The organism is Pseudopedobacter beijingensis, assembly GCF_042678145.1.
In the GTDB taxonomy this organism is placed as follows: domain Bacteria; phylum Bacteroidota; class Bacteroidia; order Sphingobacteriales; family Sphingobacteriaceae; genus Pseudopedobacter; species Pseudopedobacter beijingensis.
Map to the genome: position 1 here is coordinate 1 of NZ_JBHUDG010000043.1, position 57,671 is coordinate 57,671.

Below are 57,671 nucleotides of genomic sequence, written 5' to 3' on the forward strand. Positions count from 1 at the left end.
CAACCCATGCTGGAGATTTACAAGAAACTCAACCCATCAATTTACGAACCGCCGTATACGAGACCCGTACGTACGGTGGTGTGAGAGGCGCACTCTGCCAGACATATGGTAGAGCCGTCTACTCGATTAGCAGCAGAATTTCTTTGACAGTCAACCCCGTGTATCACGATAGTCTCAACGTCTTTCTGAAAATGAGCCTCTTTTTCGTTTATGACAGTAACTGTTTTCTTCGGGTCTAGGTCACTATTGAATATCTTTTCTATTTCAGCGTCAGAACTGAAGATTAAAGAAACTTGGTCGCCTTGAATTGACCAAACCCCTTGGAAATCTTCCTCAATTCCCTCTATATGGTCTGAATCGCCTTCTATCTCTAGTTGAGCAGCTGGCTCAATCAATACATTCAAGTCGAAAGATTTGTCTTTCTTTAGGTGCAATCTAATATTCCCTATTTCTTCTTGGGTTTGGCTAAAAGTCAATTCATCAAAGTCACTATTCTGATTGCATGAGGTCCACAGTAACAAAACAAGTATTAGCGATAAGTAGGTCTTCATAATTTTGCTGCTAACTTATATATGTCTCATAAAGTTGCCCATACATAACCATATCAGGCTATGTATGTCTCATAAACTGGTACATATTTATTAAATATATAAATTTTATAGCCGTTTTAACTATTTGTCTTTTGTTTGGCTAGCTGGTAGAATATTTATTACTCCATTTGTTTTACCATATAGTAGTTTTCTAATGCTCTCTCCCGTGATTTTTTCAATTGTTTATGTTTTACGGTAAAACCTTGTTTCTCGAAAAAAGGCTTTGCTGTAATGCTTACTTCTGAATAAATTTCTTGGTTGTTTTGTGCTATTGCTTTCTTCTCTAGTTCTGCCAGTAATTGATTGGCGATACCCTGTCTTTGATAATTTTTGTGTATAAACATCAGGTCCAGGTAGCCGTCTGTTGCCAATGATGCAAATCCTATAATTTTACTGTCAAAAGCGGCTACTATAAAATATTGTTCTATAATTCTGGTATTCCATTTCTCGTGGGCCGAATGCCAGGAAGACCAATCATCAATTTCTTCTTGAGGGTAATCTTTTGAGTTTATGGTCTGTATGGTTTCATAAAATAGTTGTGTAATAGCGAGTATGTCAGAATTTTCTGCTTGTCTTATTTCTAACTTCATTGTTTGTGTTATAATTCAGCGTTAAATTGCTTGGTTTTCTGTCCTTTGGTCTTAGTGCTAATGATACTTGGCAGGACAAAATGTTATGAGCTAAACTAAGGATTATGTTGCACTTGCACAAGATTTCTTACCTGCCTGTATTTGTATTTTGAGAATGAACGCCAATGGATTATAGTAGTTAATGATTGCTTGGGTTTGGGTATTTTGTTCGTTGATGATCTAAAAAACAGGTGGTTAATAAATAGATAATAGCGGCGGCTAAACTTAAAATAAAATATTGGTCGTAAGTAATTTCATTATAGGTTAGTCTCCTTACTCCATCGTTACAAGCGGTACATTCAACAATAAGTCTCTTGCTTTCTAAAGCTGTTATTAGAATTGTTGTAGCAAAGAAAACGAAAACCGTAAAACAAGTTCTCTTTAATCTATGATGACGACAATAAAATTTTAGTAATAAAAATACCGCGACTGTAAAAAGTGCAAATGCGATTACAAAACTATTGCTTGCCAACAGATGGAAGTTTTTGCCAAAAAACTGGATATGATTACCATTAAAAAGCTTAAATAAAAATCTAACAAATTGTCGGTAGTAATCCTCTAATAAAAAGGCCAATGGAATGGATATAATTAGAATTGTAATGGTAACCAGAAAGGTTTTAGAATTATTTTTTACGCTTGTCCACATTTAATTTTCGGTTCTGTTGTGGTAGTTTAAATAAATTATTGTCTCTCTAATATACGTAATCTGTTCTTGCTTTAAATTGTGTGTTTTTTTTTGTTGTTAAGGAGGTTAAATTTGTTTTTTTAGCGAGTTCCCTGTTATTTACAAGTTTCTTCTATCAGTTTATCTGCGGCAGAGGAACCTATTTTATGGATAATGTTTAGCGTTTTACAGGCGCTCTCAATGTCTTTTTGCTGAATCATCTTTTGGGCTTCTTTTAGTTTCTGTTCAATAAAGTTATCGTCAAAACCTAGTTCTTTTTTGAGCGATTCTATTTGTGCTTCCATTTTAGGGTCGTTTTCACCCTTTCTTTTTTTCTCGTAGTAGTCAAAAACGGTATGCTGTAGCTGCTCTTGTATCTGATAGTTTGCTATTGCACTTTTGATGTCTCTGGTGGTTTTATTTGCACAAGTAGGGTTGTCCAGTGTGAAACTAACGGGTAGTACCAGCTTTTGTGTTTTGTACGTTGGTTTGCTGACAGTCCATTTTCCGCTGGTTAGTTTTATCAGCCGTAGGGCTTCATCGTCCAAATCTATTCCCAGCCCTTTGTCTACTTTGGCATAGAGGATGTTCCCGTTGTGGTCTATTTTAAATGAAACGTATATGGTGCCTTCTATACAGTGGTTTTTGGAATAGGAGGGGTAAACTTTGTTGTTGTTTAGAAATTGCTCTAATGTGTTTTTCCCGTCTTTAAATTGAGGGGGAGTCTGTAGGAAGGTTATCCATCCTATAAAAATAACAGATAGGTGATTGATTATCATGGTATTCATGCGTTATTTTATTATAACGCATGAAAGGTTAAAGTTGTTTAATTCGGTGGAATTATTATTCTTTATTTTGGATTTCGTTGAAAATCTTGTCCATCTTATCTACGTATTCATTGGTGTCGTCCAGAAAAAACTCTAATTGAGGGACACTTTTTACCTGATCTTTTATTTTTTTGCCCAGATTGTATCTTATTTCTGAGTTATGGCTCTTTATCTTTTTAATAGACTCTGTAGCATCAGGGACATTAAAAAAGCTTAAGAATACTCTTGCCATGCCTAAATCTGGTGATACTCTAACTTTTGTTACGGTAATCATAGAGCCGGGAATGAAGTTATTGCCATCTCTTTGGAACATTTCTCCTAAATCTTTCTGTATTACGCGGGCAAACTTTTGTTGTCTTTTGGATTCCATAATAATAAATTTAAACAGCTTTGACTGTTATGAACGTATCTATTGGTAATTGCTTTCTGTGTTTTATCTCCTGATAGCAAATTAATATAAAAAATTGTTAAAAGGGTATATTTTCTCGTTTACTGCTTTTACTCTCTGGTATAGAATGTCTTTTAGCTCGTCTGTGTTTTCTTTTGCTGTTGCCGATATAAATACTGCCGGAGAACTGTTTTTTGCCATCCAGCTTCTCTTAAAGTCCTCAAGAGTAAGTTGTGGGGCTTCCTCATTGTCTACCATCCACTCTTGTTCTGTTTCAACAGTGCTGTATGCATCAATTTTATTGAATACCGTTATTACTTCCTTATTGATTGCACCTAATTCTTTCAGCGTTTCATTAACGGTATTGATATGGTCTTCGAAGTTTGGATGCGATATATCCACCACGTGGATAAGGATATCTGCTTCGCGGGCTTCATCTAGGGTTGATTTAAAGCATTCTACCAGATGATGGGGTAGTTTTCTGATAAAACCTACCGTATCTGATAGGAGGAAGGGGACATTGTCTATCACTACTTTTCTTACGGTGGTATCCAGCGTAGCGAAAAGCTTGTTTTCTGCAAATACATCAGATTTGGCAAGCATATTCATAATGGTAGACTTGCCTACATTGGTATAGCCTACTAAAGCAGCTCTAACCAGATCTTTCCGGTTTTTGCGCTGGGTTAGATTTTGCTTATCAATAATTTTAAGCTTTTCTTTCAGAAGGGCCACTTTGTTATTAATCATCCTTCTGTCGCTCTCAATCTGAGATTCTCCGGGCCCACGCATACCAATACCTCCTTTTTGCCGTTCTAAGTGGGTCCACATCCGCGTTAAACGGGGTAAAAGGTATTGTAACTGGGCCAGTTCTACCTGTGTTTTTGCTTGTGCAGATTGTGCCCTACTGGCAAAAATGTCCAGAATTAAATTGCTGCGGTCAAGTACTTTTACCTTAAGCTCGTTTTCTATGTTTCTTACCTGCATAGGCGAAAGCTCGTCATCAAAAACAACCAGATCTATTTCTTCTGCGGTAACATATTCTTTTATTTCTTCCAGTTTTCCGGTACCTACAAAAGTCGCCCTGTCCGGTTTATGTAGTTTTTGCGTGAAAATATGCTGTGTTTCTCCTCCTGCTGTTTCTACCAAAAAGGCTAGTTCGTCTAAGTACTCTTGCTCTTTTTGCTCTGAGCTTTCCGGAGTTACTACGCCCACTAAAACTGCTTTTTCCTTTTTAGGTGCAGTGTCATGAAGTTTTTTTAATAGGGATTTTCTTGCCATATAATTTTACAAAGATACAAAGAAAGCATCAAGCTAAATAGCTATTGCTTGTTGTGCTACAATAAATTGACCATTTTTTATACCGTTTTTACTTTTTGAGAAAAGAACTATCTTTATAAAAAACAGTTGATGCAGAAAATTTTACTTTTAGGAGCCTTTTTGATTTTATTTTCGGAAGGGTTTGCACAGGATAAAGAAAGTACGAAGAGGCCTAAGCTTAACGAGAGCTCGGTAGTTATTGATGAAACAGGAAAGCAGTATAGCTATGAGGAGTGGAGCAAGATTTTAAAGAAAGGTGACTTTGGGGTAGTTTACAGAAAGTCTGACGGGAAGGATGTTTTTATGCTAAAAAGGTATACTGAAGAACAAAAGCGTGAACGGCAGGCGGCTATTCCCAAGCCTAAACCCAGTCCTGCATTTGAAACAGGATCTTCGTTTAGATATTCGGATAATAAAACTATAGATGGGGTAAAAATAAAAAAACAGGATCTTGTGGGTAAAGTTCTGGTCTTCAATTTCTGGTTTATTGCTTGTCCGCCCTGTCGTCAGGAAATGCCACATTTGAATGAGCTGGTTGAGAAATATAAAGACCGCGATGATGTTTTGTTTTTGGGAGTGGCCTTGGATGAAAGTTACGAGGTGGGCCAGTTTTTAAAAAGCACACCTTTTGCTTATCAGCAGTTAAGAGGTGGAAGGGCTATTTCTACAGCTTTTGATGTTAAGGCTTTTCCTACGCATTTGATTGTGGATAAAAATGGAGTTGTACAGTTTAGTGCACAGGGGTTTGGAAGGGGAACTATTCCATGGATAGAGAAAACGATTGAAAGCCTTCTGTAATATGTTTTTTTGATTTATCTGTTTGATTTACAAAAAGTTGGCTTGTGTTTTGTGGCAGGTATTATTCCTAAATAATCTGCTATGTTTGAAAAAAAGTATCACTATCAGGCTGTTTCACCAGTTGTGGAACGGTTCAGAAATCAGGGTTACGTAATGGATTTTGATTTTGTTGGCGATTGTTTGATTGCTAACAACGAGAAACTGGCACTGGAAGATGTGCTGATTACTGACCTTTATTGTTTGGAGAACGGACAGGATCTGTCCGAAGCGTCTATTGTTTATGCTATTTTATCGAAAACAGGACTTAAAGGTATTTATGTGACAGGATTGGGGATGCTTTCTGATGTTTTTAAGGCGAAGGAGCCTGATTTATTTGTTTAAAAAAAGCTCCACAGTATTAATAGCGTTCGAGAGCCTATCTTCTAAACCTCCGACTTCTGCATAGTTTGCATTGATAGATTCCAGTTCATTTTTCCAGACGTTAAAAAAATAATCTCCCATTCCTTTAAAGTTCCTCAACGGGTCGTCCTGCCAGGGCAAGTCGTTTTTTAGCAGCAAGAAGAAGTCGTAGGTTCTTTTGGGTATTTCCTGAATAACGGGTTGTGGCGCTTTTCCAAACTGGTGTTCGCTCCATACTTTTACGGTAAGAAATACCGTATCGCAAAAAAGCAGGTTATTGGTAACCACAGAAGAAATGGCTTCTTCCAGCGCAATTTGTCCAAAAAACATATTTTCTTCGTCCTGAAATGTACATTCTCCCTCCAGGTTCTCACAGTAAAAGCGGGCATATTCCGGAACCCATAAACTACCAAAGTGCTTTGCCAAACCTTCTGTAATAGTGCTTTTACCGGAAGATTCGGGACCTACAACGGCTATTTTAATGAGTTTGTTGTTTTTTGTTTCGGGTTGCTCGTCCATTGTTTTATTTGCTACTGTTTGATTTTTGTTTTTAGGTTATCCCAGAATTTCTTTGATGTCTTCCTCTGATAACGATTTTATAAAGCTTTCTTCTGTTGTAATCAGAGATTTGGCTACGTTAAGTTTCCTGTTCTGTAATGCCAGTATTTTTTCTTCTACGGTGTCTTTTGTAATAAACTTATAGATGAATACATTCTTTGTTTGCCCTATTCTGTGGCTTCTGTCAATGGCCTGTTGTTCTATGGCCGGGTTCCACCATGGATCCAGTATAAACACATAATCTGCTTCTGTTAAGTTAAGCCCTACGCCACCAGCTTTAATAGATATCAGGAAAACTTGTATTTCTTCGTTTGTTTTAAATTCTTCAACAACTTTTCCCCGGTTTTGTGTGGCGCCATCTAAATAAGAATATGCTATTTTGTTCTCGTTGAAATAGTTGCGGTAAACTTCCAGCTGTTTTACAAACTGAGAGAAGATAAGTACTTTGTGTCCTGCCTCAATAACGCTTTGCAGTTTATAAATAACATCGGTAAACTTGCTTGATTCGCCTGTATATTCCGGGTCTATCAATACCGGATGATTTGCAATCTGACGTAATTTGGTTAAACCCTGCAACATTTGTACCGGAGATTTGGAAAACTCGCCATTTTCAAGAGAACGTAAGATCTCGTTCCTGTATTCGGATTTTGTTTTCTCGTAAAAGCTTGCCTGATCTTCTGTCATTTCACTATAAAACAAGTTCTCGGTTTTTGGAGGAAGTTCGGAGGCAACCTGTTCTTTGGTTCTTCGCATCACAAAGGGTTTTATAAGTGCCTGTAGCTTTTGCGCTTTTTCTTCGTCTTTTTTCTTCTCTATGGGTTGTACAAATTCTGATTGAAAAAATGATTGGGAGCCTAATAATCCCGGGTTAATGAATGACATTTGTGTCCATAGATCGTTTACGGTATTTTCTACCGGTGTACCGGATAATATAAGTTTAAATCTGGACTTGAGCTGTTTTACCGCTTTAAAAGACTTTGATGTTGGGTTTTTAATGTTCTGACTTTCGTCTAAAATAATGTAGTTGAAATAAAATTCTTTAAAAAGGTCTATGTCTATACGACTTATTCCGTAGGTGGTAATCACCAAATCGAATTGACTCAGATGCGAGATGTCTTTTTCCCGGTTTGATCCTGTATGGGTATATATCTTTATTTCGGGAGTGAACTTTTTGGCTTCATTAATCCAGTTATAGATTAATGATGTTGGCATTATTATCAACGATGGGGTATGTATGCCTTCTTTTTGATTATCTTCTTTACATTTTTGTAGTAAGGCAAGGGTTTGAATGGTTTTTCCTAAACCCATGTCGTCTGCCAGACATCCCCCAAAATTGTATTTTTGAAGGAAATGGAACCAGTTATAACCGGCATGCTGATAGGGTCTTAAAGTTCCCTGAAAATTTAGAGGTGTATCTATCTGTTCTATATTTTCGAAATCGGCCAGTCGTTGCAGTTTTCTGTCCATGGTAACGCTGGCCAGCTCGCTATTGGCAAAGTCGTGTACCAATCCAACATGTAGTTTTTTTAAGGTCAGGTGGTCTGATCCTTCAGAAAAAGAAAGCAGGTTGCTGTATTGCGAAAACCATTTTTCCGGAATAATAGCAATTTCTCCGTTAGGCAGGGTAAACTCTCTTTTTTTGTTGAGTATATGGTTTTTTAACTGTATAAATGGGATCCGGTAATTTCCAAAGTATACAATGGCGTTAATGTCAAACCAGTCGTTGTTTTCCTGTATTTCCAGATCAATTTTACTGTTTCCTATTACATATTTTTGGGCGCTGGTATCGGCTTCAAACAAATATCCTTTTTGGGTAAGGGCTTCGTGGTTTTCGCTTATCCAGTCAAAGATACTGAGCGATTTATCGCTTTCTTCTTTTTTATCCTCATCCACTTCAAAATGGACAAAAAGATTTGAGTTTTTACGTAACCCCAGCTTTATCAATTCAGCTATTTTATCCTTTTCCCATTTTAATGATCTTTTGATCCGATGAAAGAAATAGTCGTCACCAGTTTTCTCCATTCTTACACTTACTTCCGTATCGTTACCGGCCGGGAAAACATATCCGGCATATTTGAAATAGAGCTGTAATTCTGAAATTCCACTGGGCACATATACTACTTTTAGCAGGGGTATAGCGTCATGCTTTTCTGTATTAATGGAAAAACCTTCAGCATATACATGGTGCTTTTCTATCAGTGGAGCAACAAATTTTTCGAAATAAGTATGTTCTGATGTTTTGGGAATAGAAATATATCTTTTGTTAAGAAAGGGTTGCAGCTTTTTTCCTTCTAAATTCTGTTCAAAAAAGTACAACGAGTTTTCTAAAAGTAGTAGCGCAGGCGAATTGGATATCAGCTGTGCATCTTTAAACATAAACTCTATTCTAAAACCCTGGTATTTTATAGTGGGGAAGTAGCGTGTTTCTGTTTCGTTTCTTCTGAAATGGAAAAGTACGGTTGCCGGCTCTTCTGTAATATTTACTTTTTTTTCTACCGGCCACCCTTCTTTGCTCATCAAAAAAACTTCTTTTTCGCGAAGCAATGGCAAGGCTTCTGCAATTTTCTTTTCGAGTTTTGGTCTTAAAGTATCGTATGTTTTGTCGTCCCAGTTTTTAGTGAAAAACTCGAGCGGACGTATATTTTTTTTGAAATACTTTTTGATAATGGCATCCTGTTCAAGATTGTCCAGTATCTTGATGAGTTTCAGGTCATCCTCAGCAATATGATGGATAAATTCTTGCGCTGTATTAGAAAAAATTCTTTGGTAGGTTAAAGAGAAACTCCCGTTCTGGTTTAGCTGAACAATGTGAGGCTCTATTAAAAAACCTAAAAAATCGTGTTTTGCTAACGAATATACTAACTTACAAGGCTTCTGACTATCTACTCTTAACATCCGACAAAAATTTTTAGAAGTTAAAAGTGTAAAAGGCACTAAAGTAAGAATAAATTGCATATTCTGGCTTCTTAAACCATAAAATAATTATGCTATAAATTGGGGACTAGGTTAATTGAGAGAATAGATACTCGCTTTTTGAAAAGAAGAGTGAAATTAAATTATGGAATAATTGTTTTTTAAGTAAATTGGGTGTTGATAAAAAATAAACCTTTTCGTTTGTTGAAATGAAAAAACATTACATATTTCTATTCATTTACTTCGTTTTTATTAACTTTTTATTTGCCGTTCCTAAAGTAGAGAAAGCAACTAAGCCTGCCTGGGTTTTGCATCCTAAGGAAGAGGGTAAAAATGTCTCTTTAAAATCTGTGAAGGAAGGATATTTCTACAGACTGATAGATAATCAGGTTAATGTTGAAACAGAGTCTGATTACGCACATTTTGTACTGGATATTGTTTCTAAAGTTGGTGTACAGCAAGCATCTAACATTTCGGTAACTTTTATGCCTGCTTATCAAAAACTTACTTTTCATGAAATGCTGGTATGGCGTAATGGAGAGGTAATTGATAAGCTAAAAACGAATGAGATAAAGGTTATCCAGAGTGAAAGCGATTTGTCTAGCTTTCTGTACCATGGTTCTTATTATGCCCATATTATTCTGGATGATATTAGAGAAGGAGACAGGATTGAATATGCTTATACTGTTCAGGGAAGAAATCCGGTTTTTAAGGGAAAATATAGCCAAAACCTGTTTTTTGATGATAGTGTCCCTATTGCCCAGCTATATAAAAGGCTTATTGTGGGTAAGGACAGAGTAATGCAAATCAGAAATTTTGGACAGGTACCTGCTGTTCATAAAACGGTTGATAATACTTATCAGTACTACGAATGGAAGGGCGTGAATATTAAGGCTGTTGAATTAGAAGATAATATTCCGGGATGGAAAAGTATTTATTCCAGGGTAGAGGTTTCTGAGTATAAAGACTGGCGCGAAATAGCAGATTGGGCAAATGCTTTAAACCTGGTTAAGGAGATTCGTGAGGGTGTATTAGGCGAAAAAATAAAGTTTTTTAAGGATAAACATCCGGGCTATCATAAAGAAGGGTTTATTAAAGAGGTTATTGGCTTTGTTCAGGATGAAATCCGTTATATGGGGGTAGAAATAGGTGTTTATTCCCATAAAGCTAATTCTCCGGAAAAAGTGTATAAGCAACGTTATGGTGACTGTAAAGATAAATCTGTATTACTAGCCAGCATATTGAGGAGTGGAGGAATTGATGCGAAAGTTGCGCTGGTGAACTCATACCGCGGTAGTGTTTTGGAAGAGAGCCTGGTGTCGCCGTTACTTTTTGATCACATGATTGTGTATATCAATCATAAAGGGCGATCTTATTTTATTGATCCTACGATTTCTTATCAAAGAGGTGGTTTATATAAGCTGTATTGTCCAAAGTATTATAAAGCATTGATACTTTCTGATGGACAGAATAAGCTCACAGATATTCCTCAGCAACCTGTTGAATTAGGGAAGATTAAGGTTGAGGAGAGTTTTTTTGTTTCTCCGCAGGGGGATACCTCTAGTTTAGTGGTACGAACAGTTTACTCTGGAAATCATGCAAATGATATGCGATATAGGATTGCTTATGCCGGAGAGGATGATATGTCTAAGGAATTTCTGACCTATTATCAAAAAATATACCAAGGTGTTGAAATTGCCAAGCCGCTTAAAGTGAGAGATAATGAGTACGAAAATATATTGGAGATTGAGGAAAGTTATGATATAAAAAATCTGTGGACGTTGCAGGATAATAATAAACCTCATTTTTATTTTAATGCGGGTATAATTAGCTCTTATTTAACACAGCTTACTGGGAATAGAAAATTACCATTGGCTCTTAGTTATCCTCTTGATATAGAGTATAACGCATACTTTCACATGTGGTCTCCCTGGAATGTGAAAAAAGCAAATTACGAAGTTAAACGAGATGCTTATGAGTTTTCGTATGAAACGAAACTTAATCAAAATATTGTTTCTATAAGCTATCGTCTTAAAACCCTGAAAGATCATATTGCTGTTGAAAAGCTGGACGAATATGGAAAAGACCGGACTGAAATGGACAAAACTTTCGGGTTAGAACTTTTTTATTCAGCAGGCGGTATGTCAGGAGGTCAATCTCTGCTTCTTTGGGGTAAAGTTATACTGGCTTGGGTTGCAGTAGTTTTAGCAGTGCTTTTGGCTTACCTTATTTATAAAAAACCTTCGGGTTACACTATTAGCTATAAAGAGTACTTTACATTGCAGACGCAAAGTTTGGGCTGGTATGGAATTTTATTTGTTCTGATAATTCTGTGGTCTTTTATACAGTTTCTTGGTCTTTTATATAATGTTTTTGGGGAGGTAGATGGTTTAGAGTATTCCGAATGGGAGTTTGTAGCTGTTTTGACAGTGCTATTTAATTTAATATGGATATTGGTAAATGTTGTAAATATTGTTCTGGGAGTCTTGGTGCTTACCTTACTTGGTAGCAGGAGGGTTGAAACCATAAAATATGCTAATATATGGTTGCTTTTAAATTTGGCCTGTCTGCTTTTGTTTTGGGTTTATAAAGAGTGGCAGGAAGGGCAGGTCTCTGCAGAATTAAGGGTTTTTGTGTTTTTGATGCTGGCTATTTTTATGACTATATGGTATTTCTTCAAAACAGCAGAATCAAAGGACCTTATTTTTAGGGTACCTTATCCATATCCTAATCGGTCATGGCTTAATGTACCTTTGAAATCAGCAAGTGTGGAAGAAGATAAGGGAACGGATGCATTGCCTGAAAATGAATAGTTTGGGAAGGCAAGGCAATGTTGTTTAACCTGCAGTCCCATAATTAAGGTGATTTAGTTGTTTCTTTATTCAGAAAGGCAGAAGGGGTTAGTCCGGTTACCTTTTTAAAAGCCCGGTAAAAGGCTGCTTTTGAGCCAAAGCCGCAGTTATAGCCAATACCCTCAATAGTAATATTCAACGTGTCTATAATGAGGAGTTCTTGCTTTGCTTTTTCTATTCTTGCGGAATTAATGACATCAACAAAGCTTTTCTGAAAGTACCTGTTTATAATTTCTGACAGCAGATAGGGAGGAATGTTGAGTTCGCTAGCCATTTGTTTCAGGTTAAGACTCTCGTGATAGAGCAATGGATTATGATGCAAGAAATCTTCAATCATTTGTCCGTATTCTTTTACCCTTTGTTCTGTTTGTACAGAATTGGTATACCTGGTTTTTTCTTCCGGTTGATTATCTATAAGAGTCAGATCATGGGTGAAAATAACTGATGTTTTTAACGATTTATATACAATAATAAAATAGATAAGGGTGCTAAAATAGCCTAAAACCAGACTGCTAATATGGGCATCTCCAACAATCAGAACAGTAGGAGAAAGTAAAAAAGAAAATATGACCAGTAAGATAATAAGATCCCGAAGCCATTTTAATCGTATAGATTCAATTTTGGTATATCGGGCGTTTAGTTTTTTTAAATAGCTGTTTATGGTAAAAATGCTGGCCAATAGATAGGCTACAAAATAACCTAACATACCAAATAGCAATAATATATTGATTACAGAATATTGGCTATTTCTTGCGGGGTCTGTATAGTAATATTTACCTAGTTTGTCGGGTTGTTTGGTCAATAATAAAAGAAATAAATGCACTATGGCTGGAAAAAAAACGATGAGGTGCCAGAGATCCTTTTTATAAAAACCTTCACCAGTAAGGGAACGACAGTAAAAATAGAACAGTGGGCCAATAGCACAAAGTATAATTCCACAGAAGGGATCAAAAAAAGGAATTTGTTTAAGAATGTTTGTTTGTAAAAGGACGTGTTGTATGTGAATGAACGAGAAGCAAAAAAGGAAATAACCTAAAAGTTTATTGGATAGGGATGCCTGATACCTGAACAGTAAAATAAAGGAAAAGAACCACAGATGTAACCAGCAAAAAGCGGACAGATAAAATGAAAAAGAGAGGTTATTGGTTATCATTAATACTCGTGGAATGCTAATCTGAGTATAAAGATACGTTTTTGTAGATGGCGTCTGAAAAATTGTTTTGTCATTTTTACCAACGGGAGGGGCTGTATCAAAAATAAAAACGTTGTCATTTGGATGAGTACAGCGAAGAGAAATCTCTTTCCTAAGTACTTCTGAAAGAGATCCCTCCGCTGTGGTCGGGAAGACAAGGTCCTTTTGATACAACCCCTTCCCCCTGTCGTTGGTGACAAAATGTGGTGGTTCGGGATTTTGGATCCCTCCTTATTTATCTATAAGAACCTGTTAGATTTTTATAAACAGGTGTTTGACTTTTGTTGAAGGACTATTTATATTAACCAGATAAGTGCCGGCAGGTAAATTTGAGATATTGAGTAAGAAGGTGTTGACTCCCGGTGCTAACATATATGATGTGGAGTGGTATAGTTTTCCGTCAATCCCGTTAATGGTTATTTGTGCCTGTTCAGTATTTGTAGAACTTAAGGTCAACTCTATTTTTTCGGAAGCAGGGTTGGGGAATAGTTTTACTCCTTTTTCGATATCAGGAAAGTTAATGGCTATGATATTACTGGAATAACTTACAGTCCCATCTTTATCAACGGCTTCTATCTTGTAATAGATATTGCTGAAATAGTTTGGCAGATTATTATCTATGAATGAGTAGATAGTTTCTTCATTGGTATTTCCTTTGGCAGTAGGAATGCCTATTGTCAAATATTTTTGAGTATCTGTACTTCTGTATATCCTAAAGAAATCTACATTTTTCTCGGCTACTGTTTTCCAGTTCAGCATTACAGCTTCTTCGTGTTTTCTGGCAGTGAAAGAGGTAACCTGCAGAGGAAGTACATCTGGCTTTATATAGCGAAGGGCTATATTGCTTAACGTTAATTCTGCAGAATTACCTATTGGTAAACTATTGTTGTTTCCGGTGAACAATAAAGCATTCAGGGGCTTATCTGATGTTAATTCAGCGGAAGCAAAGTTACCTAGACGAATTCCATCAACCCAAATGTCAAAAGATCTGGTGGGGGAGGAGTATTCTTGGGTGTTACGAATATATTTTTGTGTATTTGCTGAATTATTACAATATAGTTCTACCTGGTATGTTCCGCCTTTAACAAAGGATGCATTAGGAATGGCAGTGTTGGTAATTGTTGATCCTGATTTTGTTCTGTTAGCCAATGAAATGGTATTTCCAGATCCAATAGTCCAGTTTAAGGAAGTAAATAATTCTTCTTGTATAGCGGTTAAAATACCTGTGCCGTTGTTAAATAAAGTGGATCCACCTGCGTGGTTTCCTATGGCAAGTGTCCATACACCATTATTGGGTGAATTGTTAAAAGACATCTTGAAAAATAAAGCTGTAACGGGTGAAGATTCGGTTTCGTACAAGGAGAATTTACCCACTGCACCGGCGCTTGAAGCTGTCATTTTTAAAGCAGCAGGTGTTTCTGTATTTAAAAGGTCAAATCTGGCGTTGCCGGACGAACCTATTCCTGTTCTGGCATAACCCTGGGTAGGATAAGGTAAAAATCCCGGACTGGCGCTATGAGATATGGAGTATCCCGGTGTTGTTAATGAGTTTCCTTGTGTTCCTGTCTGCGTTCCCAGGTCGTAGTTAAAATCATTGCTTTGCCCTACCCATTCTCCCGGACTATCCGAGGTTGCCAATCTGGTAAGCTTAATAGTTTGGGAAAAACCGTTTTCAAGAACAAATGTTGCTGTTACAAGTCCGTTTTGTGTATCTATACTTGCCAGAGAAGGATTTTCTGCAATAGACCAGTCTCCGTTTAGTGTTAATGTAACTGTTGTAGGTCTGGCAAGCCAATAATAATCAAAAGAAGATTTGTCTTGTGTGTTTAGGTCGGGACAGTTGATGGTGACAATGAGAGAGTCTGTATGGGTGGTTGTGTTTAAGCCCTGCCTTATTCCAACCAATGCTTTATTGGAGATACTTTTTACAAAGCCAATGTTGACATCTGTTTGTGCTTTGAAAAAAACATAAGCGGTTAATTTTTTCGGCAGATAGCTAACAGCATGAACGGCATCTGTTTGCATCAATACTTTATAGAGTGAACCATCTTCAAATTTGGAAACCATATTTTGCATATTTGAAGGCGTTATATCTGGTACCGCAACAAATTGGTAGTTTCCATTGTTAGGTTGTGTGCCATGGTTAATCCAGGCTTTGCTGGCGTTGGCACTTGCTGTTTGGTTAACCTCATTGCTTGACTCTACAGGTGTAGATTGTGAACCTCTGTATATGGAAACTCCTCCGTTGCCTTTAGGAATGTAATATCCTGTTTTCTGTGAATTTAAAATCCATATACCTGACGCTTCTGTTGATAACGAACTATTGTAGGTTCCGGTAAAAGGCGTGACAGAGTTAATGTATATGGCCGGATTGCTATTGGTGGTAATGGCCTGAAAAAGGTTAGTTGCCACATTACCGAGACTATTACTTGTAGAAATATTACTGCCCAGACAAACCAGAAAATCATCAAATGCAAAAACAGATTTTTTAAATTTAAGATTACTGGTTGTATAATTTGATTGAGCATTTTGTGAAAAATCCATTCCAAACACACCGTTATCACCTAAAGAAAGTCCTCCGGCAAACGTTCCTGTCTGAAACTCTGTAGCGGTGGCTTGTGAGGGGCGCAGTCCTGTAAAATCTGGGAAATGTACGGTAGTGGTACCGGGCATTACATTCCAGTCCCATCCATTACCGAGATTAATATACCCGCTTGCAGCTAAGCTTCCACTATACAGAAACTCCAGAGAGCCGTAACTTTGGTATCTTCCCCAGCGATTGTCTTCTACATAGATTTCTGATCCAAAAATCTTGTTAGTAAATCCTCGTATTACGGCGGTCCAGTTTTTTTTACGATGTACAGCCATTGCACCATAATTAAAACTGTAAAAGCCATCAAAAGAGGTCTCTGTAACCGAAAAGGTATTTGTCCCTGTGATGTAGTTGTAAAAGGCGGCCATATTGGGGTCTGCAGATGTTCCTTTGATATCTCCTCCTATTTCTACCAACTTTCTGAAATTCGTTAAACTGACGGGGACAGAGCTCTGAAAAGGTGTTCGGCCTGATTCTGCCTGAGAAAAAACAGTTCCTTTTGATGTGGCTAAGAATAAAGATTTTATTCCCAGAGACATATTGTTGTATGCGGTCTGATTGATTCTAAAAACGGTTCCTGTTAATTTTTGTACCAAATCTATCCAAACTCCCCAAGCGGTCATATAACTAACGTGATGGGACTGATGATGGTATCCTACTCCATCGGGTTTCATTCCATCACGGGCACCAAGAGCGGGGATGGTGTTGCGTTCCATAAAACGTTTTATACACTTGATATCTCTTACTGCTGCCTCATCGGGTTGTAGCAAAGCTATATCAAATAATGTTTTCGATTTAAGATTTAGAAAATCTACATTATAACCTGCCAGGAAATCTGTTTCGTAAATGATATTGAATTGATGAGACCACTTTAACATTTTAATAACTTCATTTCTGAGATTTTGAGGGTAGATTCCGGTTTTTAAAGCATCTATAAAGCCTAAAGGAAAGTCTCTGGCCGCGTTATAGTAGTTGGTTCTCAATGTATTTCGTCCTCCCTCGGCAAGTCCCTGGTCAATAAGATATTCTGTAAAAAGCAACAATTTATTGCCAGCGTCATTATCGTTGTTATTGATATATGCTTTGGCCAGGTAACCACAATAGGTAGACATTAATGCTAAGGTGTCGGGGTCATGAAGATTTAGAAGACCTCTGCCTCTAAGGCTGTTGTCGGGGTTTCTTAATATTGCAGAATAAGTCACATAATCTTTTGCTGTTTTAAGGTTAGCTGATGATACTGTTCCGACTGGAGTCTGGAATCGGCTGCGAGTAATTTGTAATCCGGTAAACTCATCTTCATTGGGTGGAGTAATAGAAATGTCGGGGGTATTTTTCCAGCTTTCAAAAGCGTTTGGATATTGTGAGTTTACTACATTTTTTTTGAAATGATGGTAATCTAAAGTCATGTGAGGACCGGGTGTTCTTATTTCAGAATCTCCAATAAATTTTACCGCATCAAGGTATATAGGGCGGATGCTTCCTGCGCTTTGAGGTTTGTAGGTTATTATGCATTGGTTTAAAGGGAAGGGAGTAAGAGTATTACCATTATTGTAATCATAATAGTAGCTTCTGTGGTATTCTCGCCAGCCTTTAAAATTTAATAACATTCTGCCTTCTCTGCGTTTGGTGCCATCATTATCAAAAAATTGGAATAGTAAAGTATCTTGCGAAACTTCTGTACTATAAATAAAGATTTGAGCAGAACCTGTACTTGTACTGGCTACTTCTGTCTGTGGTATTGCAAGGTTTATGGCTTTTAACAGGTCTCCTTTTGCGGCAGTCCATTGAAGGGATTGCGTTCCATCTTTATAATGTTCATTATTGAGAGATAATGGAGTGGTACTGTTGGTGCTCCAATTTGATGGTATAGCACCATTAAAGTTTACATAACGTTGTTGTGCATAAGAAACCAGATGTAAACAGATTAAAAGAAAGGTAAGTATTGTAGTAGGTCTCATAGAAAAAGGGTGTTTAGCCTGTGCAATACATTTGATTTGACAGCTGTCAGGCAGGTTTATAGTATGAAGATATCCTGGAATATAGACCACATGTTTTTTAATTCCAGGATATCTCTTTTAGGTTGGTTTATGAGCTTTAGTTTAGGAATTTTGTTCTTAATGTTCCTATTGCCAGTACATATACTCCTGAAGACAACTGTGGTAATTGAATAGAAATCTGATTTAAGCCATAGGAAACCTGAATTTTTTTATTCAATATTTTGCTTCCTTTGATGTCTGTTACTATTACCTCAACTTCTGTGTTTTTATTATTGTTATAAAACGAAGCATTCAATAGTCCTTTCTGGTTGATTATTTTTAAGTCACTTTCAGGGTTTAGTGTTGTATTTATGGCAATGATGTCGGAAAAACTTTCTTTCCCGTCAAAATCTACCTGCTTAAGCCTGTAATAGTTTGTTCCTGGTAAAGGCGAGTTATCAGAAGCGCTATAGTCAATGCGTGTTGTAGAGTTCCCATTTCCTTCTACTTTAAGAATGTTCTGGAAAGATGTTTTGTTATCGGATCGTTGAATCTCGAAATGAGAATTGCCCTTTTCGGATGCGGTTGTCCACCTAAGCTGCACTGTGTTGTTAGTATACTTTCCTGTAAAAGAAACCAAGGAAACAGGAAGGGTAGATGAAGTTGTGCTGATATAATCCAGATTAATATTACTAAGCTCTATAGCTGCCATGTCCAGTTCCGCTATTCCGGTACCGGTACCATTACCCGTACTGAACACTGCTATTGAATTTAACGATAGTCCGGGTGTTATTGGTGACTCACCCGTCTCCGCAATATCGTATTCTCCTATTTTTGCTCCATTTATGAAAAGATGAGAGGTTTGTGGCAAAACAACATAAATATTGGTGTTTATCACATAATACTGATTGGTTGCTGTGTTGTTACAATAAATATCAAACAAATTTTCAGAATCATCTGCATTGATAGTAATTGCGGTTATGGAGTGAAACGAGGCGGTCCCGCTCCCATTTTCCGTTCCTTTTTTGGTTACTTTTCTATGATAGAAAAGCATAGCGGCGTTATTGGGTTTGTATTGAAGACGGAAAGACGTGAAAATAGATTCTTTACTTACGGAAGTAACATCGGTATTTATTCCTTCTCCTCCTCTAAACCACGAGCCATTTCCTGAAACTCCGGTTCCGGTATTATTACCAATTACTATATCATAGAAGCGATCATATCCGGGGATTACACTATTTCCGCTACCATCTTTATAATGGGTTTTTAGTTTAAAGGAAAATTTGGTTGCAGCTTTGGCTTTACTACCATCTATATCGCGTATAATGAACTTATTTATACCATTGGTAGCAGCCATTTTAAAAGACTCGATTGCACCTCCGTTTTTAATGAGACTGTATTTTGACTGTGCTCCTGTAGCTGTTCTTATTTGTAAATAAGAAGAGGTTCCGGCTGGTGCGGGAAACCAGCCCGTTGCGGCCGCGGTTGAATAAGGTGTTGCTGTACCTAAATCTATTGGTGTACCTTCTGCTGTAAAGAAGGAGCCTGCACCACTTGCTTTCTGTATAACAAAAGAAGACTGGTAACTGGTATGACGGTTACCGGTAAAATCGTAAGACCATTTTGACGTCTGACCATTCCAGTTTCCCTGGGCATTTGCAGCCGTAAATGCCAGGCATAAAAACAGGGTTTGTAGTTGTTTTTTCATCATGATTTGTTTTAAGGTTTGAAAAATTGATTGTTTATAATGGTTTATTTAGGGCAAAAAGAACCCGGAGAGGAGGTTTTTAGTATTGAACCTTGCTGATATACAGCTTGTTCAGTTTTGAAACGCTCCTCCCGATGAGTACTTTTCTTAAAATTGTTTTTGCTCTGTACTTGTTGAGCTTATTTAATTATGAATCTTTTTTAATGTTATAAAAACCAGTTTTTATAACGAGCCAAGGCTTCCAGATAATAGTAGTCTGCATAAATAAGTGGAACATCTATTTCGCTGTTTAAGGCGAGTGCCCCTGTGCTATGCATTAATAAAAAACCTCCATTTTCGCCTTCCTTAGATTTGTAGTTGTCACTTGCTAAAGATTTGATCATGGTTTTTGCGGCATGAAGGTATTTCTGTTTGTCAGTTGTTGAGTTTGTGTATCTGTTTAGTTCCAATAAAGCAGAGGCTATAATGGCCCCGGCAGAAGCATCCCGTTTTGCATAAGGGATCATAGGGGCATCAAAATCCCAAAAAGGAATCATATCCTCTGGTAGGTTGGGATGGTTTAAAATAAATTTAGCAATACCATCTGCCTGCTTCAGATATTTTTTGTCTTTGGTAAACCTATACATCATGGTATAGCCGTAAAGAGCCCAGGCCTGTCCTCTTGACCAGGCAGAACAATCTGCAGCACCTTGCCAGGTAGCTTTTCTTAATATTGTGTTTTTTTCCAAATCATAATCTATAATGTGATAGGAGCTGAAGTCTGGACGAAAATGATTTTTTAGTGTAGTGTTTGCATGTTCTATAGAGATTTTTTTGTACTTGGGATCTCCACCTTCATTACTTACCCAAGTTAGCATCTCAAGATTCATCATGTTGTCTATAATAACCGGGCAATTGAAATATTTATTTTTGTTCCAGCTTTGGATAGATTTGATAGATGGACGATAGCGGGTAGCCAAAGATTCTGCTGAACGGAAGATAATATCTTTATACTCTGGTTTTCCTGTAATTCTATAGGCATTTCCAAAGCTGCAATACATCATAAAACCCAAATCGTGGTTGTCTGTATAAGTTTGGTTAGGCTCTATGGTTTTTAGTGCTTTTTCTGCTTCTTTAAGTATTTCTGTATCTTTGGTTTGCTCATAAATGTACCATAAGCTTCCTGAAAAGAAGCCGCTACACCACCACTGAATATCTCTTGCATCTATTTTTCCCAATTCGGCTTTCCAACTTTGTGGGGTAAGGTTTTCGGGTGTGTTTTTAGCCAATAGTTTATATTGTGTGGCGGCAAACTTAAACTCATTGTCAATAAGCTTGGACATCTCGTCCGAATCTTTCTGTGCCTGGGCATGTGGGGATCCAAGCCCAAGGGTTAGGGTTAATATTAAAAGTGCTTGTTTCATTTATTCTTTTAGCTTTTTTGTATGTATTCTTTTATTATTTATTTGACAGGGATAGTGACTGTAGCTCCCTTGTAATCATTTGCAGGCATCTTACAAACAATAGACTTTGTGTTTCCTTTATACTTTAGTGTAATATTTATCTCGGTTGCCTGGTGTAAGGGGGCCGAAATATATAATGTTGGGTTAGTGTTTAAACCGGTAAACATTAATGTACATGGCTGATCGGTTTCTATAGAAATCAGATTGTGTTCAAGCGATGTTTTTTGATAGAAAACAGCCTGTAAGATGTCTAAAGATTTATGCCAGGTGGCCTGCACTTCCGGGGAGTTTGCTAAGAGTTGGATTTCATCCATATTAATTGTCTTTAGCTCGTTTTTATTTTTGATGCCTGGCCTGATAATGTAAGAATAAGAGGTGTTTGAAGGGTTTGTTCCATGGTTTATGAACGCCTTAAATACCTGTCCTTCCAGTTGCTTTTTATCTCCATTAAGCTGGTTTATTCTATGCCAACTGCCGGATTGTGTAGCTGTGGATACAGTAATGTTTGTTTGCTGCGGGAACAGATAGGCTATTCCATCGTGTAATACCCATTTTGTGTCTGTAGTAAAAGAGTCAGCATTATTTTTTACAGATTGGTTGTTTTCCGTTTCGACACCACCTGATAGCCAGCACTGGTTAATTGTTGTTGTTACGGGAAGTCCTAAAGCAGATGTTATACCTGCTCCCAGACATACTACTTCGTTGTCAAAAAGAAACCATGCTTTTTTTGCGCTTAAACTGTCATGTTTAACTTCCATGGTTGCAAGTCCGTAAATTCCGTTGCTTACTCCGCCCACAAAATCAGTACTGCCGGGTACACGCCATTCTTGTTTAATGAGGGAGCCGCTATCATCAGGATAATCGTGAGAAGTAACCCCGGGAATCTTATCCCATTCCCACACAGGCATGATGTTGAGATATTCTTTTCCGCTTACCTGTATATTGGTAGCTCCGTCTGACAAAAATTTGCCCAAAACGTTCTCGTTATTGCCTCTTTCGGTTCTTAAAGTTCTGTTTGAGGCTGATTGTACACTAAATGTGTAAGCAGGTCGGGTGTGTAAAGCGTATCCTGCTTTCCAATAATATTGGTTACCTGGTGATATGTTGTAAGATCCTGGTTTCTTTTCTGTAATTCTTCTGATTGCCGAATCCCAGGTGGGATTGTTTTTAGGATCGATTATTTTTAATTTTTGAATTAATGGACTAATTTGGCCATATAAGGAATCTTTTCTACTGATCCCACGCCCTCTTACATTGAAGTCGTAGACATTGCCTCTGATGGTTTTAAGAAAGGTGGTGTTTAAGAAGTCTACCAATATCTTTAATTTTTCGGCAGGTAAAGCATATTCCGTCCCATGTAGATAGTATGCTGCATCGATAGAGTTACCTACAAAAACTCTTCCGTAGCTGGCTATGGCCTGTTGCTTCCCATGTTGGAAATAACTTCCATCCAGCTGGAGACCGGTTTTATCATTATTTATAGCTATAGGTTCATAAAGGTAGGTTGCTGCTGAGTCCAGTACTTCTCTTTTTTCTGTTAAACAGGCCCTAAATAAATAATGCAAAGCCTGATCGGAAGTATTGGCTCCGTCTCCTGCTTTTAACTTTCTCATCATTCTGGATATTAATTTGGCTTCCAACTCTGCAGATAGAGGTTTATTGGACTCCCGCATGATGATCATGATTTTCCCTAAAGCTTGTGGATAATAAATATCATTGTACCACCAATTGGGGTTTACAGGGTTTTTTATATACCAGTTTTCTAGTGAACGAATCAGCGCTCCATAAACATCCTGATCTTTATATAAATCGTTAGATGTACGGGTATAAGCCATAGCCATGTCAACCATACGTCTTAATGGATTGGCCATTGCATTGCTATAATCTATATCAGACCAGCTTCCATCAGGTTTTATCCGGGGAAGCTCTCTTTTTACTTTGGAGGCTAATTGTTTATCGTCTACACCTTCCTGTAAGTCTTTATCAATGCGCTTCATAATTTTGCTATAGGGTTCCCCAGCCCATACTTTAGAGCTGAGGATTACCATTGACACCATTAATGTCAAACAATTGATAAATTTCTTTTTGTGGAACTTCATGTTTTTTTTGTTAGTCAGTCACTTTTATGTTGAATTCTATAATCTTTGATTTGGAACCACCTGTAGTTGTTCCGAAGCATATAAATGAGGCTTTATAAACGCCTTTTTGTGCATATTTATGAACGTAGATGTTATTATTCAGAGACGAGGTGACATTTTTAACAATTGCAGTGGGTACATCAGGTGATGTTACATTCACAAAAATAGATTTGCTTAAAATCCAACTGGTATTATCTGGTTGAGTGGCAGCGCCTCCAACAATAGTTAAAGCAGTGTTTGAAGCAACCCATCGAGCATTCGCAGGAGTTCTCACGTTAGCAAATACAGTCCAATACCGACTATCGTTTTCCAGACTCAATAATGTCTGATTAGCTTCTGCTGTTGCTACTCCTGATATAACCAGATTGCTGATTGTCCAGGTTGGCTGAATAGACCCCATTTTCCCCATGTATTTAAAGGCAATTAGTAAAGAATCGTTCCCGTTACTCATTAAATCAGTTAGGTTCACGCTACCCGAGTTGACAGCTGTTGCGCTAGTGGCTAAAGCAAATCTACTGGTAATATCTGTCCAGGGAGCATTGATTACGGTTACAGAATCTCTGGATTTTAGCTTGGTGGTTGCTAAAACCTGTAGGGTATTTGTTTGGGTGCTATTTGCTGCGGTGGACGTAAAAGACATTACTGGCTGGTTTTCGCGATGATTGCGTTGATGGTTGATATAGCGATTACCGGCAGCTCCATTCCAGAAAGTGATATTATCGCTATACCCTGTTATTTCAAATTTACAGGTATCTCCCAATTTGAAAACTAGCGTATCCCCAATTATAGATCTTGCATTACTAATTTTAATGTCTGTTGTTGGGCTGGTTGGCTTAACGTCTTTTTGACAAGCACTAAATAATGACCAGCTAATTAACGATATAATGAATATTTTTTTCATTTCATGTTATGTTTTAGTAACCAGGGTTTTGTTTCAATTCTCTGTTTAGGTTAAGCTCGTAGGTTGGCTTTGGCAATAAGACATGGCGTTGTGTTATTCCCTGAATACCCAAATAACCATTGTTGTTTCCGGTAGAAGAATTGGTAATATCATTTTGTAAAGCATAGGATGAAAAAGCAGACATATCATCAACAAAATTTCCCCATCTTATTAAATCTGCTTTTCTTGAGGCTTCAAAACATAGCTCGCGCATTCTTTCGTCTTTTACAGCCTGAAAAAATTGTGTTTTGCTTAATGCCGGGTTCAATAGATATTCGGAACCATTAGTTATGGTTGCAGTAGCAGTAGCGGTTGTTCCGCTTGCCGGTGAGGCTATAGTTATGGTAGGAGCAGAGGTGTAATAGCTTCCTGCAACAAAATCTACCCGATTCTCCAGTTTAATACCTGTCACTTTACCAGAAGAGTTTACTACGGCAACAGCAGTTGCTCCGGCGCCGCCACCTCCTGAAATAGTAACTGCAGGGGGGGTAGCAGATGAATATCCGGACCCGCCATTAGTAACCGTAATGCTTTTTACAATATTCCCGTACATGGTTCCATAAGCTCTTTTACGGACCTCATTAATGGCATCATATGCTTCCTGAGGAGGGGTAGTATATTCAGGTAACATGTTCAATGCTTCGGCTTTCATTAACAATACATCTGAATAGCGTATTACAGGCCAGTTGATATTGTAGGTACCGTTAAGTCTGGAATCTTGTGGACAATATTCTCTTCTGAATTTACCACAAGACATTTGCCATATATTGTTTCTGGCTGCTTTAACTCTTTTGACATCACTGGTAGAAAAATAATAGTCAGCACAGTTCCAGTCTCTTCTAATGTCGTAAGATGCTTTATTAACCAGAGTGCTGTTAGGGTCTACCTGATAACTATCAAAAAGTTTTTTTGTAATGCTTACCCAACTGGCTGCATTATATGAGGTTGGGTCGAAGGTTCTGTAACCAGAGGTCACTCCTATAAAATTACCAATGTCATTTCCTGTTTTATTGGTTACCCCTGCTGCTGCGCCAAAGGATCCCCATTCGAGAATCATTTCACGAACATCGTATTTGTCCTGACATAAGTTAATAAAGATTTGTCTATAATCGGGATTGAGGCGATGAATGCCTGAGTTGATAACTTTGTTTGCGTAAGTAACTACATCTTTATATTTTTCTGTTTTGTTAAGAGGGAAGCCTGCCCAGTAAAGGTAAATTTTTGCAAGCATGGCCTGTACCGCGGTAATGGTTACCACATCACTATAGCCTACAGACGTTACAGTTCTGTCTTGTAGCAGTATTTCTGCTTCTTTCAGGTCTGCTTCCATTTGTTGGTATATTTGTTCCTGAGAGGCCGCCGGAATGTTTACTTCGCCAATGCCCGGACTTTTTAAAATGAGAGGAACCTCTCCGAAGTTGGTGGTTAAAATAAAATAATTGAATGCTCTTAAAAACAGGGCCTGTCCTTTAATATAACCACGTTTCTTCTCGTCCATAGTGGGTTTGTTAATGTTTTCCAACAGCATGTTGGCATTATTTATTCCCAAATAAGGCCATCTCCAAACATCAGAGATATAGGTGTGGCCAGCAGAATAAGAAGAATAGTAAACACCTCTGGCTTCACCATTTACAGGTCTGTTTGGTAACATTTCATCCGTGGTACTTGTGAAATTGTAATTCAATACCTGTCCGTACATTCTTTCATACATCATATTACTATAAATTCCATTTAAAGCCACTTGTAGCTGATCGGCGGTTTCATAATAATTTGCCGGAGTATATGAATCAGTAGGTTTAGTATCCAAAAACTTTTCGCATGAAGAGAATACTGTCCCTGCAAGCAGTAATGTTATAATGAATTTATTTTTCATGTCTTCGCTTATTAGATTAATAATGATTAAAATGTGGCATTTAATCCAAAGGTTATTGCTTTAGACTGAGGATATGTACCATAATCAAATCCAGGGGTTCGGTTTCCAGGTCTGGCAGAAGCCTCGGGGTCCAATCCTGAGTAATTAGTAAATGTTAACAGGTTTTGTGCTGAAATATTTGCTTTCAGCTTGCTTATTTTTAACGTTTTTAATAATCTGTCTTCAAAAGTATAGCTTAACTGTAGTGTTTTTAGTCTTAGATAAGAACCGTCTTCTACTACTCTTGACGAGTAGTTAGCGGCAGCCATACCTCCGGCTCTGAATAAAGTATTGCTTGGATTGGTTGGTGTCCAGCGATCTGCGTAGGATGCATATTGATTTAGGCTTGGATTAAGAACAATCCCTCCTTCAAATACATACCTGTTTGCATTGATGATATTGTTACCGTAAGACCATTGCATGAACACACCCAGATCCCAATTTTTATAAGTGAAATTATTGCTAAAACCACCTGTGTGGATAGGAAGTCCGCGACCGATAATGGTGTAATCATCTGCATTAACTGTCATGTCACCATTAAGGTCTTTGTATTTAATGTCTCCGGGTTGTATGGATGCTCTTGTTGCTCCGTTTGTTGTAATATTTGGTTTTAGCAAGTAAGATCCATCGGGCATTTTGTCGAAATCACCATACTGATAGACCCCATCAAAAATAAGCCCGTACATCTCTCCCACAGAACGACCTTTTACTGATATATAAGGTGATAAACTTGTATAGGTTGTGTTAAAAAAAGTTCCCGATCCGGCTAATAAGATATTTTGTCCTTCGTTCAGGTCAATAATTTTGTTCTTATTGAAGCTGATATTGAAGTTACTTGTCCAACGGAAGTTTTTTGTTTGTATGTTGGTGGTATTTACGGTGAATTCTAAACCTCTGTTTTCCAGGTTTCCTATATTTTTAAAGCCTGTGCTGCTTTGGATTCCGTTTGCATAAGGCAATTCTGCATTTAATAACAGGTCTTTTGTAATTCTTTTATAAGCATCGATAGTTAAAGAGATCCTGTTTTTTACAAAGCTCAGATCCAAACCAATATTTCCTTGTTCATTGGTTTCCCATTTAAGGTCTTTGTTACCTGCAGCAGTAACTACTGCCCCTGTTGCTCCTGGTTGTCCGTTCATAGAATACCAGTAATTAACATTGCTGAGATCCAATAGAGGAAGGTATGCGAAGTCTCCAACGCGGTTATTTCCTGAAGCCCCATATCCAACTCTTAATTTGGCATCGTATATAAAGTTTACATTTTTCATGAACTTCTCACGACTGAAGCGCCATCCCGCAGAAGCGGAAGGAAAATAGCCCCATCTGTTGCCTGCTGCAAATTTGGAAGAACCATCTGCTCTAAAAGAAGCAGTTAATAAATATTTCCCCTGATAGCTGTAATTCATACGGCTAAGGACAGAAGCCAATGTCCAGGAAGAAGCTCTAAACACGATTTTTGTGTTTTGTGTAGGAGACAAGTCTATGGCTTCTATGCCTAAACTTTCGTCAGAAATCTGACTGGCATAAGTATAACGAAAAGTACTTGTGTTTTTTTGAGCAGAAAACCCACCTAAAAGAGTTAAATGATGGTTTTTGTTAAAAGTAGTTTTATAGGTGATTGTATTGTCGCTTAACCAGCTGAATGTAGGAGCTATAGCATAGGTAGCGTTAGGTCCTTGTGCATTAGGGACTTTAGTTTGTCCTGCCTGGGTATAAGAATTGTTGAAAATATTAGTCTCAGTACTTCTGTTTGTAAAACCTCCTCCTACGCGAAGTTTTAATTTGTCTGTAAATGAATACTCTGCGTAAGCATTGGTAACCATAGAAGTATTTTTATACTTTGTTAGTTGGTTTGACAAACTTATATAAGGGTTTACCCTGTAATCTTGGGCAGTGGTTCCTGTGATCTCGTTAACCGGATCGTAAAAGTCTTCCAGTAAGTTGTTGTTATCATCCTTTCCGCTGAGAGAGGTAACTGGTCGGTATCCCCATACGGAATACATTAGTACAGATGACGCATAAAAGTTAGTAGCAGAGATAGGAGTACCATAATTCTCGGTATAAGAATAATTGATGTTTATTCCTGCTTTAAGCTTTTTATTCACTTTTTGATCTAAAGCTAATCTGGATTGGTAACGCTTAAATCCGCTGAATTTAACGATTCCGGTTTGATCGTTGATATTAGCAGATAGTGAATAAGTGGTTTCTGCATTTCCGCCTCTTAAAGCAATATCATGGTTTTGGTTTTGGCCATTATGGAATACATGATCCTGCATATCTATGCTTTCTGCATTTCTATAATCTTCTACTGTATAGGTGTTTTTTAGATAGACAGAATCTGCGAAAATAGAGTTAAGCTCCTTTACATAACTCACAAACTGGTATCCGTTCATTACGGGTATTTTGTTAGGAGATTTTGTCATCCCATAATACCCATTGTAAGTAATTTGTGGTTTTCCCTGTTTTCCCTTTTTAGTTGTTATTAATACAACACCGTTAGAACCTCTGGCACCATAGATAGCTGTTGCCGAAGCGTCTTTCAGAATATCTATACTTTCTATATCTGAAGGACTTATGCTGTTAGCATCTGCATCTTCGGAAGGAAAGCCATCAATCACAAAAAGAGGAGAGTTGTCCTGTGATATAGAACCCGCACCGCGAATTACAATATTTGCGGTTGAGCCAGGTTGACCGCTATCTGTAGATACCTGAACGCCTGCAACACGCCCAGCCAATGCCTGATCGAAAGATTTAACGGGGGCCTGTTCCATTTCTTTCATATTTACAGAGCCCACAGCGCCGGTCAAATCCTCACGTTTAGAGGTTCCGTATCCTATTACCACAATCTCACTCAAGGAAGTTTGCTGATCTTTCATGGTAACATTAATTACCGTAAGGGCTCCTATAGTGATTTCTTCGTTGGCAAAGCCTAAATAAGAAAACTGAAGAACAGATTTAGGTGAAGCATTAATGGCGTATTTACCGTTAACATCTGTTACAGCAGAAGCAGTACTCCCTTTTACCCTTATATTTACCCCGGGCATAGTTACGCCGCTTTGGTCGCGTACGGTACCGGATATTTTTACGGTTTGTGCCTGTACTGTCTGTACAATAATTGTGAGTAGTATCATGCATACAAAGACAATACTGTTTTTGGACTGAATAATTGGAGGCAACTTTAATAGATGCTGCCATATGCCGCTTTCTCTCATAATGGAAACAGGTTAGTTTAAAGATTTATAATGTTTTTTTGTGTGTGTTTATCGCCAATATTTATATTTGGCTAAACCAAAACTATGTTGAAAATAATAGAAGGAGGGGGGAGAAAATGAAAAAAATAGACCTATTTTTTAAAATACAGCATTTTTTTGTTGAAAAAGGGCAGTTATCCAAAAGAGATAGAAGGTTTTTTAAAAGCAAAGGTCTTTTTTGCGTTTTGTTGTTTCTCTTGTTTCATGATTTTATAAAAGCTCAGAAACCCGATAATAGTTTTGAACATTTTAACGTTGAACAGGGGCTTTCTCAGGCTTCGGTGCTTTCTGTGACGCAAGATAATAGGGGGTTTATGTGGATTGGGACACGGTATGGTTTGAACAGATATGATGGTTATCGTTTTAAGAACTTTTATGCCGATGGTAAAAAAGGAGATTTATCAGGTAACGAAATCATGGCCTTACTTTCAGATAATAAACATAACCTGTGGATAGGTACAACGGCCGGACTTAATTTGTACCGACCCAATACAAATGATTTCGATGAATTTAAAGCAGATCCTTTCAACCCAAAGTCATTAAGCAGTAGTGCGGTATCTTGCTTGTTTCAGGATTCGAGAGGAAGTGTGTGGATAGGTACCTATAATGGTTTGAACAGGTTGATAGATTTTAAAACCAAAAGTTTTGAAAAGATAGATATCTCTGAAGGAGAAAATGGGTTTAAGAGTATTCGATGTATTTATGAAACCAAAGATAAAACGCTTTGGGTAGGTACTACAAGCGGCCTCGTGACTATTGCTTTTAATGGAAGGCAATATGAGAAAAACAGTATAAAAAAATATATAGTTTCGGGGACAGAGGGCAGTATTAGTAATAATACGGTTACTTCAATTATAGAAGATAGAAAAAAACGAATCTGGGTAGGAACTCAATCGGGTTTAAATCTATTTGACCCATCAACAGGGAAGTTTACTGTATTTAAGAAAACGGAGGAACCCAATTCTATTATCAGCAATAATATCCGAAAAATGCTGATGGACGATATGGGGTATATCTGGATTGGGACTTTAGAAGGCCTCAGCGTTATGGATCCTGATCAGCTTAAATTTTATAATCTGAATCAAAATATGGAAACCAGGAATGGGTTAAGTCAGAATTCCATTCATAGCATGTATAAAGACAGAAGTGGTTCCACTTGGGTAGGAACTTATTTTGGAGGAGTTAACGTTCATCATCCGTCAACTACCTTTTTTAAGAATTTTCAGCATAAGGAAAACGAGCCCAGTTTAAGTGATAATGTAGTAAGTTCGATTCTGGAGGATGATAAACATAATCTCTGGATTGCCACAGAAGGCGGAGGGCTAAATTATTACGATAGAAAATCAAAATCTTTTATTTGTTATAAACACGATCCCTATCGTGAAACAAGTATTGGTTCCAATTTGATCAAGATTTTACTTCCTGAAGGAGAAGATGTTTTATGGATTGGTACTCATGGAGGAGGAATAAACCGGTTTGATAGGCGAACAGGTATATTTAAACGTCTACTTTCCAGTGTACAGGAGCAGGAAATGATTGGTTTGCAAGTAACTTCATTAATTCATTTTGATAATAAAAGGCTATTGATAGGAACCCAAAGAGGACTTTTTATTTCTGACGAATCGAAAAGTAATTTCTATAACTTTGATATTAAAATCCCTGAAGAGGCTGCTTCTATACAGATTAAGGCTTTGTATAAAGCTAATAATGGAGATATTTGGGTGGGGACTAATGAAAATGCCTATTTATTAAAAGCAAACTCTCGAACGCTTATACCTATAAGCACTTTAACTAAAATGTCTGATTTGAGGGTTCGGGCTAACTTTATTACCAGTGACAGCCATCATAATATCTGGATAGGCACCTATTATAAAGGATTGGTAAAGTATGATACCAAACATCAAAAAATAACAAACTACACCAAGGAGCAAGGACTTCCTCATGATAACGTTGTAGGTTTGATTGAAGACCAGACGGGGATTCTATGGATTAGTACAAGTAACGGACTCTCGTCCTTTAGTTCAAAGACGCAGCACTTCAAAAATTACAATACATCTGATGGTCTTTTGAACAATACATTCAATGTTAATGCAGTTACCCGTACGTATTCAGGAGACCTTTTTTTTGGAGGCTATAATGGATTTACAAGAGTCATCCCTCATAATATAAAAGAAAACACTTATAGGGCCCCCGTATATTTTACTGGTTTGGAAATATCTAATAAACCAGTTCCCATTTTAGACTCAACAGGAATTCTTGAGCAAGATCTTAGTTTGTTACCCGATATAGAGTTGAGTTATAAACAGAATACATTTAAGGTAGATTTTGCCTTGCTCAATTTCATAAAATCCAATAAAAATAGTTATATATATAAACTTGATGGTTTTGAACAGGTATGGCATCAAAGTAATATCCCACAAGCAAGCTATATTAATGTTCCACCTGGAAAGTATACTTTATTGGTAAAAGGGTATAACAACGATGGATATACAGAAAATGTACCTAAAGAGCTTAAAATAGTTATTACCCCACCGTTTTATCAAAGTGGATGGGCTTATTTACTCTATTCAATATTATTTATAGCAGTGCTTTACCTGTTCTTTAGATATTTACTAATTAATGCTCTGTTTAGAAAAGAACAGGAAACAAACCAGCTAAAGCTAAATTTCTTTACAAACATATCACACGAGATTCGAACACCACTTACGCTTATTACTGGTCCGTTAGATCAACTTTTGCAGAAAGACTACAAAGATTCCTACCTGGAAAAACAACTGAGAACCATTAAGCTGAATACTGATCGTTTGATGGAATTGGTAACAGAGCTCCTTGATTTCAGAAAGATAGAGGAAGGTAAAATGAAGCTGGAATTAACTAAAACTAATCTGTCCGATTTTTGCCAAGAAGTATTTCTTGTGTTTAAACCTTTAGCCGAGTCTCGGGCAATTTATTATCATTTTGATTCTGATTGTCAGGAGCTGGAAATAGCATTTGACCGGTCCAAAATGGAAAAGGTGCTGTTCAATATTCTTTCAAATGCGTTTAAGTTTACAGAAGATAACGGGCAAATTGCCTTTAGAGTCGTAAATTTAGATAAGGAGGTCGCAATATATATAGCAGATAATGGAAAGGGAATAGCAGAAGAAGATCATCAGAAAATTTTTGAGAATTTTTATCAGTCAGATAACACGCGTAACCATAGTTCTGGAATAGGCCTTGCTTTTTCAAAAAGTATTGTTTTGCTGCATGGGGGGAAAATAGGCGTTAAGAAAAATGGATATGAAAATATGGATACCTGTTTTGAAATTATTATTCCTAAAAATCTTGTGGGGGGGAATGATCTCCAAAACCAGGGAATTAAGTCGGAAGCTTTTTTAACCCAACATATACTCGCTGGGATACAAAAAGAGACTTTGCCGGAAAAAGAATTGGTTGAAGGGAATCTGGAAACTATACTTATTGTAGAAGATAATGAGGAAATCAGACAATTGATAGTGTCTGTTTTAGCGGGAAAGTATAATGTATTACAAGCAGGAGATGGAAAAATTGGTTGGGAACTGGCAAAGAAAGAACTTCCAGATCTAATAATAAGCGATGTAATGATGCCAGAAATGGATGGCTTAGAGTTGTGCTCTTTGGTTAAGTCGGAAGAATCTACAAGCCATATTCCTGTGATTTTGCTGACTGCCAGAGCGGCGTCTATCCATCAAATAGATGGACTGGAGACAGGTGCAGACGCTTATGTTACCAAACCTTTTGATATTAAGGTTTTGGAATTAACGATGAGGAATATTCTTACCTCAAAAGAGAAATTAAGACGAAAATACAGTAAAGACGTTTTTATAGAAACCCATCAGCTGACAGCGAATAACAGAGACAGGCTGTTTTTAGAAAAAGTTATTGCGTTTGTTGATAAATACCTTTCAAGCTCTGAATTAAGTGTGCCCATGTTAACCTCAGAAATAGGCATGAGTCAACCCGTCCTGAACAAAAAATTAAAATCCCTGACAGGAATGGGGGCCAATGATTATATTAAATCTATTAGATTAAAACGGGCAGCCCAATTGTTAAAAGAAACAAAGATGCCTGTTTCTGAAATAGCTTATGCTACTGGATTTAATGAAAGGAAATACTTTAGTCAGGAGTTTAAGAAGCAATTTGGCGTTTCGCCAACAGACTACTCTTCTTCTGAGGAAAATTAGAAAGGCTCCCAAGGTGTTAAGTTGAGTCCGGGAACCTTCTTTGTTTTTTTAGGGTGTTATTCTCCAGGAGATTATCTCAGAAATTACCGTTTGAAAAAAGCATGTTTGTTGCTTTTGGAATCTGATAGTAGAATCAATGAGGTAGCTTTTAATGTAGGGTTCAATTCAGCATCGTATTTTACCAAAGCTTTCTACAAATGTTATGGTATGTCTCCAAAAGAATTTATCAATCATCACGTAAAAAATGTAAAGAAGAATGCTTGACGCAAGAACGGATATTCTTCTTTTTTTTATATAAATTCGGAACAAACTATTTTTCAAGGAAATGAAGAAATACTTGCTACTGGCGCTTTTATTAATACAATTAAATGTTTTTGCACAAGAAAACCCCGAAATAGAATTTGTAAGAAATACAAAAGGATTATTGTCTTTCAGGCTTTCTTTGGTTAATGCAGGAACAGTGAACATAGACTGGGGAGATGGTAAGCTACAGCCATATAAAGTTAACGAAGCCTCAAAAATAGCAGATGCCACCAATATCAGTGAAACGGTAAAAAGAAATGTGCGAATCAAAATCTATGGAAGTGGGATAAGGTTATTCTCCTGTAATGACCAGTTTATCACAGAAATTGATGTGCAAAATGCAAATAGTCTCACAACTTTCGAATGCACAAAAAATTATATTAAGTTAGTCGATCTCTCAAACAATAAATCTTTGAGAACAATTAATGTGAGTGCCAACAGATTAAAAAACTTAAATGTTAATCAGAACAAAAAATTGGTTTCTTTAAATTGTGCCTATAACTATTTATCGGATATAGATATATCTAAAAATACAGCACTGCAATATCTGAATGTGTCAGACAATAACATGAAAGATATTGATTTGAGCCAACATAAAGCTTTAAGAAATCTATCCATTAGTGGGAATAAAATAAAAAAACTAAATGTCAAGCCTTTTACTGAGTTGAAAACTTTGGATATAACATATTGTAAGTTTTCTGCATGTGATCTTAATCGTATATTCGATAATTTGCCAGCAAGGCCTTTGGAAGAAAAGGCAGATAGAAAAAATCTGCTTATTACACAAAATAAAGGTGTGGTTGGAAGCAATCCCAATATTGCTAAAAACAAAGGCTGGAGTTTAGACGTGGAGGGGAAAGGTTCTGTAGCTTGTCCTTAGTTTTTTGAACGGAGCAGTATATAAATCTATAAAAGGCTATTATATACTGCTTTAGCCAGATCTTGATTATCCGTGTCGCCTGCATAATCCCAATACATACCACCAAGAAGGCCCATTTTTTTGATAAGGTCGCATTTAAGCTTTATTGATTCTTTGTCTTCATAAGTACAAACAAACTTATTGTCAGTATCTACCAGATAAGGTGCTTTTGATGTATTGTCCCATTTCCTTTTATAGTCTTTTAAGTTAACTATGTTGCGATAATCTATAAAATCTCCCACTTCTTTTGTTCCTCTGCCATAAAAAGGAATACCCATAACTAATTTATGATAGGGGATGCCAGCATTAAAATGTTTGATTATTGACTCTTCAACAGAGAGATTTTGGGTGAAATTTGATTTATATAGGCCTGCATGATGAAAAGGAGGAGAGGCCATATCGTAAGTCATAATATTTACAAAATTTATAAAAGGATTGATGGATTTGAGATTTATATACTTAGGCTCGGCAGCTGTTGCTAAAGTGAGGAGCTTCTTTTTTCCTATGGCATTTCTAATATCTTTCATTAGGAGTGTAAAATTCCCGGTGTCGTCCAGAGAGCTTGATATCCCGGCTTCTTTAGAAGTCGGATATTCCCAATCAATGTCAATACCATCTAATCCAAATTCTTTTACTTTTGATGCACAGTCACGGGCAAAGCTTAATCTGAGGGTGGGATTTGCAGCCATTTCACTAAAATTACCGCTTCCCCATCCACCAATTGAAAGAAGAACTTTAAGTTTAGGATTTATCTTTTTCAACGAAACAATTTCTTTAAGCCGGGTTTCATTATCTATTCTTACGCTATTGAAGTTTTTACTAACATGTCCAAAAGCATAATTGATATGGGGCATTAAAAAAGGATCTGGTTTCACGTTGCTCCACGAGGTTACGTAGGCAATAATTTTCCTTTCACCTGCGTTAACCTTAATAATAAAGCTTAAGAGGATTAATAATAAAGTGTTTAATGTTTTTTTTCTCATAAATCCAATGTCGTTGAAAGAGTCTTACATTGTTAAACAGCGTGATTGTTAGTTAAATATAAAAATAATTAATGTTGTATTACGTTAGAGAGGGATGAATTTGATATTCTGTTTTTGAAAGATAATACATCATTTTGTTACAATTAATACGAGGTGGTTGTTTAAACCAATTTGTTTTAGAAAGGTCTTATCCTAAAACAAACTTAAATTGAAAGGTTATGAAGAGGTTATTTTTTATGTCTGTTTTAATAGCAAGTGTTTTTACGTTTAAAACCGCAGACGCACAGGTTAAACTAAATGTTAACGTCAATATTGGGACTCAACCTTTGTGGGGACCAGTCGGATATAGGTATGTTGAGTACTACTATTTGCCCGACATTAACGCTTATTATCATGTCAACAGTAAAAAATATACATATTATAATGGTAAAAAATGGTTAACAGTTGGAAATCTTCCAAAAAAATATCGTCATTATAATTTATACAATGGATACAAAGTTGTGGTGAATAAGGAAAGACCTTGGGTTAATCATAATTATTATGCAAGCCACTACGATAAATACAAAGGTTATAAAGGTCAACCGAACCTTAAAGATTATCGGAGGGATGAAAGAGAGAAGCATTCAGATCATAAAAAGTACAAGGGGAGTAGTAATCATCGGCATTATTCCTTGAGTGGTAGATAGGGAAAGGGCCTTTCGGCCCTTTTTTTGATGCTTATGTTTATAACTCTAATTTTTATCCTAAATAATATTCCCGATTTTTGAGGATTCAAGGATTGTAGAATAAGCATGAAAGTAGTTATAGCCGAGAAACCATCAGTAGGAAGAGAATTAGCAAAAGTTTTTGGAGCAACCACCAGAAAAGACGGCTATATTGAAGGCAAAGGATATACTTTTACATGGGCTTTTGGGCACCTTTTGCAGCTGGCTCCCCCTCAGGAATACGGGTTTTACGGCTGGCGGAAAGAGAATTTACCTATGCTGCCGCAGAAGTTTAAACTCTCTATCCGAAAAATAAAGACCAAAGATGGGTTGGTAGAAGACCCCGCAGTAAAAAAACAATTAGATACCATAAAACGCTTGTTTGATGAATGTGATGAAATTATAGTAGCAACGGATGCCGGGCGAGAAGGAGAGTTGATTTTTAGATATATCTATTATTATCTAAAATGTAAAAAGCCATTTCGCAGGCTCTGGATTTCATCGCAAACAGATGAGGCTATAAAAGATGGTTTCAGAAACCTGAAGCCAGGCACAGAATACGATACCTTGTTTAACTCGGCACATGCCCGGTCACAGTCAGATTGGCTGGTTGGTATGAACGCTACACAAGCACTAAGTATCTCTGCAGGCAATAAAGCTGTTCTTTCTTTAGGAAGAGTGCAAACGCCCACATTGGCAATGATTTGTGCCCGCTATCTGGAGATTAAAAACTTCGTTCCCAAAATTTATTATCAGGTAGCTATTCAACTAAGTAAAGGAGAGCAGTTTTTTAAAGCCATATCAACAAAAAACTTCGATACCAAAGAAGAAGCCGAAGCTGTTTTAGCTAAAGTTTTAGATGTTGAATCTGGAAACCCCACAGGCGGACACATCAAAAATGTAGAAGGAAAGGCGAAAAAAGAACCGCCCCCGTTATTACATGATTTAAGCTCTTTACAACAGGAAGCCAATAAAAAGAAAGGCTATACAGCAGACCAGACTTTAGGTATTTTGCAGAATTTGTACGAAAGTAAGCTAGTGACTTATCCAAGAACTGGTAGCAGATATATTGGAGATGATATCTTTGCTACTGTCCCCGACTTAATAGCCAAATACAAAAGCCATAATTTTTTCGGTAAATCGGCAGAGTTTTTATTGGAGAACAAGCTGAATAAGCGCAGTGTAAATGCAAAAAAAGTAACAGATCACCACGCTGTTCTGCCAACGGGAATAGATCCGGGATACCTGCCTGAAGATAAACAAGCCATTTATGATATGGTTGTGGGACGAATGCTGGAAGCCTTCCACCAGGATTGTATAAAAGAAACAACGAAAATTTCCATAGAATCAGGTAGCGATTTTGTGGCCAACGGAACAGTTATAAAAACAGCAGGCTGGCGCTCAGTTTTCAATGATCCGGATGATGAGAAAAAAGATGCCTCCGAAAATGCGACCCTGCCAAAAGTAGATAAGGGCGAAAACTTGCCCGTAACCAAAAAGGCAGTAGTAGAAAAACAAACCAAGCCAAAGCCCCAATATACCGAAGCAACTTTGTTGAAAGCACTGGAAACCTGCGGAAAGGAAATAGAAGATGAAGAGTTGCGCTACGCGATGAAAGATAGCGGATTGGGAACTCCGGCTACGAGAGCGTCTATTATAGAAACCTTAATTACCAGAGAATACATCACCAGAGAAAAGAAAAACCTGATTCCCAGCTCTAAAGGTTTAGCCATTTATGATGTGGTGAAAGAAAAGAAAATTGCACAGGCAGAGCTAACCGGGCAATGGGAAAAAAGGTTGGAGGAAATCAGAGGAGGGGCATCAGTCCTTGATTTTAAGAACGAGATTATAGATTATACCAGAAATATTACTCAGGAGCTATTGGTAGCAGGAGCAGGGCTAGAAAAAATGCTGGTTACAGGATAAGACAAAAATGCAGCAAGAATTTATTGCGTTAAGAAAAATTCATAGTTTAGCGTACAAATAGACCAATAGCCGAAATGTGCCTCAATAGTTTCTTTATTTCCGTTTTTCTCTCCTTTTGCATTGCAGCAAATGCTCAAGACACCACTTTGGTTGAATTAGATTCCTTTATAAAGCAGAAAGATAAATTCGATCAGGAAAAAAGAAAACGTATAGACAAGCTTGAAAATAACCTGCAACAACTAAAGGAAGGCGATCTCGAAAAAAAATACACTACCTACCTGGCCCTTTACGAAGAATATAAAACATTCGATTTCAATAAAGCTTTTGAATTTTCCAATAAACTGGAAGAAGTAGCAGCTCTTCAGAAAGACTCTGTGAAAATAGCCTATTCAAAAATGAAGAAAGGTTTTATATTATTGTCTTCTGGAATGTTCAAAGAAACCTTTGATGCTTTAAAATCTGTGAATGCAAATTCTCTGACAGACAGCATGCGGGCAGAATACTATTTCCTAACAGCCAGAAGTTATTATGACTTGGCAGATTATGATAAAGACCAGTATTTCTCTCCGCGATATGTGGAAAAAGCAGGGTTATATATAGATTCAGCGGGTTATTTATGCAACGAGAATTTTTATAGGTATCGGTATTTCCAGGGGCTCAAGAACCTCAAATTGGGAAATATTACTCTGGCGTCCGATATTTTAAACAAGTTGCTTTCCGAAGAAGATTTATCTTATAGCGACTATGCCGTTATAGCATCCACGTTAAGTGATATCTATATCCAGCAGAACAATACTCAAAGAGCTATTTATTTATTAGCAAAAGCTGCTACTGCAGACATAAAAGCTTCTACAAAAGAAGCCGCGGCTATGGTTAACCTTGCGCAAATCCTGTATCAGAAAAACGACGTTAAAAATGCCTATACCTTTATTAACGCAGCCATGGATGACGCTAATTTTTATGGTGCCAGGCAAAGAAAAGTGCAGGTAAGCGCATTGTTAAAAGTAATCTCAGGAGTAAAAGTCAATTCAGTAGAAGAACAGCGCAGAGTATTAACCCGGTTTGTTTTAGCCCTTGCGGTACTTTCGCTTACTATTATTGCATTTGCTATCATTATATACAGACAATTAATTAAACTGCGCAAAGCAGATAGAGTGATCACAAAAGCAAACGAATCTTTAAAGCAGACCATCGTAAAGCTTAATGAAGCCGATAAGATTAAAGAAGAATATATAGGCTATTACTTTAATATCAATTCCGAATACCTGGATAAACTGGCCTTGCTAAAGAAAAGCATTGCCAGCAAGCTGGAAAAAAAGAATTACGATGATATCAAGATTGCTATAGACAAAATAAACCTGCATAAAGAGCGTGAAAACCTTTACCTGAGGTTTGACAAAACCTTTTTGCAACTATTCCCAAACTTTGTAGACGAAGTAAACAAGCTTTTTAAGGAAGAAGATCAGTTTATTCTCTCTTCAAATCAGGAGTTAAATACAGAATTGAGGATTTTTGCCCTTACCAGAATGGGAATTACGGATAACGATAAAATAGCCCATATTCTGGACTATTCTGTAAATACAATTTATGCTTATAAAAATCGTGTAAAGAACAAATCTATTGTCCCTAACGACAAATTTGATGACTATTTGATGAAAATCAGAGGCGTTTAACTCCATATTTAGTTAATATTTTTAAAGCGCCTTGTTTTGCATAATTTGTTGTTTTTCAGTGATTTAATTGTTTGTTTGCTTTAATATTTTCTATATTTCACTAAAAAATATTGCTTTCCCTTTTAATACAAGCTTTCTTTGTCATGTCTCGGAATAAACCGGGTTTAAACCAATTTTTTAATTAACCTAAAATCATGAAAACAATTAGAGCATTGCTTCTTTTGTGTCTGGTTTCTTTATTCTTTTTACAATTTGGATGTAAAAAGCCAGATGATGGTTCTTATGTAGATCCTATAACACTTTACGAAAAAGTAAAAGGCGAGTGGAAATTAAACGATATCTCTCAGGTAGACGAAACAGCAAAGGTTGCCGGAATATCTCCAGATGAAATTAGTCTCTTTAGCCAGTTTGGATTCGAGAACTTAACATTGTCTTTGCAGGTAGATGAGAAAAACAGTCCCACTGTTTATTCTGTAAGTGGGGATGCGCCAGAATTATTCCCTAATTCAGGTTACTGGGATTTAAGCACTTCTTTTCCTGCCGCAAACGGGACTGCTCCGGTTATCAATCTGTATTCAGATCAGGCGAAGACCGATTTACAGGCTCAGCTGAGTGTAGTGTCTGTTCCCGGAGCAAAAACAGAAATGGAGCTAAAACTAACGCGTAAGTCGGGAGGAGTGGCCTTCGTTTCATACAGCTATAAATTGACCAATGTTCAATAGAAAACCAAAAGAACCATGAAGAAATTTTTATACATCATGTTAGGATGTCTGCTTTTCTCGGCAGGCACTCTAAAGGCGGCAACAACAATTACAGATCCAGATAAAGTGTGGACAGTTCCCGCCGTATACGCAATGGACGAAGAAGTTACCTGGTATTTTGATTTTGCAAGTGCCAGTCAGGTAGGTGATGGTGAGGCATTATACATGTGGATCTGGGCACCCACAAATCCAACAGGCGCTCCCGTTCCGTTGCAATATAAAGGAGATAGAATATGGGCTATAACCATGACTCCGACTACCTTCTTTAATATGACCATTCAGCAGTTATTTGATAATAAAGAACCTTTTTATTTTCTGATAAGAGATTTAGATGCCACAAAACTGACCGGAACGCTATCCATTCCAAAAACCGATTTCATTAAGAATTTTACCGAAAGCGGAAAGGTTATGGATTTTGCCCCATCAGATTTTCAGATAGGAGGAACATTAAGTATTCTTTTCAACTCTAATCTGGTAGAAGGTTTTAATCCGGTGTCTTCAACCGTACATATGCATGGCGGTTTAAACGATTGGGACAAAGTGAAGGGATTTGATGCCTGGCTGCCCGAAATAAGAACAAAAACAGCCTTTAAACATTTAGGCAACGGTATTTATAAAAAAGATTTAGTACCACAAACTTATTTCGGTGTAAGCGAAGATTACGACATGCAGAATATTGTCTTTGTTGTGGCCAAATATAACGGAAATGATGCTTCGCCAGATTGGGCAGGAGCTTCACCGGATTTCAAGATCCTGGCTCCCGGTGTTCCGGAACCGCCACCGGCAAAACTCTATTTTTTCCCATTAAAAGTTAGTCTTAGCGACATATGGACCATTACAAGAGAAAATAACAATCGTGGTCAGAGATTAGATTATACCATTACCGGAGGGGCAAAAACGCTCTCTGGCGAAATGGAAGGAACCATGGCCAGACAAAGGGTATTTATCAATCTGGCCAAAGAGTTTAAAGGGATGCAAATAGATAAACTGCATGTATTGATAAAAGATCAGAACGGGACAACAATACACGATGGCGATATCTCATTAGCAAACATAGACAAGCCTGCTAAATAATTATCAATTATGAATCTCAAGAATTTATCTAAATATATTCTGATACTTATCACGCTGATAGGAGCTATTGGCGAAGGATATGCACAAAGTTCAATTACCGTTACAGGAACGGTAACCGACAAAGAAAAGTTGCCTTTAATTGGTGTTGGTATTGGCGGAAAGTCGGGCAGAGGTACTCAAACCAATGTAGAAGGTAAGTTTACGCTTACAGCCACAGAAGGCGAACTGCTTACATTTTCGTATATCGGTTACAATACCATTCAATTGCCGGCAAAGGCAATAATGAATGTCGTATTAGAAGAAAATGCGGTAATGCTGGAAGCCGTTCAGGTAGTAGATGTAGGTTACGGAACCATGCGTAAGTCTGACCTTACAGGAGCAATCTCCTCTGTTTCAGCAAAAGATTTACGACAGGGAGTAATTACATCTGCAGAACAGTTATTGCAGGGAAAAGTTGCCGGTTTAACCGTAGTTCAGCCTAGTGGCGATCCAACTCAGGGATCTTCGCTAAGACTTCGTGGAGGAACCTCGCTTTCGGCAAGCAACAGCCCGTTAATTGTAGTAGACGGAATCCCGGGAGTAGACATGAATACGGTTCAACCCAATGAAATCCTTTCTATAGATGTGCTGAAAGACGCATCAGCTGCGGCTATTTACGGATCCAGAGGAGCAAACGGAGTAATAATCGTAACGACCAATAGAGAAAATGCAGGAAAATCTATGAATTACAACGGCTATGTTGCTGTTGGTAACGTCGCAAAGAATTTAGACCTGTTATCTGCAAACCAGTGGAGAGCTTATGTGAGGGAAAATAATATTTCGGGAGCAATAGATTATGGTGCTGACACCAACTGGCAGGAAGAATTGCAAAGAACAGCTGTTTCAAACTCACACAACATCTCTTTTACCAACGGAGGAAAAGAAGGAGGTTATAGAGCGTCTATCAGCTACCTGAATTCAGAAGGGGTTATCAAGACAAGTGCATTGAACCGTTTATCCGGAAATCTATCTGCTCACCAAAAAGCCTTGAATAATCGTTTAAAACTGGAAGCCAGTGTTTTTGCAAACCGGGATAATTACAATCCGGTAGACATTGGAATTTATGAAAGAGCTTATAATCTGAATCCGACACTTCCGGTTATGCAAAACGGAGCTTACACACAAATAGGCGGAACAAACAGCAACAATCCTGTAGAAGTATTGATGAACAGACAGGATGACCAAACCAGAAAAAGATTATTGGGCTTTGCAAAAGCAGAAATCGATATTATAGAAGGGTTAAAAGGAGTAGTGAATACTTCCTACGAATACAATTCGCAACAGGGACGATTTTTCTGGCCATCTTATTCCTTTAATGGACAAACAGATAAAGGCTACGCAAGAAGAAGCACCGGAGATTATACCAACTCTCAGGTAGAAGCGTATTTAACCTATGATAAGGTATTCGATAACATCCATCGTTTCAACGTTACCGGAGGTTATTCTTACCTGATTAACACTTACGAAGGTTATGGTGCAGAAAGAAGAGGTTTCGACTCTGATTTGTTCGGATACAATAATCTGGCTGCGGGAAGCGATTTCCGTATGGGAGATGTCTATTCTTACAAAGGAGAAGCTAAGCTGATCTCTTTCTTCGGAAGAGTGAACTATGTTTTGAAAGACAAGTACATGCTAACTGGTACATTGAGAAGGGACGGATCTTCGCGTTTTGGAGATAACCATAAATGGGGCTTATTTCCAGCGGTTTCTGCAGCATGGAGAATTTCTGAAGAATCGTTTCTGGCAAATAGCAAAGATTGGTTAAACAATCTGAAGCTGAGAATAGGTTATGGTATTACAGGTAATCAGGATGGCATAGGCGAATATAAATCCTTATCATTAATGGGAACCGGAGGCGGTGCATATTACGACCAGGCTACAGACTCATGGAAGCAATCTTACAGTATTACGCAAAACCCAAATCCTAATCTGAAATGGGAATCAACAGCGCAAACCAATGTTGGTGTAGATTTAAGCATCTTCAATAGATTTAACCTTACTGTTGATGCTTATATCAAAAAGACATCCGATTTACTATATACTTATGATGTTCCACAACCACCATATTTATATGATAAAATGCTGGCCAATGTGGGTGATTTGACCAATAAAGGAATCGAGTTCACACTGGGAGCCAGTATCATGAAAACCAGCGATTTCACATGGAACGCCAATTTAGTATTAGCACATAACAAGCAGAAAATAGATAAGCTTTCCAATGATATCTATCAGACAGACGCCATATCTTCAGGAAATCTGCATGGGCTAACCGGGATGACAGGTGTGTACACACAAATTATTAAAGAAGGCTATCCGGTAGGAACGTTCTGGGGACCTAAGTTTTTGGGGTTTGATGAAAACGGGAAATTCCTGTTCGAAAAAGATGAAACAGGAGCAGTAATCAATCAATACTTAGGTAATGTACAACCTAAATTAACCACCGGATTTGCCATGTATTTTGCTTATAAAGATTTCGATCTGAATGTTGCAGCCAATGGCATGTTTGGACAAAAGATATTAAATGCGCAGGCGCTGAATATCAGCTATCCGGGGCGTTTACCGGGATATAACGTGTTAGATTCCTGGCTGGATAAGGGATATATTACCGAAGGACCCATATTTTCTGATTACTGGATAGAAAAAGGCAATTTCCTGAGATTGCAAAGCCTGACTTTAGGATATAATCTGCCGGTTAAAAATGCGTGGTTCCACAGAATCAGATTGTATGCCACCGGAGAAAACCTGTTTGTAATTACCAATTATACAGGTATAGATCCGGAAGTGAATATATCGGGATTAAAGAGCCCTGGTATAGACAAATCTGTGGGAGAAGCAAAAGACGGAGATAATTACTACTATCCGCGTTCCAGAACTTTCTCCTTCGGTTTAAATCTATCGTTTTAATACATTAAATGGGACTAAACATGAAATCAACATTAATTATAACTCTTGCGCTTAGTGCTTTATTGCTAAGCTCCTGTACAGATTTATCAGAAACACTTTATGACAGGGTAGGATCTGCCGATTATGGGAAAACACCGGCCGAAATAGAAACCATTGTAGGAAAAGCTTATTCTTCATTACGTGGCGGTACTTCTGATGGCGTAAATTTCTACCCGACCGGAGAATTCGTATTCTTTGTTTCTTCGGTATCTTCAGACGAATGCGTAATACCTACTCGTGTTGGAGGCGACTGGTACGATGATGGTGTCTATCTGGAACTGCAAAAACATACATGGACACCTAATAACTCTAAGATATGGGCGCCGTGGAAGTATTGCTATGGAGGAATAGCAACAACAAATGCGATCCTTTACCAGGTACAGCAGTCCGGATTAAGTGAAGAAGCCAGCAAACCCTTAAAAGCAGAGCTTAAAGCTTTAAGAGCATATTATTATTATAAACTGCTAGATATGTACGGAAATGTGCCTATAGACACGTCTTATGTAGTCAATCAGGCACCGGGGACTTCTCCCAGAGCAGATGTTTATAAATTTGTCGAAAATGAACTTTTGCAGAACATTGCCTATTTGCCCCAGAAAGCGTACGGGCGGTTTACGCAGGATGCGGCCAATTTACTCTTGGCAAGGTTGTACCTGAATTCAGAAGTTTATATTGGGCAAGCCCGTTGGCAAGATTGTCTGGATGTCTGTAGCAGAATATCCGGGCAGTTATCTACAGACTATTTTGCAAGCTTTAAACAGAATAATCAGACTTCGCCAGAAATTATTTTTGCCATTCCGTACGATAGCAAAATGGGAACAATAGGAAACTATCTGGCATCTATGACCTATCATTATGAACAAAAATGGGCACTCTCCGCATCGGGAAATTACCAATGGTGCGGTAACGGAATTGCCGCACAGCCAGGTTTATATTCAGCATTTGAAGAAAACGATATCAGAAGAAAATCATTGCTGATAGGTCCTCAAATAGATTTAAGAACCGGATCAACCATTATTATGCCGGCTTCCGGAAATCCGTTAATCTATACAGAAGAAATAGCAAATGTCAACGAAGCACTTCAGAATGAAGGAGCAAGGCTTGCGAAATATGAAGATAAGGCTGGTGATGCCTGGGAGCGCGATTATGATATGGTACTGATGCGATATGCCGAAGTTTTGATGATGCAGGCAGAGTGTAATGTACGATTAAATAATGCGGCTGGGGCACGCCCATTTGTAGAACAGATTCGTACCAGAGCAGGACTATCAACACCAGAGACGATTGATTTAGCTTTTATTGATAGCGAGCTCAGAAGAGAATTCGTCTTTGAAGACCATCGCCGTACAGACAATATCCGTTTCGGGACATTCTTTGGAGCATGGTGGGAAAAACCGGCTGACGCGGCAGATAAGCATACCGGAATATTCCCTATTCCTCAACAAGAAATCAATAAGAATGGTAAGCTCACGCAAAATCCGGGATATCCGAGGTAATTTTTAAATTAAATTATTCGCCATGAAACTAAAAGGGATTGTGATATTATTGTGTGCGCTCTTCTCCTCCTGCAAAAAGTCGGGAGGAGATTCAAATCCGCCAGATAAGAGTAAAGAGATAACTGTTTACGAGCCACAGCGGGTCAATAAAACTGTCGATAAAAAGGTATACGTACATTTAATGCCCTGGTTTGAAGATAAAACAACGAATGATCAGGCAGGGAAATGGGGACAGCATTGGACTATGGCCAATAAAAATCCAGATATAACAGATGGTAACGGAATCCGCCAGATTGCAGCACATTATTATCCGTTAACAGGGCCTTATGCTTCCGGAGATCCTGATATCATAGAATATCAATTGCTCCTCATGAAATTGTCGGGAATAGACGGTGTGGTAATTGATTGGCCAGGAATTACGAAATTGTATGATTATCCATTACTGGTTAGGAATACAGAAAAGTTTATAGAACTTATTGGTAAAGTGGGGCTAAATTTTGCCATTGTTTACGAAGATCAGAATATCAATATAGCATTCGATAATAAAGTGATAACAAATAAAATAGGTGCTGCCCAGGGCGATATGACATATATGGAAACAAAGTATTTCAAAAACTCCAATTATATCAAAATAGACGGAAAGCCTTTGTTGCTGGTTTTTGGTCCGCAGACATTCCAGTCAGAATCCGAATGGACACAGGTTTTTGCGCCTTTGAATACCAAACCCGCTTTCTTTACCCTATGGAACGAGTCTAACGAAGCCGGAAAGAATGCTTCGGGAGAATTTGCCTGGGTGTATAAGAACCATCTGGACGATTTAAACGGATTTTATAGCAAGACGTACAGCGGAATAAAAATATCATCAGCTTACCCAGGGTTTCATGCTTTTTATCAGGAGGGAGGATGGGGAACCAATCCATTTAAGATAGATGTTAGCTTACAGACATTTTCCCAAACGCTTGATCTGGCTTTACAGAGTAATGCACCTTATATGCAATTGGTTACCTGGAACGATTATGGGGAAGGAACGATGATTGAGCCTACACAACAGTTTCAATATGGTTTTCTGACAATTCTGCAGAATAAACTGGGCGTTCAGAATATTAAAGAAGAAGACCTTAAAGCCGTTTCATTATTGTACGAACTAAGAAAAAAATATAAAGCAAACACCGAGAAGAAAAAGAACTTAGATCAGGCTTTTTACTACTTCGTTTCATTAAAACTCTCCGAAGCCAGGTCTTTGCTGGAAACAACAAAATAATAGAGAACCTAACATTAGTTTATACAGTTATGTCGATAAGAAAAATATTGGCAGGGATATTCCTATACTTATATCCCGGCATTATATGCGCTCAGAAATTGGAGGTAAAATCTCCAAACCAGAAAATAATACTTGCCGTAGAAAATAAATCCGAAGGTTTATTTTATGAAGTTTCATTCGGAAATAAAGTAGTAATTAAGTCATCAAAGCTGGGCTTTGTACTGAAAGATCTTGCTGCTTTTGATAAGAATTTCGAGCTGATTTCGTCCGAAAGAAAAAGCACCAATGAAATCTGGGAACCAGTCTGGGGAGAGCAAAAAGTAATTCGCGATCATCATGAAGAACTAACCCTTAGGCTTAAGCAAAAAAATCAGGAAGAAAGAATGCTCAATGTGATATTCAGAGTCTTTGATGATGGCGTTGCATTTAGATACCAGTTCCCACAGCAGCCCAACCTGAAATACTTCATTGTAGAAGAAGAGCTTTCCGAGTTTTCCATGACCGGAGATCATAAAACATTCTGGATCCCGGCAGATTATGATGCTAACGAATTTAGGTATAATACCACTTTATTAAGCGAAATAGATGCTTTAAAAGCCAAAGCCGCTACCAGTGAGATGTTTGCCCTGGCCGGAAGCGATAAAACAGGAGTACAAACCCCGCTGATGCTAAAATCTAAAGACGGATTGTATATTAATATCCACGAGGCGGCCTTGCTGGATTATTCCGCACTGCAATTGCATGTCAATCAGCAAAATTTTAAGCTGCAAGCCAGACTTATTCCCGATGCGTTCAATAACAAAGCTTATCTGCATGCACCATGTGTAACACCCTGGCGTACAATTATCATCAGCGATAAAGCAACAGATATACTGGCATCTAAAATGATCCTGAATTTGAACGAACCTTCAAAAATAGCCGATCCTTCCTGGATAAAACCAATGAAATTCGTAGGCGTTTGGTGGGAATATCAGACCGGAAAAAGTACCTGGAGCTATGCAAAAAGTGCTGATGACAAAGATGGGAAAGGAAACCTGATACCAAGTGGAAAACACGGAGCAAATAATCAGAATGTAAAGAAATACATCGATTTTGCTGCCGCAAATGGAATAGGGGGCGTTTTGGTAGAAGGATGGAATGTAGGCTGGGAAGACTGGTTTGGTAACTGGAAAGAAGATGTTTTCGATTTTGTTACGCCTTATCCTGATTTTAACGTAAAAGAGCTCACAGATTATGCGAAAACCAGAGGCGTAAGTTTAATAATGCATCACGAAACCTCAGGCTCTGCAACTAACTATGAAAGACAATTGGATACTGCTTATACCTTTATGAACCGTTTTGGATATCCGGCAGTAAAGACCGGCTACGTAGGAAAAATTATTCCTCGTGGCGAATATCACGACGGACAGTGGATGGTAAAGCACTATGAACGGGTATTGCAGAAAGCAGCAAAACATAAAATTACAATAGATTCTCATGAGTCTGTAAGGCCAACAGGTGTGCATAGGACTTATCCAAACTGGATGGCCATTGAAGCTGGAAGAGGCAACGAATACAATGCTTTTAGTATAGGTAATTTACCTGAACACGAAACCATTTTGCCGTTTACACGATTGATGGGAGGACCGATGGATTATACACCCGGAATTTTCAAGCTGAAGGGATTTGCAGAAAACGATCCGCAAAGACAGGTTCATACGACCCTGGCTAAACAACTGGCTTTATATGTTACTATTTATAGCCCACTGCAAATGGTTGCCGATGAAGTGGATAACTACGCTTTATACCCCGATGCATTTAATTTTATTAAAGATGTTGCGGTAGATTGGGACGATACCAAAATTGTAGAAGCAGAACCCGGCGATTATGTAACTATTGCCCGTAAAGCAAAAGGAACAGAAAATTGGTTTATTGGTGCCATTACCGATGAGCATGCAAGAATTGCTCAGATTCCATTAAATTTTATGGATAAAGGCAAAGATTATATTGCAACCATCTACAGAGACGCAGACAATGCAGATTGGAAAAATAATCCCGAAGCGTATAAGATAGAACGCTTTAAAGTGGACACAAAAACAATCTTCAAACTAAAACTCGCACAGGGAGGCGGAGCAGCGATAAGCATCGTACCGTTAGAAAAAGGAAAAGATAACCAGATTAAGAAATATAAATAAAACGTAAATCCTAATTCAATAAAAACGATGTTGAAATAAGATAACAATGTAATTCTGATGTTTTTGAAACAGGTAACTGTCTGAATACGTATCCTTTATAAGGAATATTTTGCTGAAAATAAGCGTTTCTGACATGTTCTGCAGGGCATGTCAGAAGTTATATTTAAAAGTTAGAGATGCGCTAACCTCTCTAACAGCATGAGAGAATATTAACAAAGAAATAGGTTAAGAGCCCGTTTAAAAATTAACGAATGAAAAAATACAGTAGCGATAGAGACTGCTTCGTACCTCGCAGTGACACCACTATTTTTGTCATCGAGGAGGAACAGCCTGTCCCGAACTTGATTCGGGAACGAAGCAATCTCAACAGCTATAATAATTATCGAATGAAATTTAAACAGGCTCTAAGAAAACACCTGCTAAATTCAATATTATGAAAACAATAAAATTATTCATCTTACCCGTTTTACTGCTAATTACGCTGACAGGCTGTAAAAAAGATAAAACACCCGGCATTGTAGGTAAATGGAAACTGGAAAAGGTTAAATTAAGCTATTATCCCTCTGATTATGATTTTCCGACAGAATTTAATTATTCTGAAAACAATATCATTTACCAGTTCAGAGCAAATGGAATTTTGAAGGTTACGAGTGATGTTATGGAATATATGGGTAAGAAACCCGGGGAGTATTCTTATCATACAAATTATACCAAAACTGATGTTATTGTAATTTCTGGTGATAATACGACTATTCCCCCCGGGGAATACAATGTGTCAGGAAATAATCTGGTTATTAGTTATTCAACATCTGATGGGCCTATTTATTATTTTATAAGAATTTGAATAAAAAACATTGATTATGAAACAGTTAAAATTTATTTCGTTTTTGTTCTTTCTTGTTTGTTCGCTATACTGTCACTCGCAAGAGAAAAATTTGTTATTTACACAAGTTGAAGACTCTAAAATTTCTGGTAAGAAATTTAAAAATATCCAGAATATTTTCTTAAAAGCAGAAACAAACCAAACTCAAAAAATGAGTTTAAAGTTTCAGTCTAATTTTAAAAAAACTGATGAAGTTTATTTATTAAAATATACACAACCTCCCGAAAATAGTTTAGACTCTGCAATAACATTAACGGTTCCGTATGGAAATAAGGAAATACAGTTAGATTTGCAATTAGTTCCCTCCAACTTTTATGATTATAAAGTAACAACAAGTGATGGTAAAGAAACTAATGCCGATAGAAGTATTAAACATTATCGTGGTGTGGTTAAAAATATTCCCAATAGTTTGGTTGCATTCTCTTTAAGCAAAGATGAGGTGTTAGGGCTGATTGCTACAGACGAAGGAAATTTTAATATAGCACTGGATAAGCAGACTGGTTTTCACCTGCTTTATAATGACAAAAATGTAATCAAAAAGCCAGAGTTTGAGTGTAGCACAGCCCCCGACGACAGAGTTAAGAATACGTACGATGCAGATATGCTGCGTAAGCAAATGAAATCTTCTCTTACTTCTTCTTCAAAGGTTGTGAGGTTCTATTTTGAGACAGAATATGATATATTTACTACATTAGGCAGTGTTTCTGCTGTAGAAACACTCATTTCCGGCATTTTTAACCAGGTAGCCATATTGTATTTGAATGAGGATATAATGACAAATTTGTCTCAGATATATGTGTGGACTTCGGAAGATCCTTTTACCGCTTCAACTACAGCTAATTTATTAACACAATATCAAAATTATAGGACTTATTACATTAATGGAGATTTAGGTCAGTTATTAACATTTAGAAATATTAACGGAGGAATAGCTGTTGTTGATGGATTATGTGCCAATCAGACAAAATACAAACTTTCGGTTGCTCAGATATATAATTACTATTATAACGTACCAAATTATAGTTGGTCTGTTGATGTAGTTACACATGAGTTTGGTCATTTATTGGGATCTTACCATACTCATGCCTGTGTATGGAATGGGAATAATACAGCGATAGACGGATGCGCAGGAGCTACTGAACGAGGAAGTTGCTCGCTTCCCGGTATTCCATCTGGTGGAGGAACTATAATGAGTTATTGTCATCGAACATCTGTAGGTAAAAACTTTAACTTAGGTTTTGGCCCACAGCCTGGTAATGTTATAAGAAATAGCGTAGCTAATGCCGGTTGTTTACTGTCTCCTTCAATTACGGGACCTAGAGCGATGTGCCCAACCCAATTTCAAAATTATTCCATAACGCCGCTACCTCAGGGAGTAAGCATTACATGGAGCTGTTCTGCCGATCTTCAGGTTATTTATACTTTATCGAATAATACCATCGCTGCTATATGGGCTAAACCAAATACGGCTGGAGCAGCATGGATAAAAGCTACTATATCTTTTGGCAGTCAGACTTACGAAACAACTTATGATGTATGGATAGGTTTTCCTGACGTTCCTAATGTGAACTCTTCTATAGGTACGTTAGAGGTTATTGCATGGGTACCAAATCCTCCTGTAGGAGTTACGTACCGGTGGGATACTTCTCCTGCAAATATTGGTATATTCCCTACATTTCCATATTCTAATAAAGAAGTGATTATCCGTGTTCCGACTGGAGGAGTATATACTATATTCTGTTGGGCAAGTAACGATTGTGGAGAAAGAGCTACTGCAAAATATTTTCCTGTTGTAATACCTTCAGGCAGTCCTTTTAGTATTTACCCTGTTCCTGTATCGGATATTCTTAATATTGAATTTACAAGTACAAATTCTGAACAGGGTGATACTGTTACAAACGCTTTCAGGAAAAATGATGACGGTGCATTGTATAAAATACAATTATTTAATTCCTATAATAAATTATGTAAAGATGTTACGTTTAAAGGGAATAAAATGAATTTACCTGTATTGGATTTACCTAATGGGCTGTATATTCTTCATATTTATTATAATAAGGATTCAAATCCGGAAATTCAAAAAATATTGATAGAACATTAATATCAGATTTCTAAAAAAAACATATACTAAATTCCTCATTATGAAAACAATAAAATTATTCATCTTGCCCGTTTTACTGCTAATTGTATTAACAGGATGCAAAAAAGACAAAACATCAACAGGCATTGTAGGTAAATGGACGCTTGTAAAGGTTAAAACGGTTTTTTATGAACCTCAGGAATATTATTATTCGGAAAACAATATCATTTACCAATTCAGGGCAAATGGAACTTTAAATGTTTACGTTACGGGTGATATTTCAGAATATATGGGTAAGAGACCTGGAGAATATTCTTATAGGGTGGAAAAAAGCTCCATATATAAAGAAACTGATGTTATTGTGATAAATAATGGATCAGAAGCAATATGCAGCATTTCTGGTAATAATTTAACTATTGACGATTCACCTCTTGATGGGCCTATTTATTATTTTACAAGGGTTAAGTAAAAAATAATATAAAAAAAGAGTAATACCATTTTGATTTAGGATGTAGTTCGAAATGTAATAAAGTTCAACTCTCCCCTGCACAGGCTTCGAGTCCCTCAGCCTGACTCCATACGGGTCACATTGAGGCACTCGAAATGTGTGCGGCAGGCAAAAATTTCAAAGACAAATTAGACTATTTTATTTGTCAAAATGGTATAAACCGCTCATAATGAAAACAATAAAAATATTTCTCTTATGTTATATAAAGGCTAAAAGCAAAATGCACAAAGCCTAAAGCTAAAGCATTGTCGCATAATCATATATAACAGTTTTATGTGAAAATAATTAATAGACTCTATATAAGCTATTCGAGATGTGCTACGCTAATATCCGAATAGCATATGTGTCAAGTTAAGTCATTCCGAACTTCCCGAACTTGTTGCGGGAAGTTCAGCAGGACGATAACGGTTATTTTGGATTTTAACCTGACGCTAATGCGAATGCTTTCGATACAGGTAACTCCTCCTCGATATAACGCGAAAAAAATTACTTCGCCGGCTCAACCCTTAAACCAACATCTGTAACCGCTTTTAACGGGTTGTCTCGCATATTTTGCTCAATAATGAAAGTATATTTGCCTGCAGTATCAAATTTAAAACCCTCTTTGTAGATTAACCTGTAGCTGTACAGATTGCCAGAACCTTTGCCAATCCATTTTCCGTCAGGTAAAGCCAATTGGAACTCTTCTCTGGCAGTAGTTTTCTTCTGGTTTGGAGTAATTTGTGATATACGCAGCCAAATATTAGAGTACTTATATTCTTCTGTATGCCTAAAGTTTATGTAGATGTTGTAAGGAATACTTGCATCCTGAATATCCACCACATTTTTAATAGGTTTATCATAAGACCAGTGGTCTTTAGAAATGGTTGTGTATTCGTCAATAATGACATTATCTGAACATGACGCTACAGATAATGCCGTTAGTATAATTAAAAAGCATTTGACGATCATTCTCATGGCTGATCAGGCTTTTTATTGTTATTATTAGGTTTTCTCTTTTTGAACTTTTTCTTAGGTCTTTGTTCCCCGTTTTGTTCTTTATTTACGGTATTAGCACCGTCAGAAGGAGCAGTATGCTCATTTTGTTTTCTTTCCTTTTCAGGGTTTGCGTTTCTGCTCTGTTGATTGTTTGGTGCAGATTGATTTCTCTTACCAGCCGACTGATTAGCCTGTCCGGTATTCGTCGGTTTGGTAGTTTTGCTAGTAGCAGGATTGTTGCCGGGCTTATTTTTTTTCTTTTTCTTCCTGGCCTTTTCATCTAAACGAGTGAGGCTGTCCTGACCAACCACGTTCTCGTAATCAAAAGACTTCTCAATTATAACTTCCTCATCAATAGAGTCAAAATCCTTTAGTTCTTCAGGTTTCTGGCCCTGTTTGTTCATGGCCTGTATTTCTTTTACCCTGTCAATCTGTAAAGGAATCCAGGTATTATCTTCCCCTATGTAGCTAAACCACATTACTCTTTTAAAAATGTCGGTTTTCTGTAGTCGGGCATCCCCTTTAGAAGTCCTTAAAATATCAGCACTTTCAGGAATAGATTTCAGTGCATCCATGTAGCTATCCAATTCGTAGTTGAGACAGCACTTCAGTTTACCACATTGTCCGGCAAGCTTTAAGGTATTTAAAGATAGGTTTTGGTATCTGGCCGCTGCGGTAGAAACAGTTTTAAAATCTGTGAGCCAGGTAGAACAGCACAGTTCACGTCCACAAGAACCTATACCACCTAAGCGACTAGCCTCCTGGCGCATTCCAATCTGGCGCATCTCAATTCTCACCCTAAATGCCTCCGCTAGTTTTTTAATCAATTCCCTAAAATCTACACGACCCTCTGCCGTATAAAAGAAAGTAGCCTTTGTTTTGTCTCCCTGATATTCAACATCACTCAGTTTCATTGCCAGTCCTAATTCCAGAGCTATGGTCCTTGCTTTATGCATGGTCTCATATTCTCTTTCCTTGGCACTTTTCCATTTCTCTACATCCTGCGAAGAAGCTTTCCTGAATATTTTTAGGGGAGCTTTTTCCTCCGTTACCTTTTTACGGTTCATCTGTATCCTAACCAGCTCGCCGGTTAGCGTTACATGACCTATATCGTAACCGCCTCCGGTTGTTTCTACAGCAACCAGTTCGCCGGCTTCTAAATATATGTTATCAACGTTTCGGTAAAAATCCTTTCTCGAACCTTTGAAACGTACTTCTATAAAAGGAAAAGGTCTATAATTTGCCGGCGTATCCATGTCAGAAAGCCAGTCGTAAACATCTAATTTGCTGCATCCGCCATCGGTCATACATGAACCGTTACTTTTGCAGCCTGCGGGTGTACATCCACCCGAAGAACAACTTCCACATCCCATAGTTATGTTAATATATGTTGAGTCCCTGTTGCAGGGAGCGTATTAAACTTTATAATTTTTACCAAACTCAAAGATAAATCTAAAAATAATATTTTTGGATTGGCATTTCTTTCAATATGATAATGAGCTTTTTCAAATTCATTAGCTATAGCCTCTGCTTTGCCCACATCTAAAACTTTTGAAAAGTTACTAATAAATTCTAATTCTTTTTCAGGTAAATGCACTAAACCCGGTGTGCCACTTAAAAACAAGATACACTCGCGCATCAGGTTAATCCCGTATCTTAAAAGGTTTTTTTGGTTTTCGCGACCTAACTTTGCCAAATCGTCTTCTGCCAAACCAATAAATATTGACCCCTTATTGCTATAGCAAGACCTTAGCCAATTGGCCATTGTTTCGTGAAAATCGTTCTCTTCGCTTTGCGAAAAGTTGACAGCATGCTGAATGTTCCCATTGCTCAGATAAGCAATCTGCTCTGCCTTTGCCTCACTAACCTGTAGTTTATCTACCAGGTAGCGGGCAACATCCTCGTTTCGCTGTTTGGGAATCTTGACAATTTGGGTACGCGATAAAATAGTATTTAATATCTGATCCTGATTTTGTGCGACCAGTAAGAACAAGGTTTTATGAGGCGGTTCTTCAATAATTTTTAATAGAGCGTTTCCCTCTTTGTCAAGATATTCGGGAAGCCACATAATCAGTATTTTATATTCAGACTCAAAAGGTTTAAGACTTAGTTTCTGTATAATACTGTGGCATTCTGCTATATTGATATTTGCCTGTTTATTATCGGCCCCTACATGATTGCGCCATTCGTCCAAACTTAAATAAGGATGCTGTAAAAACGCTTTACGCCAGTCTTCAATATAAGTCAGTGCATTCTCCGAAGAGCTTTTTGCAAAAAAGGGGTAAGAGAAATGAAGATCCGGATGAATCAGTTTCTGATACTTATTGCAGGAACTGCATACACCGCATGAATCATTTTCCTGTTTGTTTTCGCAGCAAATATATTGGGCAAAAGCTACTGCCATTGCCAGACTTCCTGATCCTTCAGGGCTTAAAAACAATTGGGCATGACTAATCCTCTGGTCTTGCACCATTTTAATTAAGTGATCCTTAACGGCTTGTTGCCCTACAATATCTTTAAACTGCATCGTTGCAAAATAATAAATAAGTAGCAAGTAGAAAGTATCGGTTACCAAGTATTTACAATTAATTGATTGACACCCTTAAAAGCAGCTGATAAAATCTTATTTTTGCGACATCAGCACCTCCTGAGGCTTAATAAGAAAACCTGATACTTTAAAATATGGCTCGAATAATGGCTTTTGATTATGGAACTAAACGTGTGGGGATTGCCGTTACAGATCCAATGCAGATTATTGCTAATGGTTTAACCACCATTCATCCCAAAGACATACTTGAATTTTTAAAGAAATACCTGTCCACAGAATCTGTAGGGACCTTTGTGGTAGGAGAGCCTAAGCAAATGGACGGCACAGACTCCCAGTCTGCGCAACACGTCAGAGGGTTTGTGAATTTACTGAATAAGAATTTTCCGGATATACCCATTAAAATGATGGACGAGAGGTTTACCTCTAAAATGGCCTCTGCAGCTATTTTACAAAGCGGTGTAAATAAAAAAGCAAGACAGGACAAAGGGTTGGTAGACACCGTGTCGGCTACCATTATTTTGCAATCTTATATGGAGAAGATAAGCTTTTAATCTCTGACAGCGGGATATATTAAAGTGTTATTCTGGCAAGACCAAACCGTTATTGTTTTGTGCCGTTCTGTAGCTTTAAACTTGTAATACTTAAAAGTCTTAGGAATATCTTATGTGCTTTATAAACCATATAAAAAGCTGATTAGCTGCTATTCTGTATCCTCCCTCGTTTTTGTAATATTTTAAGACTGTTAAAGAGCTTTATTGTTTCTATAACTTGCTCGTTGTTTGTGGGTTAAATTAAACCTTTTGTTTGTTTGAAATTAATTATTATGGTTTGTCTGTAATTTTAAGTATAGTTTTTTTAACTTTGACGCTTTATTTTAAAAAACGGAAAAAATGAAAGAAACAAAAAAACTATTATTACTATTTGTGACTTTGTGCACTCTGGGGTTCTCTGTAACATCATGTAAAAAAGATGACAAAGCTAAACCAGCAATTATTGGTGTTTGGAAATGGGAGGGTGTGATAAACCCTGAAGGAGAAACTACAGATCCTTTTGGGGAAGTTTATTTAGAAATTCTAGAAGACAAAACTTTTAATGAAATAACATTATATAGAGAAAATAACAATATATC

The 57,671-nt window shown here is 37.5% G+C and carries 39 protein-coding genes (1 of these 39 running past the window's edge); 20 read left to right on the forward strand and 19 right to left on the reverse strand.

The window, feature by feature from the left end; genetic code table 11:
- Positions 1-41: 41 nt before the first annotated feature.
- The 5 genes from ACFSAH_RS14985 to hflX form a co-directional block, all read right to left on the reverse strand.
- The gene (locus tag ACFSAH_RS14985) at positions 42-551 is read right to left on the reverse strand and encodes a hypothetical protein (RefSeq protein WP_379663548.1); all 510 of its coding nucleotides are present in this window, start codon (positions 549-551) and stop codon (positions 42-44) included.
- Positions 552-709: 158 nt separating this feature from the next.
- Positions 710-1,180: a GNAT family N-acetyltransferase gene (locus ACFSAH_RS14990; protein WP_379663549.1), complete on the reverse strand. Its 471-nt coding sequence runs from the start codon at positions 1,178-1,180 to the stop codon at positions 710-712.
- An 819-nt stretch (positions 1,181-1,999) separates the two neighbouring features.
- Positions 2,000-2,671, reverse strand: a complete 672-nt coding sequence (locus tag ACFSAH_RS14995; protein ID WP_379663550.1) for a TonB family protein — start codon at positions 2,669-2,671, stop codon at positions 2,000-2,002.
- Between the two features lie 55 nt (positions 2,672-2,726).
- Entirely contained in the window at positions 2,727-3,080 is a 354-nt protein-coding gene (rbfA, locus tag ACFSAH_RS15000; RefSeq protein WP_379663551.1) for a 30S ribosome-binding factor RbfA, read from the reverse strand.
- A gap of 81 nt (positions 3,081-3,161) precedes the next feature.
- Entirely contained in the window at positions 3,162-4,376 is a 1,215-nt protein-coding gene (gene hflX, locus ACFSAH_RS15005) for a GTPase HflX (RefSeq protein ID WP_379663552.1), read from the reverse strand.
- A gap of 129 nt (positions 4,377-4,505) precedes the next feature.
- Between hflX and ACFSAH_RS15010 the strand changes: the two genes are divergently transcribed.
- Complete coding sequence (locus ACFSAH_RS15010; protein ID WP_379663553.1) at positions 4,506-5,213, forward strand: TlpA family protein disulfide reductase; 708 nt, start codon at positions 4,506-4,508, stop codon at positions 5,211-5,213.
- A gap of 81 nt (positions 5,214-5,294) precedes the next feature.
- Entirely contained in the window at positions 5,295-5,594 is a 300-nt protein-coding gene (locus tag ACFSAH_RS15015; protein ID WP_379663554.1) for a hypothetical protein, read from the forward strand.
- Here ACFSAH_RS15015 and ACFSAH_RS15020 read toward each other — a convergent pair.
- Both ACFSAH_RS15020 and ACFSAH_RS15025 read right to left on the reverse strand, forming a co-directional pair.
- Entirely contained in the window at positions 5,583-6,131 is a 549-nt protein-coding gene (locus ACFSAH_RS15020; RefSeq protein ID WP_379663555.1) for an AAA family ATPase, read from the reverse strand. The genes ACFSAH_RS15015 and ACFSAH_RS15020 overlap by 12 nt on opposite strands.
- A 36-nt stretch (positions 6,132-6,167) precedes the next feature.
- On the reverse strand, positions 6,168-9,065 hold the full coding sequence (locus ACFSAH_RS15025; protein ID WP_379663556.1) for a DEAD/DEAH box helicase: 2,898 nt from the start codon (positions 9,063-9,065) through the stop codon (positions 6,168-6,170).
- Between the two features lie 227 nt (positions 9,066-9,292).
- Here ACFSAH_RS15025 and ACFSAH_RS15030 point away from each other — a divergent pair, with 227 nt between their 5' ends.
- Positions 9,293-11,896, forward strand: coding sequence for a DUF3857 domain-containing transglutaminase family protein (locus tag ACFSAH_RS15030; RefSeq protein ID WP_379663557.1), 2,604 nt, complete (start codon positions 9,293-9,295; stop codon positions 11,894-11,896).
- Between the two features lie 43 nt (positions 11,897-11,939).
- Here the strand turns inward: ACFSAH_RS15030 and ACFSAH_RS15035 are convergent, their stop codons facing one another.
- The 8 genes from ACFSAH_RS15035 to ACFSAH_RS15070 all read right to left on the reverse strand — a co-directional run bounded on the left by ACFSAH_RS15035 (position 11,940) and on the right by ACFSAH_RS15070 (position 28,967).
- Positions 11,940-12,737, reverse strand: coding sequence for a helix-turn-helix domain-containing protein (locus tag ACFSAH_RS15035; protein ID WP_379663558.1), 798 nt, complete (start codon positions 12,735-12,737; stop codon positions 11,940-11,942).
- 642 nt (positions 12,738-13,379) lie between these two features.
- Positions 13,380-17,678, reverse strand: coding sequence for a polysaccharide lyase family 8 super-sandwich domain-containing protein (locus ACFSAH_RS15040; protein ID WP_379663559.1), 4,299 nt, complete (start codon positions 17,676-17,678; stop codon positions 13,380-13,382).
- A gap of 136 nt (positions 17,679-17,814) precedes the next feature.
- A complete protein-coding gene (locus tag ACFSAH_RS15045; RefSeq protein WP_379663560.1) occupies positions 17,815-19,407 on the reverse strand; it encodes a hypothetical protein in 1,593 nt (530 codons plus the stop codon).
- 203 nt (positions 19,408-19,610) lie between these two features.
- On the reverse strand, positions 19,611-20,807 hold the full coding sequence (locus ACFSAH_RS15050) for a glycoside hydrolase family 88 protein (protein WP_379663561.1): 1,197 nt from the start codon (positions 20,805-20,807) through the stop codon (positions 19,611-19,613).
- A gap of 38 nt (positions 20,808-20,845) precedes the next feature.
- Complete coding sequence (locus ACFSAH_RS15055; protein ID WP_379663562.1) at positions 20,846-22,843, reverse strand: polysaccharide lyase family 8 super-sandwich domain-containing protein; 1,998 nt, start codon at positions 22,841-22,843, stop codon at positions 20,846-20,848.
- A gap of 112 nt (positions 22,844-22,955) precedes the next feature.
- On the reverse strand, positions 22,956-23,885 hold the full coding sequence (locus tag ACFSAH_RS15060) for a DUF5017 domain-containing protein (RefSeq protein ID WP_379663563.1): 930 nt from the start codon (positions 23,883-23,885) through the stop codon (positions 22,956-22,958).
- A gap of 13 nt (positions 23,886-23,898) precedes the next feature.
- Positions 23,899-25,797: a RagB/SusD family nutrient uptake outer membrane protein gene (locus tag ACFSAH_RS15065; RefSeq protein ID WP_379663564.1), complete on the reverse strand. Its 1,899-nt coding sequence runs from the start codon at positions 25,795-25,797 to the stop codon at positions 23,899-23,901.
- A gap of 26 nt (positions 25,798-25,823) precedes the next feature.
- Positions 25,824-28,967, reverse strand: coding sequence for a SusC/RagA family TonB-linked outer membrane protein (locus ACFSAH_RS15070; RefSeq protein WP_379663565.1), 3,144 nt, complete (start codon positions 28,965-28,967; stop codon positions 25,824-25,826).
- Between the two features lie 197 nt (positions 28,968-29,164).
- Here ACFSAH_RS15070 and ACFSAH_RS15075 point away from each other — a divergent pair, with 197 nt between their 5' ends.
- From ACFSAH_RS15075 to ACFSAH_RS15085, 3 genes are all read left to right on the forward strand, one after another.
- Positions 29,165-33,289 carry a hybrid sensor histidine kinase/response regulator transcription factor gene (locus tag ACFSAH_RS15075; RefSeq protein WP_379663566.1) on the forward strand — a complete coding sequence of 1,375 codons (4,125 nt, stop codon included), beginning with the start codon at positions 29,165-29,167 and terminating at the stop codon, positions 33,287-33,289.
- Positions 33,290-33,310: 21 nt separating this feature from the next.
- On the forward strand, positions 33,311-33,553 hold the full coding sequence (locus ACFSAH_RS15080; protein WP_379663567.1) for a helix-turn-helix domain-containing protein: 243 nt from the start codon (positions 33,311-33,313) through the stop codon (positions 33,551-33,553).
- Between the two features lie 61 nt (positions 33,554-33,614).
- On the forward strand, positions 33,615-34,472 hold the full coding sequence (locus ACFSAH_RS15085; protein WP_379663568.1) for a leucine-rich repeat domain-containing protein: 858 nt from the start codon (positions 33,615-33,617) through the stop codon (positions 34,470-34,472).
- A gap of 26 nt (positions 34,473-34,498) precedes the next feature.
- On the opposite strand, the gene ACFSAH_RS15090 is transcribed toward ACFSAH_RS15085, so the two are convergent.
- On the reverse strand, positions 34,499-35,494 hold the full coding sequence (locus ACFSAH_RS15090) for a glycoside hydrolase family 18 protein (RefSeq protein ID WP_379663569.1): 996 nt from the start codon (positions 35,492-35,494) through the stop codon (positions 34,499-34,501).
- A gap of 218 nt (positions 35,495-35,712) precedes the next feature.
- Between ACFSAH_RS15090 and ACFSAH_RS15095 the strand changes: the two genes are divergently transcribed.
- The 12 genes from ACFSAH_RS15095 (at position 35,713) to ACFSAH_RS15150 (ending at position 52,977) form a co-directional block, all read left to right on the forward strand.
- On the forward strand, positions 35,713-36,180 hold the full coding sequence (locus tag ACFSAH_RS15095) for a hypothetical protein (protein WP_379663570.1): 468 nt from the start codon (positions 35,713-35,715) through the stop codon (positions 36,178-36,180).
- A 105-nt stretch (positions 36,181-36,285) separates the two neighbouring features.
- Complete coding sequence (locus ACFSAH_RS15100; RefSeq protein WP_379663571.1) at positions 36,286-38,124, forward strand: DNA topoisomerase 3; 1,839 nt, start codon at positions 36,286-36,288, stop codon at positions 38,122-38,124.
- 74 nt (positions 38,125-38,198) lie between these two features.
- On the forward strand, positions 38,199-39,797 hold the full coding sequence (locus ACFSAH_RS15105) for a DUF6377 domain-containing protein (protein ID WP_379663572.1): 1,599 nt from the start codon (positions 38,199-38,201) through the stop codon (positions 39,795-39,797).
- A gap of 194 nt (positions 39,798-39,991) precedes the next feature.
- Positions 39,992-40,519, forward strand: coding sequence for a DUF5004 domain-containing protein (locus tag ACFSAH_RS15110; protein WP_379663573.1), 528 nt, complete (start codon positions 39,992-39,994; stop codon positions 40,517-40,519).
- Positions 40,520-40,534: 15 nt separating this feature from the next.
- Positions 40,535-41,632: a hypothetical protein gene (locus ACFSAH_RS15115; RefSeq protein WP_379663574.1), complete on the forward strand. Its 1,098-nt coding sequence runs from the start codon at positions 40,535-40,537 to the stop codon at positions 41,630-41,632.
- Positions 41,633-41,641: 9 nt separating this feature from the next.
- Positions 41,642-44,575 (forward strand): SusC/RagA family TonB-linked outer membrane protein, encoded by a 2,934-nt coding sequence (locus ACFSAH_RS15120; protein WP_379663575.1) that lies wholly within the window; start codon positions 41,642-41,644, stop codon positions 44,573-44,575.
- Between the two features lie 20 nt (positions 44,576-44,595).
- Entirely contained in the window at positions 44,596-46,110 is a 1,515-nt protein-coding gene (locus ACFSAH_RS15125; protein WP_379663576.1) for a RagB/SusD family nutrient uptake outer membrane protein, read from the forward strand.
- A gap of 22 nt (positions 46,111-46,132) precedes the next feature.
- Complete coding sequence (locus tag ACFSAH_RS15130) at positions 46,133-47,371, forward strand: glycoside hydrolase family 99 protein (protein ID WP_379663577.1); 1,239 nt, start codon at positions 46,133-46,135, stop codon at positions 47,369-47,371.
- A 29-nt stretch (positions 47,372-47,400) separates the two neighbouring features.
- On the forward strand, positions 47,401-49,545 hold the full coding sequence (locus ACFSAH_RS15135) for a glycoside hydrolase family 97 protein (RefSeq protein WP_379663578.1): 2,145 nt from the start codon (positions 47,401-47,403) through the stop codon (positions 49,543-49,545).
- A gap of 433 nt (positions 49,546-49,978) precedes the next feature.
- Positions 49,979-50,389, forward strand: a complete 411-nt coding sequence (locus tag ACFSAH_RS15140) for a hypothetical protein (RefSeq protein ID WP_379663579.1) — start codon at positions 49,979-49,981, stop codon at positions 50,387-50,389.
- Between the two features lie 16 nt (positions 50,390-50,405).
- A complete protein-coding gene (locus ACFSAH_RS15145) occupies positions 50,406-52,529 on the forward strand; it encodes a M12 family metallo-peptidase (RefSeq protein ID WP_379663580.1) in 2,124 nt (707 codons plus the stop codon).
- Positions 52,530-52,569: 40 nt separating this feature from the next.
- Positions 52,570-52,977 carry a lipocalin family protein gene (locus ACFSAH_RS15150; protein ID WP_379663581.1) on the forward strand — a complete coding sequence of 136 codons (408 nt, stop codon included), beginning with the start codon at positions 52,570-52,572 and terminating at the stop codon, positions 52,975-52,977.
- A 525-nt stretch (positions 52,978-53,502) separates the two neighbouring features.
- Here ACFSAH_RS15150 and ACFSAH_RS15155 read toward each other — a convergent pair.
- Genes ACFSAH_RS15155 through ACFSAH_RS15165 form a run of 3 tightly spaced genes read right to left on the reverse strand, consistent with a single transcriptional unit; the run spans position 53,503 to position 56,521 of the window.
- A complete protein-coding gene (locus ACFSAH_RS15155) occupies positions 53,503-53,973 on the reverse strand; it encodes a gliding motility lipoprotein GldH (protein WP_379663582.1) in 471 nt (156 codons plus the stop codon).
- Positions 53,970-55,367 (reverse strand): PSP1 domain-containing protein, encoded by a 1,398-nt coding sequence (locus ACFSAH_RS15160; protein ID WP_379663583.1) that lies wholly within the window; start codon positions 55,365-55,367, stop codon positions 53,970-53,972. Before ACFSAH_RS15160 ends, ACFSAH_RS15155 begins: the two co-directional genes overlap by 4 nt.
- Positions 55,368-55,369: 2 nt before the next feature.
- The gene (locus ACFSAH_RS15165; protein WP_379663584.1) at positions 55,370-56,521 is read right to left on the reverse strand and encodes a DNA polymerase III subunit; all 1,152 of its coding nucleotides are present in this window, start codon (positions 56,519-56,521) and stop codon (positions 55,370-55,372) included.
- Between the two features lie 155 nt (positions 56,522-56,676).
- Between ACFSAH_RS15165 and ruvX the strand changes: the two genes are divergently transcribed.
- Together ruvX and ACFSAH_RS15175 are read left to right on the forward strand one after the other, a co-directional pair.
- On the forward strand, positions 56,677-57,093 hold the full coding sequence (gene ruvX, locus ACFSAH_RS15170) for a Holliday junction resolvase RuvX (protein WP_379663585.1): 417 nt from the start codon (positions 56,677-56,679) through the stop codon (positions 57,091-57,093).
- Between the two features lie 339 nt (positions 57,094-57,432).
- Positions 57,433-57,671, forward strand: the 5' portion of a protein-coding gene (locus tag ACFSAH_RS15175; RefSeq protein ID WP_379663586.1) for a hypothetical protein. Its footprint extends 229 nt past the window's final position; 239 of the gene's 468 nt are visible here — the first part of the coding sequence; its start codon is at positions 57,433-57,435; its stop codon lies beyond the right edge, outside the window.

Bases quoted from the DNA above. Each gene is read 5' to 3' on its own strand.
- ACFSAH_RS14995 (WP_379663550.1), bottom strand. From the start codon at position 2,671: ATGAATACCATGATAATCAATCACCTATCTGTTATTTTTATAGGATGG.
- ACFSAH_RS15095 (WP_379663570.1), top strand. From the start codon at position 35,713: ATGAAGAGGTTATTTTTTATGTCTGTTTTAATAGCAAGTGTTTTTACG.
- ACFSAH_RS15120 (WP_379663575.1), top strand. From the start codon at position 41,642: ATGAATCTCAAGAATTTATCTAAATATATTCTGATACTTATCACGCTG.
- ACFSAH_RS15140 (WP_379663579.1), top strand. From the start codon at position 49,979: ATGAAAACAATAAAATTATTCATCTTACCCGTTTTACTGCTAATTACG.
- ACFSAH_RS15110 (WP_379663573.1), top strand. From the start codon at position 39,992: ATGAAAACAATTAGAGCATTGCTTCTTTTGTGTCTGGTTTCTTTATTC.
- ACFSAH_RS15105 (WP_379663572.1), top strand. From the start codon at position 38,199: ATGTGCCTCAATAGTTTCTTTATTTCCGTTTTTCTCTCCTTTTGCATT.
- ACFSAH_RS15125 (WP_379663576.1), top strand. From the start codon at position 44,596: ATGAAATCAACATTAATTATAACTCTTGCGCTTAGTGCTTTATTGCTA.
- ACFSAH_RS15055 (WP_379663562.1), bottom strand. From the start codon at position 22,843: ATGAAGCGCATTGATAAAGACTTACAGGAAGGTGTAGACGATAAACAA.
- ACFSAH_RS15165 (WP_379663584.1), bottom strand. From the start codon at position 56,521: ATGCAGTTTAAAGATATTGTAGGGCAACAAGCCGTTAAGGATCACTTA.
- ACFSAH_RS15020 (WP_379663555.1), bottom strand. From the start codon at position 6,131: ATGGACGAGCAACCCGAAACAAAAAACAACAAACTCATTAAAATAGCC.
- ACFSAH_RS15075 (WP_379663566.1), top strand. From the start codon at position 29,165: ATGAAAAAAATAGACCTATTTTTTAAAATACAGCATTTTTTTGTTGAA.
- ACFSAH_RS15155 (WP_379663582.1), bottom strand. From the start codon at position 53,973: ATGAGAATGATCGTCAAATGCTTTTTAATTATACTAACGGCATTATCT.
- ACFSAH_RS15145 (WP_379663580.1), top strand. From the start codon at position 50,406: ATGAAACAGTTAAAATTTATTTCGTTTTTGTTCTTTCTTGTTTGTTCG.
- ACFSAH_RS15040 (WP_379663559.1), bottom strand. From the start codon at position 17,678: ATGAGACCTACTACAATACTTACCTTTCTTTTAATCTGTTTACATCTG.
- ACFSAH_RS15085 (WP_379663568.1), top strand. From the start codon at position 33,615: ATGAAGAAATACTTGCTACTGGCGCTTTTATTAATACAATTAAATGTT.
- ACFSAH_RS15015 (WP_379663554.1), top strand. From the start codon at position 5,295: ATGTTTGAAAAAAAGTATCACTATCAGGCTGTTTCACCAGTTGTGGAA.
- ACFSAH_RS15160 (WP_379663583.1), bottom strand. From the start codon at position 55,367: ATGGGATGTGGAAGTTGTTCTTCGGGTGGATGTACACCCGCAGGCTGC.
- ACFSAH_RS15045 (WP_379663560.1), bottom strand. From the start codon at position 19,407: ATGATGAAAAAACAACTACAAACCCTGTTTTTATGCCTGGCATTTACG.
- ACFSAH_RS15130 (WP_379663577.1), top strand. From the start codon at position 46,133: ATGAAACTAAAAGGGATTGTGATATTATTGTGTGCGCTCTTCTCCTCC.
- ACFSAH_RS15025 (WP_379663556.1), bottom strand. From the start codon at position 9,065: ATGTTAAGAGTAGATAGTCAGAAGCCTTGTAAGTTAGTATATTCGTTA.
- hflX (WP_379663552.1), bottom strand. From the start codon at position 4,376: ATGGCAAGAAAATCCCTATTAAAAAAACTTCATGACACTGCACCTAAA.
- ACFSAH_RS15050 (WP_379663561.1), bottom strand. From the start codon at position 20,807: ATGAAACAAGCACTTTTAATATTAACCCTAACCCTTGGGCTTGGATCC.
- ACFSAH_RS15150 (WP_379663581.1), top strand. From the start codon at position 52,570: ATGAAAACAATAAAATTATTCATCTTGCCCGTTTTACTGCTAATTGTA.
- ACFSAH_RS15065 (WP_379663564.1), bottom strand. From the start codon at position 25,797: ATGAAAAATAAATTCATTATAACATTACTGCTTGCAGGGACAGTATTC.
- rbfA (WP_379663551.1), bottom strand. From the start codon at position 3,080: ATGGAATCCAAAAGACAACAAAAGTTTGCCCGCGTAATACAGAAAGAT.
- ACFSAH_RS14985 (WP_379663548.1), bottom strand. From the start codon at position 551: ATGAAGACCTACTTATCGCTAATACTTGTTTTGTTACTGTGGACCTCA.
- ACFSAH_RS15135 (WP_379663578.1), top strand. From the start codon at position 47,401: ATGTCGATAAGAAAAATATTGGCAGGGATATTCCTATACTTATATCCC.
- ruvX (WP_379663585.1), top strand. From the start codon at position 56,677: ATGGCTCGAATAATGGCTTTTGATTATGGAACTAAACGTGTGGGGATT.
- ACFSAH_RS14990 (WP_379663549.1), bottom strand. From the start codon at position 1,180: ATGAAGTTAGAAATAAGACAAGCAGAAAATTCTGACATACTCGCTATT.
- ACFSAH_RS15070 (WP_379663565.1), bottom strand. From the start codon at position 28,967: ATGATACTACTCACAATTATTGTACAGACAGTACAGGCACAAACCGTA.
- ACFSAH_RS15060 (WP_379663563.1), bottom strand. From the start codon at position 23,885: ATGAAAAAAATATTCATTATATCGTTAATTAGCTGGTCATTATTTAGT.
- ACFSAH_RS15115 (WP_379663574.1), top strand. From the start codon at position 40,535: ATGAAGAAATTTTTATACATCATGTTAGGATGTCTGCTTTTCTCGGCA.
- ACFSAH_RS15090 (WP_379663569.1), bottom strand. From the start codon at position 35,494: ATGAGAAAAAAAACATTAAACACTTTATTATTAATCCTCTTAAGCTTT.
- ACFSAH_RS15010 (WP_379663553.1), top strand. From the start codon at position 4,506: ATGCAGAAAATTTTACTTTTAGGAGCCTTTTTGATTTTATTTTCGGAA.
- ACFSAH_RS15100 (WP_379663571.1), top strand. From the start codon at position 36,286: ATGAAAGTAGTTATAGCCGAGAAACCATCAGTAGGAAGAGAATTAGCA.
- ACFSAH_RS15030 (WP_379663557.1), top strand. From the start codon at position 9,293: ATGAAAAAACATTACATATTTCTATTCATTTACTTCGTTTTTATTAAC.